The 56,266-nt window shown below is 64.4% G+C and carries 50 protein-coding genes and 1 riboswitch (2 of these 51 only partly in view); of the genes, 33 read left to right on the top strand and 17 right to left on the bottom strand.

Features of this window, described 5'->3' with window-relative positions:
* The 5 genes from KKQ75_RS00360 to pgi form a co-directional block, all read left to right on the top strand.
* On the top strand, window positions 1–535 hold the 3' portion of the coding sequence (locus tag KKQ75_RS00360; RefSeq protein WP_213358706.1) for a hydroxypyruvate isomerase family protein. The gene continues 281 nt to the left of window position 1, outside the view; only the last 535 of its 816 coding nucleotides appear in the window; its start codon lies off the left edge, out of view; its stop codon occupies window positions 533–535.
* A gap of 80 nt (window positions 536–615) precedes the next feature.
* On the top strand, window positions 616–1,872 hold the full coding sequence (locus tag KKQ75_RS00365; protein WP_250131098.1) for a glycerate kinase type-2 family protein: 1,257 nt from the start codon (window positions 616–618) through the stop codon (window positions 1,870–1,872).
* A gap of 60 nt (window positions 1,873–1,932) precedes the next feature.
* Entirely contained in the window at window positions 1,933–2,166 is a 234-nt protein-coding gene (locus KKQ75_RS00370) for a hypothetical protein (protein WP_213358710.1), read from the top strand.
* 214 nt (window positions 2,167–2,380) lie between these two features.
* On the top strand, window positions 2,381–3,337 hold the full coding sequence (gene tal / locus KKQ75_RS00375; RefSeq protein ID WP_213358712.1) for a transaldolase: 957 nt from the start codon (window positions 2,381–2,383) through the stop codon (window positions 3,335–3,337).
* Between the two features lie 15 nt (window positions 3,338–3,352).
* Window positions 3,353–4,990, top strand: coding sequence for a glucose-6-phosphate isomerase (pgi, locus tag KKQ75_RS00380; protein ID WP_250130946.1), 1,638 nt, complete (start codon window positions 3,353–3,355; stop codon window positions 4,988–4,990).
* Between the two features lie 105 nt (window positions 4,991–5,095).
* Here pgi and KKQ75_RS00385 read toward each other — a convergent pair whose 3' ends face one another.
* Window positions 5,096–5,524 (bottom strand): Hsp20/alpha crystallin family protein, encoded by a 429-nt coding sequence (locus KKQ75_RS00385; RefSeq protein WP_213358714.1) that lies wholly within the window; start codon window positions 5,522–5,524, stop codon window positions 5,096–5,098.
* A gap of 136 nt (window positions 5,525–5,660) precedes the next feature.
* Between KKQ75_RS00385 and KKQ75_RS00390 the strand changes: the two genes are divergently transcribed.
* Window positions 5,661–6,341: a toprim domain-containing protein gene (locus tag KKQ75_RS00390; RefSeq protein ID WP_213358716.1), complete on the top strand. Its 681-nt coding sequence runs from the start codon at window positions 5,661–5,663 to the stop codon at window positions 6,339–6,341.
* 93 nt (window positions 6,342–6,434) lie between these two features.
* Here the strand turns inward: KKQ75_RS00390 and ybeY are convergent, their stop codons facing one another.
* Together ybeY and KKQ75_RS00400 are read right to left on the bottom strand one after the other, a co-directional pair.
* Entirely contained in the window at window positions 6,435–6,911 is a 477-nt protein-coding gene (gene ybeY / locus KKQ75_RS00395; RefSeq protein ID WP_213358718.1) for an rRNA maturation RNase YbeY, read from the bottom strand.
* A 49-nt stretch (window positions 6,912–6,960) separates the two neighbouring features.
* Window positions 6,961–7,917, bottom strand: a complete 957-nt coding sequence (locus KKQ75_RS00400) for a PhoH family protein (RefSeq protein ID WP_213358720.1) — start codon at window positions 7,915–7,917, stop codon at window positions 6,961–6,963.
* A 48-nt stretch (window positions 7,918–7,965) separates the two neighbouring features.
* On the opposite strand from KKQ75_RS00400, the gene ruvA reads away from it, so the two are divergent.
* A complete protein-coding gene (gene ruvA / locus KKQ75_RS00405) occupies window positions 7,966–8,547 on the top strand; it encodes a Holliday junction branch migration protein RuvA (protein WP_213358722.1) in 582 nt (193 codons plus the stop codon).
* A 132-nt stretch (window positions 8,548–8,679) separates the two neighbouring features.
* On the opposite strand, the gene KKQ75_RS00410 is transcribed toward ruvA, so the two are convergent.
* Window positions 8,680–10,089, bottom strand: a complete 1,410-nt coding sequence (locus tag KKQ75_RS00410; protein ID WP_213358724.1) for a GntP family permease — start codon at window positions 10,087–10,089, stop codon at window positions 8,680–8,682.
* A gap of 265 nt (window positions 10,090–10,354) precedes the next feature.
* On the bottom strand, window positions 10,355–11,998 hold the full coding sequence (locus KKQ75_RS00415) for a glycosyltransferase family 39 protein (RefSeq protein ID WP_213358726.1): 1,644 nt from the start codon (window positions 11,996–11,998) through the stop codon (window positions 10,355–10,357).
* Window positions 11,999–12,145: 147 nt separating this feature from the next.
* On the opposite strand from KKQ75_RS00415, the gene ruvB reads away from it, so the two are divergent.
* The 6 genes from ruvB (at window position 12,146) to metF (ending at window position 17,682) form a co-directional block, all read left to right on the top strand.
* Window positions 12,146–13,228, top strand: a complete 1,083-nt coding sequence (ruvB, locus tag KKQ75_RS00420; protein ID WP_213358728.1) for a Holliday junction branch migration DNA helicase RuvB — start codon at window positions 12,146–12,148, stop codon at window positions 13,226–13,228.
* Window positions 13,229–13,372: 144 nt separating this feature from the next.
* Window positions 13,373–14,062 carry a DUF5661 family protein gene (locus tag KKQ75_RS00425; RefSeq protein ID WP_213358730.1) on the top strand — a complete coding sequence of 230 codons (690 nt, stop codon included), beginning with the start codon at window positions 13,373–13,375 and terminating at the stop codon, window positions 14,060–14,062.
* A 33-nt stretch (window positions 14,063–14,095) separates the two neighbouring features.
* Window positions 14,096–14,174: riboswitch (S-adenosyl-L-homocysteine riboswitch) on the top strand.
* Window positions 14,175–14,247: 73 nt separating this feature from the next.
* Entirely contained in the window at window positions 14,248–15,684 is a 1,437-nt protein-coding gene (gene ahcY, locus KKQ75_RS00430; RefSeq protein ID WP_213358732.1) for an adenosylhomocysteinase, read from the top strand.
* A 36-nt stretch (window positions 15,685–15,720) separates the two neighbouring features.
* A complete protein-coding gene (locus KKQ75_RS00435) occupies window positions 15,721–15,993 on the top strand; it encodes a helix-hairpin-helix domain-containing protein (RefSeq protein WP_213358734.1) in 273 nt (90 codons plus the stop codon).
* Window positions 15,993–16,793 carry a TlyA family RNA methyltransferase gene (locus KKQ75_RS00440; protein ID WP_213358736.1) on the top strand — a complete coding sequence of 267 codons (801 nt, stop codon included), beginning with the start codon at window positions 15,993–15,995 and terminating at the stop codon, window positions 16,791–16,793. Before KKQ75_RS00435 ends, KKQ75_RS00440 begins: the two co-directional genes overlap by 1 nt.
* Window positions 16,794–16,827: 34 nt before the next feature.
* Window positions 16,828–17,682, top strand: a complete 855-nt coding sequence (gene metF / locus KKQ75_RS00445) for a methylenetetrahydrofolate reductase [NAD(P)H] (RefSeq protein ID WP_213358738.1) — start codon at window positions 16,828–16,830, stop codon at window positions 17,680–17,682.
* A 133-nt stretch (window positions 17,683–17,815) separates the two neighbouring features.
* On the opposite strand, the gene creD is transcribed toward metF, so the two are convergent.
* The 6 genes from creD to tyrS all read right to left on the bottom strand — a co-directional run bounded on the left by creD (window position 17,816) and on the right by tyrS (window position 26,374).
* Window positions 17,816–19,243 carry a cell envelope integrity protein CreD gene (gene creD, locus KKQ75_RS00450; protein WP_213358740.1) on the bottom strand — a complete coding sequence of 476 codons (1,428 nt, stop codon included), beginning with the start codon at window positions 19,241–19,243 and terminating at the stop codon, window positions 17,816–17,818.
* Between the two features lie 92 nt (window positions 19,244–19,335).
* The gene (creC, locus tag KKQ75_RS00455; protein WP_250130947.1) at window positions 19,336–20,841 is read right to left on the bottom strand and encodes a two-component system sensor histidine kinase CreC; all 1,506 of its coding nucleotides are present in this window, start codon (window positions 20,839–20,841) and stop codon (window positions 19,336–19,338) included.
* The gene (gene creB / locus KKQ75_RS00460) at window positions 20,838–21,551 is read right to left on the bottom strand and encodes a two-component system response regulator CreB (protein ID WP_213358742.1); all 714 of its coding nucleotides are present in this window, start codon (window positions 21,549–21,551) and stop codon (window positions 20,838–20,840) included. Before creB ends, creC begins: the two co-directional genes overlap by 4 nt.
* Before the next feature lie 60 nt (window positions 21,552–21,611).
* The gene (locus tag KKQ75_RS00465) at window positions 21,612–22,532 is read right to left on the bottom strand and encodes a DUF808 domain-containing protein (RefSeq protein WP_213358744.1); all 921 of its coding nucleotides are present in this window, start codon (window positions 22,530–22,532) and stop codon (window positions 21,612–21,614) included.
* A 193-nt stretch (window positions 22,533–22,725) separates the two neighbouring features.
* Window positions 22,726–25,005, bottom strand: a complete 2,280-nt coding sequence (locus KKQ75_RS00470) for a PhoX family protein (RefSeq protein ID WP_213358746.1) — start codon at window positions 25,003–25,005, stop codon at window positions 22,726–22,728.
* 121 nt (window positions 25,006–25,126) lie between these two features.
* A complete protein-coding gene (gene tyrS, locus KKQ75_RS00475) occupies window positions 25,127–26,374 on the bottom strand; it encodes a tyrosine--tRNA ligase (protein WP_250130948.1) in 1,248 nt (415 codons plus the stop codon).
* A gap of 416 nt (window positions 26,375–26,790) precedes the next feature.
* Here tyrS and KKQ75_RS00480 point away from each other — a divergent pair, with 416 nt between their 5' ends.
* Together KKQ75_RS00480 and KKQ75_RS00485 are read left to right on the top strand one after the other, a co-directional pair.
* Entirely contained in the window at window positions 26,791–28,194 is a 1,404-nt protein-coding gene (locus tag KKQ75_RS00480) for a M23 family metallopeptidase (RefSeq protein WP_213358752.1), read from the top strand.
* A gap of 74 nt (window positions 28,195–28,268) precedes the next feature.
* Window positions 28,269–29,393: an anhydro-N-acetylmuramic acid kinase gene (locus KKQ75_RS00485; RefSeq protein ID WP_250130949.1), complete on the top strand. Its 1,125-nt coding sequence runs from the start codon at window positions 28,269–28,271 to the stop codon at window positions 29,391–29,393.
* Window positions 29,394–29,553: 160 nt separating this feature from the next.
* On the opposite strand, the gene KKQ75_RS00490 is transcribed toward KKQ75_RS00485, so the two are convergent.
* Both KKQ75_RS00490 and KKQ75_RS00495 read right to left on the bottom strand, forming a co-directional pair.
* Entirely contained in the window at window positions 29,554–31,002 is a 1,449-nt protein-coding gene (locus KKQ75_RS00490) for a tryptophanase (protein WP_213358756.1), read from the bottom strand.
* 351 nt (window positions 31,003–31,353) lie between these two features.
* The gene (locus tag KKQ75_RS00495; protein WP_213362597.1) at window positions 31,354–32,247 is read right to left on the bottom strand and encodes a 23S rRNA (adenine(2030)-N(6))-methyltransferase RlmJ; all 894 of its coding nucleotides are present in this window, start codon (window positions 32,245–32,247) and stop codon (window positions 31,354–31,356) included.
* 269 nt (window positions 32,248–32,516) lie between these two features.
* Here KKQ75_RS00495 and rplM point away from each other — a divergent pair, with 269 nt between their 5' ends.
* From rplM to KKQ75_RS00540, 9 genes are all read left to right on the top strand, one after another.
* Window positions 32,517–32,945 (top strand): 50S ribosomal protein L13, encoded by a 429-nt coding sequence (gene rplM, locus KKQ75_RS00500; protein WP_091815712.1) that lies wholly within the window; start codon window positions 32,517–32,519, stop codon window positions 32,943–32,945.
* A gap of 12 nt (window positions 32,946–32,957) precedes the next feature.
* On the top strand, window positions 32,958–33,350 hold the full coding sequence (rpsI, locus tag KKQ75_RS00505) for a 30S ribosomal protein S9 (protein WP_091815713.1): 393 nt from the start codon (window positions 32,958–32,960) through the stop codon (window positions 33,348–33,350).
* Between the two features lie 180 nt (window positions 33,351–33,530).
* The gene (gene erpA, locus KKQ75_RS00510; RefSeq protein ID WP_091815716.1) at window positions 33,531–33,911 is read left to right on the top strand and encodes an iron-sulfur cluster insertion protein ErpA; all 381 of its coding nucleotides are present in this window, start codon (window positions 33,531–33,533) and stop codon (window positions 33,909–33,911) included.
* 109 nt (window positions 33,912–34,020) lie between these two features.
* On the top strand, window positions 34,021–35,457 hold the full coding sequence (gene mdtD / locus KKQ75_RS00515; RefSeq protein WP_213358757.1) for a multidrug transporter subunit MdtD: 1,437 nt from the start codon (window positions 34,021–34,023) through the stop codon (window positions 35,455–35,457).
* Window positions 35,458–35,499: 42 nt separating this feature from the next.
* Complete coding sequence (locus KKQ75_RS00520) at window positions 35,500–36,540, top strand: cation diffusion facilitator family transporter (protein WP_250130950.1); 1,041 nt, start codon at window positions 35,500–35,502, stop codon at window positions 36,538–36,540.
* 192 nt (window positions 36,541–36,732) lie between these two features.
* Window positions 36,733–38,394, top strand: a complete 1,662-nt coding sequence (locus tag KKQ75_RS00525) for an L-lactate permease (RefSeq protein WP_213358762.1) — start codon at window positions 36,733–36,735, stop codon at window positions 38,392–38,394.
* Between the two features lie 179 nt (window positions 38,395–38,573).
* The gene (locus tag KKQ75_RS00530; RefSeq protein ID WP_213358764.1) at window positions 38,574–39,530 is read left to right on the top strand and encodes a GNAT family N-acetyltransferase; all 957 of its coding nucleotides are present in this window, start codon (window positions 38,574–38,576) and stop codon (window positions 39,528–39,530) included.
* A gap of 133 nt (window positions 39,531–39,663) precedes the next feature.
* Window positions 39,664–41,751 carry a polyphosphate kinase 1 gene (ppk1, locus tag KKQ75_RS00535; protein ID WP_213358766.1) on the top strand — a complete coding sequence of 696 codons (2,088 nt, stop codon included), beginning with the start codon at window positions 39,664–39,666 and terminating at the stop codon, window positions 41,749–41,751.
* Between the two features lie 40 nt (window positions 41,752–41,791).
* Window positions 41,792–42,253 (top strand): SixA phosphatase family protein, encoded by a 462-nt coding sequence (locus tag KKQ75_RS00540; RefSeq protein WP_213358768.1) that lies wholly within the window; start codon window positions 41,792–41,794, stop codon window positions 42,251–42,253.
* A gap of 45 nt (window positions 42,254–42,298) precedes the next feature.
* Here the strand turns inward: KKQ75_RS00540 and ppx are convergent, their stop codons facing one another.
* Window positions 42,299–43,801, bottom strand: coding sequence for an exopolyphosphatase (gene ppx / locus KKQ75_RS00545; RefSeq protein ID WP_213358770.1), 1,503 nt, complete (start codon window positions 43,799–43,801; stop codon window positions 42,299–42,301).
* A gap of 214 nt (window positions 43,802–44,015) precedes the next feature.
* Here ppx and pstS (KKQ75_RS00550) point away from each other — a divergent pair, with 214 nt between their 5' ends.
* The 8 genes from pstS (KKQ75_RS00550) to phoR all read left to right on the top strand — a co-directional run bounded on the left by pstS (KKQ75_RS00550) (window position 44,016) and on the right by phoR (window position 52,198).
* Window positions 44,016–45,050 (top strand): phosphate ABC transporter substrate-binding protein PstS, encoded by a 1,035-nt coding sequence (gene pstS, locus KKQ75_RS00550; protein ID WP_213358772.1) that lies wholly within the window; start codon window positions 44,016–44,018, stop codon window positions 45,048–45,050.
* 230 nt (window positions 45,051–45,280) lie between these two features.
* Window positions 45,281–46,381, top strand: coding sequence for a phosphate ABC transporter substrate-binding protein PstS (gene pstS / locus KKQ75_RS00555; protein WP_213358774.1), 1,101 nt, complete (start codon window positions 45,281–45,283; stop codon window positions 46,379–46,381).
* Window positions 46,382–46,491: 110 nt separating this feature from the next.
* Window positions 46,492–47,520 (top strand): phosphate ABC transporter permease subunit PstC, encoded by a 1,029-nt coding sequence (gene pstC, locus KKQ75_RS00560; protein WP_213358776.1) that lies wholly within the window; start codon window positions 46,492–46,494, stop codon window positions 47,518–47,520.
* Window positions 47,517–48,383, top strand: coding sequence for a phosphate ABC transporter permease PstA (gene pstA / locus KKQ75_RS00565; protein WP_213358778.1), 867 nt, complete (start codon window positions 47,517–47,519; stop codon window positions 48,381–48,383). Before pstC ends, pstA begins: the two co-directional genes overlap by 4 nt.
* A gap of 16 nt (window positions 48,384–48,399) precedes the next feature.
* Window positions 48,400–49,173 carry a phosphate ABC transporter ATP-binding protein PstB gene (pstB, locus tag KKQ75_RS00570; RefSeq protein WP_213358780.1) on the top strand — a complete coding sequence of 258 codons (774 nt, stop codon included), beginning with the start codon at window positions 48,400–48,402 and terminating at the stop codon, window positions 49,171–49,173.
* Between the two features lie 26 nt (window positions 49,174–49,199).
* A complete protein-coding gene (phoU, locus tag KKQ75_RS00575; protein WP_213358782.1) occupies window positions 49,200–49,901 on the top strand; it encodes a phosphate signaling complex protein PhoU in 702 nt (233 codons plus the stop codon).
* A gap of 20 nt (window positions 49,902–49,921) precedes the next feature.
* Window positions 49,922–50,626, top strand: coding sequence for a phosphate regulon transcriptional regulator PhoB (gene phoB / locus KKQ75_RS00580; protein WP_213358784.1), 705 nt, complete (start codon window positions 49,922–49,924; stop codon window positions 50,624–50,626).
* Window positions 50,627–50,779: 153 nt separating this feature from the next.
* Window positions 50,780–52,198, top strand: coding sequence for a phosphate regulon sensor histidine kinase PhoR (gene phoR, locus KKQ75_RS00585; RefSeq protein ID WP_213358786.1), 1,419 nt, complete (start codon window positions 50,780–50,782; stop codon window positions 52,196–52,198).
* Between the two features lie 57 nt (window positions 52,199–52,255).
* Here phoR and KKQ75_RS00590 read toward each other — a convergent pair whose 3' ends face one another.
* From KKQ75_RS00590 to KKQ75_RS00600, 3 genes are all read right to left on the bottom strand, one after another.
* Complete coding sequence (locus KKQ75_RS00590) at window positions 52,256–53,611, bottom strand: MATE family efflux transporter (protein WP_213358788.1); 1,356 nt, start codon at window positions 53,609–53,611, stop codon at window positions 52,256–52,258.
* A 19-nt stretch (window positions 53,612–53,630) separates the two neighbouring features.
* The gene (locus KKQ75_RS00595) at window positions 53,631–55,388 is read right to left on the bottom strand and encodes a hypothetical protein (RefSeq protein WP_213358790.1); all 1,758 of its coding nucleotides are present in this window, start codon (window positions 55,386–55,388) and stop codon (window positions 53,631–53,633) included.
* 163 nt (window positions 55,389–55,551) lie between these two features.
* Complete coding sequence (locus KKQ75_RS00600; RefSeq protein ID WP_213358792.1) at window positions 55,552–55,800, bottom strand: type B 50S ribosomal protein L31; 249 nt, start codon at window positions 55,798–55,800, stop codon at window positions 55,552–55,554.
* Between the two features lie 211 nt (window positions 55,801–56,011).
* Between KKQ75_RS00600 and KKQ75_RS00605 the strand changes: the two genes are divergently transcribed.
* On the top strand, window positions 56,012–56,266 hold the beginning of the coding sequence (locus KKQ75_RS00605) for a diaminopimelate dehydrogenase (protein ID WP_213358794.1). It continues 732 nt past the right edge of the window; the window shows 255 of its 987 coding nt (coding positions 1–255); the start codon lies at window positions 56,012–56,014; its stop codon lies beyond the right edge, outside the window.

Consider the following 56,266-nt stretch of genomic DNA (forward strand, 5'->3'; position numbering starts at 1 on the left):
CGCTCAGGCGCTCGGGGTGCCGCGCATCAACTGCCTGGCGGGGATCGTGCCGGAGGGCCTGCCGATGTCGCAGGCGACGGTGGTGCTGGTCGACAACCTGCGTCATGCAGCGGCACGTCTGGCGCCGCAGGGGCGTACGTTGCTGCTTGAGCCGATCAACACCTTCGACATGCCGGGCTTTGGCGTCTCGCGGCTGGAACAGGCGCTGGAAGTGCTGGATATGGTGGGGGCAGAAAATGTGCGCGTGCAATACGACCTGTACCACGCCACCCGCATGGGAGACGATGTGCCCGCCATGCTGCGTCGTCACCTGCCGCGCATCGGGCATATCCAGATTGCCGATGTGCCGGGACGGCACGAGCCGGGTAGCGGAGCGATGGCCTACCGCGAGCTGTTTGCCCTGCTGGAGACGCTGGGCTACGCAAGTTGCGTGGGCTGCGAGTATCTGCCGCTGCGCCCGGAGGCCGGCGGTACCCAGGCGGGGCTGGCCTGGATTGCCGGGCATGGGCTGGTGCTGCCGCGGAGGCAGTCATGACGGCAGCTGCCGGTCCGCTGGCTGCAACGGCGCTTGGCGGCCCGCTGGCGGCGACGGCGCAGGGGCAGCTGTTGCGGCGCATGTTCGATGCGGCGGTCGCCTCGGCGCAGCCGGCGCTCTGCGTCCCGCCGCATGTGCCGGATCCGTCGGAGCTGGGTGCGCGCGGAAGGCTGGTCGTGATCGGCGCCGGCAAGGCGTCGGCAGCCATGGCGCAGGCGGTGGAGCAACACTGGTGCGGGCGGCCGGAGCAATTGTCGGGGCTGGTGGTGACGCGCTATGGCCACGCAGTGCCCTGCGAACGGATCGAGATCGTGGAGGCGGCGCACCCGGTGCCGGATGAAGCCGGCTGGCGTGTGGCGCAGCGCATGCTGGAGCTGGCACAGGGGCTGGGTGCCGAGGACCGGGTGCTGTGCCTGATCTCCGGGGGTGGGTCCGCCTTGTTGCCGTTGCCGGCGCCGGGCCTCACGCTGGCGGACAAGCAGGCCTTGAACCGTGCCCTGCTGGCCTCGGGGGCAAGCATCCACGAGATGAACTGCGTGCGGCGCCACCTGTCGCTGATCAAGGGAGGACGGCTGGCGGTGGCCTGCCACCCGGCGCGTGTGCGGACGCTGCTGATTTCGGATGTGCCTGGCGATGATCCGGCAGAGATCGCCTCGGGCCCGACCGTAGGCGATGGCACCACCTGCGCGGATGCATTGGCGATCGTGCGGCGTTATGGCATCACCCTGCCGGCGCATGCGCGGGCGTGGCTGGAAGGCGGGCAGGGCGAAAGCGTGAAGCCGGACGATGTCCGCCTGCAGGGCAACACGGTGCAGCTGGTCGCGACGCCGCAGCAGGCACTGGAGGCGGCTGCTGCCGTGGCGCAGGCGGCCGGTTATCAGCCGCTGATTCTCGGCAGTGCGCTGGAAGGCGAGGCGCGCGAGGTGGGGCGCATGCTGGCTGGCATGGCGCTGCAGGTGGTGCGGCACGGGCAGCCGGTTGCTGCCCCGTGTGTGCTGCTTTCGGGGGGTGAAACCACAGTTACCGTGCGTGGCAGCGGGCGCGGTGGCCGCAATGTGGAGGCCTTGCTGGCCTGTGCGCTTGCGCTGCACGGGCAGCCGGGCGTGCATGCGCTGATGGCCGACACCGATGGCGTGGATGGTGCCGGGGAACTGGCCGGTGCGCTGTGCGGGCCGGATACCCTGCAGCGGGCCTGGAAGCTGGGCGTGGCGCCGCGCGCAGCGCTGGATGACAACGACGGGCATGGCTTTTTCGGGGTCCTGGGCGATGCCGTATGGACCGGGCCGACGCTGACCAATGTGAACGACTTCCGTGCGATCCTGATCGATGTGAAATAGCGGCCTGCCCAAGCCCGCAAGCGCACATCAACAACCCGTCAACTCGTACAATTCCTGCCCATGGCACATTCGTCTTCCCCCATCACCTGGCGCAAGCCGGACGGCAGCGTGGTTTCGTGTTTCGAGAAGGTCAAGGTCCTGAACGAGAACTATGCGGAGCTGCGCGAGCTGCTGCAGGACGCGCTGGATGATGCGCTGCTGATGGGCTGCAGCGAGGCGCAGGTGCGCGAGGCCTTCCAGTACCTGCTCGATTCGATCCAGGCCAGCGTGAGCGAGGATCCGGACGCCATCTGAGCGGCGTTTCGGCAAGCAGTGCGCCCGTGAGAGGAGAGTGCGATCGGATAGCAGCAGCCTTCTTTGCGCGCAAGGCATCAGCATGGCGTGGCGCCCATGCTCAGGCGCTTAGCAGACTCCAATGACCTAGGGGTGACATACCTCGTCACATCTGCGCGGTTTTTGCCGTGTGGCTGTGCTTGGCGCAGAGAGGAAATCCAGCATAATGGCCTACATGAACCAGCTCGAAGCCCTCAAACAATTCACTACGGTGGTCGCGGACACCGGTGACTTCAACCAGATGGTGCAGTTCCAGCCGCAGGACGCCACCACCAACCCGTCGCTCATCCTGAAGGCGGTGCAGAAAACCGACTACGCACCCCTGCTCACCGAGACGGTGCAGCGTGTGGGCACGCAGGATCTGGCGCGCACCATGGACGAGCTGCTGGTGCAGTTCGGCTGCGCCATCCTCAAGCTCGTGCCAGGCCGCGTTTCGACCGAGGTGGATGCCCGCCTGTCCTTCGACACCGCAGCCACCGTGGCGCGCGCCGAGCGCATCATGGCGCTGTACAACCAGCAGGGCATCGGCAACGAGCGCGTGCTGATCAAGATTGCCTCCACCTGGGAGGGCATCCAGGCGGCGCAGCAGCTTGAGGCCAAGGGCATCCGCACCAACCTGACGCTGCTGTTCGCGTTCTGCCAGGCCGTGGCCTGCGGCAATGCCGGCGTGCAGCTGATTTCGCCCTTCGTGGGTCGTATCTACGACTGGTACAAGAAGCAGGCCGGTGCCCAGTGGGACGAGGCGGCCATGGCGGGTGCCAACGATCCGGGCGTGCAGTCGGTGCGCCGCATCTACCAGTATTTCAAGCAGCATGGCATCGGTACCGAGATCATGGGGGCGAGCTTCCGCAATACCGGCCAGATCATGGCCTTGTCCGGCTGCGATCTGCTGACCATCAGCCCGGAACTGCTGGCGCAACTGTCGGATGCCGAGGCGCCATCCGGTTTCGAGCCGGCGCTCAATCCGGCCATGGCCGGTGCCGAGCCGATGCCGGTGATCCGTTACGACGAAGCCAGCTTCCGCTACGCGCTGAACGAGGATGCCATGGCCACCGAAAAGCTGGCCGAGGGGATTCGCGCGTTTGCTGCGGATGCGGGCAAGCTGGAACAGCTGATGATGGCGGCTGCCTGAGTCGGCGTCTTTCCCATGATGCACAAGGATGCATTTGACGCAGGGCTCGCCACCGAAGCGCCGGCATGGGAGTGGCTAGGCAAGCTGGCGCGATGTTTTCCTGTCAATCACCATGAGCCTGGGGGGTATTGCCTGCTCGATACCTCCACGTTTGACTTGCGTCGTGCCTTCGAGGAAGACCCGCAACGCGTCCAGCGCTTCAGCCAGACCCTGACCGACGCCAGCGAGCGTCCGTTGCTGCACGCGGATTTTTCCAAGTCGCACCTGGACGAGCGCGTGATGCAGGCCCTGCTGCAACTGGCCGAAGAGCAGCGCGTGCTGGCGCTGCGCGATGCGATGTTCGAGGGCGGGGCGATCAACACCACCGAGCAGCGCCAGGTCATGCACTGGCTGCTGCGTGCGCCGACGCAGGACGGCCTGCCGGCCCCCCTGCAGGATGTGTGGCGCGAGATGGATGCCGTGCGCTCGGCCTTTCTGGCGTTTGCGGAGACCGTGCGTGCCAATCCCGCCATCACCGATGTGGTGAATATCGGCATCGGCGGCTCCGATCTGGGGCCGCGCATGGCGGTGCAGGCGCTGGATGCGTTTGTGCTCCCGGGCAAGCGCTTCCACTTCGTCAGCAATGTGGACGGGCATGAACTGAAGGCGGTGCTGCGCCAGGTGCAGCCGCGCCGCACGCTGTTCATCATTGCCAGCAAGACCTTCACCACGCTGGAGACCATGACCAATGCGGCGACGGCGCTGCAGTGGTTTAGGGAGGCAGAGGGTGGGGCACTGGCGGATCAGGTGCAGGACCATTTCGTCGGCATCACCACCAATCTGGAGGCTGCAGCCCAACTGGGCATCCGTACCACGTTCGGATTCTGGGACTGGGTGGGCGGGCGCTATTCGGTCTGGTCGGCCATCGGGCTGTCGCTGGCGATTGCCATCGGCGCCGAGCAGTTCCGCGCTTTCCTGGAAGGCGCGCATGCGGTAGACCGGCATTTCCAGACCGCTGCAACGGAGCAGAACCTGCCGCTGCGCATGGGGCTGATCGATGTGTGGCGCAGCAGCTTCCTGGGCCATGCGGCGCGCTGCATGGCGCCATACCATAGCGGACTGCAGGCATTGCCGGCCTATCTGCAGCAACTGGAGATGGAGAGCAACGGCAAGGGCGTGAGCCGTGATGGCGAGCACTTGCGTTACCTGACTGCCCCTACCGTATGGGGTGAACCCGGCACCAATGGCCAGCATGCCTTCTTCCAGCTGCTGCACCAGGGGCCGCATGTGCTGCCGGTCGAATTCATCGCGGTGAAGCAGATCGATCATGCCTGGCCGCTGCACCATCGCCTGCTGCTGGCCAATGCGCTGGCGCAGGCGCAGGCCTTGATGGTGGGGCGCGAGGATGAGGACCCGCAGCGCTGCTGCCCCGGCAACCGACCCAGCACATTCCTGCTGCTGGAGGCGCTCACACCGCGCACGCTCGGGGCGCTGCTGGCACTGTACGAGCATCGCGTGTTCGTGGCCGGAGCGGTGTGGAACATCAACAGTTTCGACCAGTTCGGCGTGGAGCTGGGCAAGCAGCTGGCCGAGGACATCGTGCCGCGGCTGGAGTCGGGCGATGTGCGGGGGCTGGATCCCTCCACGGCGGATTTGTTGCAACGCTTGCGCTGAGCCCGCCGACGCCGAGCCAAGAGCTGGCGCCCTGCCGCACGAAAATGCCCGCACGAGGCGGGCATGGAAAGGGGCGCCGGCAGCCCCTCGCCTTGCGGGCGCTGCTTACTCCACGGTCAGGCGCTGCGGCGCATTGCTGACTTTCTTGGGCAGCGTCAGGCACAGCACGCCATTGTCGTATCTGGCCTTGGCGTTGGCTTCATCGATGTCGGCCGGCAGCTGGAAGCTGCGCGACACCTCGCCGTGATAGCGTTCGGTGCGCAGCACTTTCTCACCTTCGGTCTGGCGGTCTTCCTGGCGGATTTCGGCGCGCAGCGTGACAATGCTGCCTTCGACCGAGACGTGGATATCCTCCTTGCTCACGCCGGGCATTTCGGCCTGCACGGTGAACTCCTTGTCGGTTTCCTTCACGTCGATGCGGATCTGCGAGGCAGAGGGCAGCGGGTCGCCATGCAGCGGCTTGATGAAGAAGCCGGGGGCCACGTCCTTGAAGAAGTCATCAAACAAACTGCCACGGGTCATCAGGGAACTCATGGGATCTCTCCTTGGAAAAATGCATGAATAACAATTGTTGCCGGCAACGTTGGATATTACTAAATTAAGATTTTTGTTGGGAATTTCAAGCGTCCGAAGGGGTATCGAAATGTACCCGTGGCGACAGGAGAAGGGGATGGGGTATTACCGCGGGCAGGCGTCCGCCATGCTGCTGGACAGCCAGCAGCACGGGCCGGAAGCGGAGCTATTGCTGGTGGAGGGCGAATCGGCGGCGCAGTCGGTGGCGGCGGTGCGGCAGTCCTTGCGGCAGGCGGTGCTGCCCTTGCAGGGCAAGCCGCTCAACGCCTGGCGCGCGTCAGAGCGCAAGGTGGCGGAAAGTCCGCTGTTTGGCCAGCTGGCACAGGCGCTGGGCTTGTCCGGGGCGACGGCGCATGCGGGCGGGGACGTCTTGCCGGACTTGCGTTTTGCCAGGCTGGTGCTGCTGTTCGATCCCGATGCGGACGGCATCCACATTGGTGCGCTGGTGCTGCTGTATCTGCAGCGCTGGCTGCCGCAATTGCTGCGCGAGGAGCGGGTCTGGATGGTGCGCCCGCCGCTGGGCGCCGTGCGCTGGACCGATGGCGAGACCGGCGAAATCCTGCTGCAGCAGGCCTATACACAGCCTCAGCTGCCGCTATTGCGCCAGCAGGCGCTGGAGAGCGGGGGGCTTGACGTGCAGCAATTCGTCTATCGCGGGCTGGGCAGCCTGCCGCAGCAGGTGCTGTTCGACACCTGCGTGCAGGCGGGGACACGTCATGCGCATGTGGTGCGCGAGACGGATTTGCGCACGGTGATTGAGGTGTTTGGCGGCGTTTGAGAACTGCCGTCTGGATGGCGGAGGCGGTGCAGGGCGGGAATTCCGGAAGCGCTTGAAGAAACGGGTGCGCTTTTCCGTGCGGTAGAAAGCCCGTCAGCGCTCGGCGTACGGGTCATCGAGGCCCAGACCCGCCAGAATCGCAATCTCTTGCGCCTCCATCGCCTCGGCCTCTTCCTCGCCGGTTTCATGGTCCCAGCCCTGGGCATGCAGCGTGCCGTGCACCAGCAGGTGGGCGTAGTGCTCGGCCAGTGCCTTGCCGAGTTCTTCGGCCTCGCGTGCCACCACCGGCGCGCACAGCACCAGATCGGCCATCACCACCGGCGCGCTGCTGTAGTCGAAGGTAAGCACATTGGTGGCGTAGTCCTTCTGGCGGTAGTCGCGGTTGAGTGCCTGGCCTTCTTCGGTATCGACGATGCGCACGGTGATTTCGGCGTGTTGCACTTCTTCGCCCAGCGCATGGCGGATCCAGCGTGCCACCTTGTGTCGCGGCAGCGCAGCGCGGTGTTCTGCCGCTTCGGCGAAGCGGGCGAACTGCAGCGACAGGGACAGGGGCGGCAAGGGAGCGGGCATGGTGAGGCTCGGACAGTGGGTGGCGGAAGGGCAGGACGGTGCCAGCGTGTCAGGCCGCGTCGCGGGAGCGGCGCGTGGCCGAGCTGGCGGCATCGTAGGCATCGACGATGCGCGCCACCAGCGGATGGCGCACCACGTCGGCGCTGGTAAAGCGCACATGCGAGATGCCTTCCACGCGCTTGAGGATGCGCTCGGCTTCGACCAGGCCGCTGGTCTGGCCCTTGGGCAGATCGATCTGGCTGATGTCGCCGGTAACCACCGCCTTGCTGCCGAAGCCGATGCGGGTGAGGAACATCTTCATCTGCTCGGGCGTGGTGTTCTGCGCCTCGTCCAGGATGATGAAGGCGTTGTTCAGGCTGCGGCCGCGCATGAAGGCGAGCGGGGCGATTTCCAGCGCGTTGCGCTCGAAGGATTTCTGTACCTTGTCGTAGCCCATCAACTCGTAGAGGGCGTCGTACAGCGGGCGCAGGTAGGGATCGACTTTCTGCACCATGTCGCCAGGCAGAAAGCCCAGGCGCTCGCCCGCCTCGACCGCAGGGCGTGTCAGCACGATACGCTGCACGGCACCCCGCTCCAGCGCATCGACGGCACAGGCGACGGCCAGGTAAGTCTTGCCCGTGCCAGCGGGGCCGATGCCGAAGGTGATGTCATTGGCGGCAATCGCCTGCAGATACACGCCTTGCGTGGCGGTGCGCGCGCGCAGGTCGCTGCGGCGGGTGGCGAGCTGGGCGTCTTCGGTGGGCAGGGGCTCGTTGCCGTCGCCGGCCAGCATCAGTTGCACGGTAGAAGGGCTGATGGGGCGCGCAGCCTGTTCGTACAGCGCCTGCAGCACTTCCATGGCGCGGTTCGCCTTGGCCTTGGGGCCGTCCACCTTGAACTGCTCGTGGCGGTGCGCGATTTTCACCCCCAGGGCCTGTTCGATGGTGCGCAGGTGTTCGTCCAGCGCGCCGCACAGGTGCGACAGGCGGCTGTTGTTGAGGGGGGTGAAGGAGTGGCGCAGGATCACGGGGCGATAATCAGGGCTTGTTGAAGTGACTGCAAACAAGGATACCCCATGATCGGCAAGCTGACCGGCACCCTGCTCGAAAAATCTCCCCCGCAAGTGCTGGTGGATTGCCATGGTGTCGGCTACGAGGTGGATGTGCCGATGAGCACCTTCTACAACCTGCCGGCCATCGGTGAGAAGGTCAGCCTGCTCACGCATTTCGTGGTGCGCGAGGATGCGCAGCTGCTGTTCGGTTTTGGCAGCGCGGAGGAGCGCAACGCCTTCCGGCAACTGCTGAAGATCACCGGGGTAGGGGCGCGTACCGCGCTGTCCATCCTGTCGGGGCTGAGCGTGGCCGATCTGGCGCAGGCGGTGACGGCGCAGGAAGCAGGGCGGCTGGTGAAGGTGCCCGGCATCGGCAAGAAGACCGCCGAGCGCCTGCTGCTGGAGCTCAAGGGCAAGCTGGGCGCCGAATTGCCTGCTGTGGCAGGCGCGAGCAGCGTGCAAAACGAGACTCAGCTCGATATTTTGCAGGCGCTGGTGGCGCTGGGCTACAGCGACAAGGAAGCGCAGCTGGCGCTGAAGGCGCTGCCTCCCGATGTGGGGGTGAGCGAGGGCATCAAGCTGGCGCTGAAGGCGCTGGCGCGCTGAGGGCGTTCAATCATTCAGTGTCGCCGTGCGGGTTGCGAGTCGGCCAGCGCCTGACTGCAGAAGGTGTCTTGCGAGGGGTGGAGAGGCCTCCTCCTGGCAGGCAGCACGGGCGCAGAAGTGCCTGCCCTGCCCTCAGAACGCCCCGAACATCGTCCCCAGCGAAATCACCGAAATCAGCGCCAGCATCGGAATGCCCACCGTCACCATCGCCATGTTGAGGTAGGCTTGCTTGTGCGTCAGTCCGCAGATGGCGAGCAGGGTGATCACGGCGCCGGAGTGCGGCAGGGTGTCGAAGCCGCCGGCGGCGATGGTGGCCACGCGGTGCAGCAATTCCGGTGAGATGCCAGCTTCCGTTGCCATGCGCAGGTAGTCGGCGCCCAGCGCCTGCAACGCAATGCTCATGCCGCCCGAGCTCGAACCGGTGATGCCGGCCAGCACGTTCATGGCCACGGCTTCGGAAATCAGCGGATTGCCGGGCGAGACGTTCAGCACCGCATCGCGAATCAGCGCAAAGCCGGCCATGCTGGCGATGACGGCGCCGTAGCCCACTTCGGAAGCGGTGTTGAAGATCGGCAGCATGGAGCCCAGCGTGCCCTTGTTGATGCTGTGCTTGAGGTTGGACCAGTGGGACCAGCGTGTCACGATCAGCACCAGCGAGGACACCAGCAGCGCCACGATGATGGCCCACATGCCGCTTTGCTTGGCCGCGTCCACTTTCGGGAAGCGCTCACCCAGAAAGCCGAAATCCATGCCCTTGAACACGCCGAAGGTGAGCAGGGCGTTGATGCCGATCACCAGCACCAGCGGCAGCACGGCCAGCGGCAGCGGGATGGAACGGCCCAGTTCGTGCAGGTCCACGCCCTCGACGGCAGCCTGCAGTTCCAGGCGCGGGTCGTCTTCTCCGTAGCCTTCGCCAGTGCGGCGGGCTGCGGCAGCGCGCGAGTTGATCCAGAACAGGCCCAGCACCAGCATGATCAGGCCGGCGATGATGCCCAGACCGGGAGCGGCAAAGGTGTGTGTGCCGAAGAAGGGAATCGGGATCGCATTCTGGATGGCGGGCGTGCCCGGCAGCGCCGTCATGGTGAAGGTGAAGGAGCCCAGCGCGATGGAGGCGGGGATTAGGCGCTTGGGAATGTTCGATTCGCGGAACAGCGATTTGGCGATAGGGTAGATCGCGAATGCCACCACGAACAGCGACACGCCGCCATAGGTGAGCACGGCGCAGGCGATGACGACAGTGGCAATCGCATGGCGGGCGCCGAGGCGGCGCATCAGCCATTGCGCAATGGCATTGGCAGCGCCCGAATCGGCCATCAGCTGCCCGAACAGCGCGCCCAGCAGGAACAGCGGGAAGAAGTTGAGGATGTAGCGGCCCAGCGCACCCATGAAGGTGTCGGTGTAGATGGGCAGCATGAAGCCGATATCGCCCGAGAGCAGCACGGCCAGGGCAGCCATCAGCGGGGCCAGGATCAGCACCGAGATGCCGCGGTAGGCGAAAAAGATCAGCAGGACGAGGGAAAGAATGATGGCCAGTGTGCTCACCGCGGGTGTCTCCTTGGGTGTTGTTGGCGGCGTCGGGGCTGACGGCCGCGTACGAACAGGCCGGAGCCTTCGGCCTTCGGATTGCAGAAGGCCGGTGCCGGCCGTAAAGGGGGCGAGCTTAGCGGGGGAATGTGAAGGCAACCTGCGGATGGGCTGCCATTGCAAAAATGATCAATCCTGATGGGGAAATTTCAAAACGAGCGGCAATGCCCTGCCGCCGCGAAATTCCCGCGCAGAAAGCACGAACGAAGTGTCGCGTGCGTGTTTATGGGGCGCGGCTGCAAGCCAGCCGGTCAAGGGCTTCCTTGCCTTGCAGCAGCCAGAGCGCATCGTCGCCCTGACGCGAAGGGTGCTGCCAGGCAGGGGGCTGGGTGCGCAGGAAGGGGTGGCGCTGCAGCGTGTCGCTGCCCGTATCCGCCCAGATCCAGACGCGCCGCGTCTGCAGCGTCCGGCACAGGCGGTCGTGCAGTTCCGGGGGGCGGATGAACAAGGTGGCTTCGCTCGGCGTGTCGAACCGGCCGGCCTCGAGCAGTTCCTTGCGCCAGTTGTCATGGCGCAGCAGTTCCGGATCATCCCAAGCGCTGACAACCCACATCGGCCGGTCCGTATCCAGGTAGAAGGGCAGGTCGTATTCATACTCATCGAGCATGACGATCTCGTCAGAAGCCTGCATCTGTTGCCGCAGCAGCGGCACGGCGCTGCGCGAAGACTCGGACTGGTAGCGTGCGGCTGCGCCGATGCCGACCACGCACAGCAGGGCCGCGAGCAGCAGCAACGTCGACGGCAAGCGCTGACGCGATTGCGGGTGCGCCTGCACCCATGCCTGCGCCCAGCCACTCAGCAGCATGGCCCAGGCCGGCAGCACTGGCAGGATATAGCCGGCGAGCTTGGATTTGGGCAGCGAAAAGAACACCATGATCACCACCAGCCAGACCCAGGCCAGGCGCTGTAGCGATGCCGCACTGCCCAGTGGTCTGGCAGGAGCCAGCCAGCTTCGCCAGTCTCCTGGTGCCGGCTTGCGCAGCCACGCTGCGCGCAGGCCGGCAAACAGCCAGAGCGACCACGGCAGTGTCAGCCCGAACAGCACCACCGGATAGAACCACGCGCCGTGCTGGTTGTTGAAGCCGGTTTCCGCAAAGCGCTGGAAATGCTGGTAGACGAAGAAATAATGCAGAAAGCCGGGATAGCGCTGGTCCATCAGGATGAACCACGGCATGCCGACTGTCAGCAGGGTGAGCATGCCCGGCAGCGACAGCAGGCGCCACAACCCGATCCAGTGACGCTGCCAGGCCAGCCAGATCACCAGCACGGCGCCCGGCAGCACGATGCCGATCAATCCCTTGGCGAGCAGGCCCAGAGCAGCCAGCAGATAGGCGAACAGGACCCAGGGCCGCCAGGGCTGGCCCTGCCGCGCCTGCAGCACGGCATGCGCTGCGGCCAGAATGGTGCTGCTGATCAGGCCGGCTACCAGCATGTCCAGGTTGGCATACTGGGCGCCGCCGAAGAAGAAGGGCATGGTGGCCAGCACGGACAGCGCCCAGCCGGCCTGGCGTACAGTGGCATGGCTCCGCAGGAAAAGATACAGCCCCATGCCCATCAGCCAGGCGCCCAGCATGGACGCCATGCGCGCCACCCAGGGATCGGCGCCGAACAGCTTGAGCGCAGCGGCATTGATCCAGTAAAACAGCGGCGGCTTGTGGAAGAACGGCAGGCCGTTGAGCAGTGGCACCGCCCAGTGGCCGCTGATCGCCATTTCCAGCGAGATGCTGGCGTAGCGCCCTTCGTCCGGCATGGCCAGCGGGCGCCATGCGGCGGTGCAGAGCAGCCATGCGGCGAGCAGGAATGCGGGCCACAGGACGGGATGACGAGCCAGCGACTGGCGCCAGAAGGTGGGTGAAGGGAACTGCATGCAAAGGCACCGGAAAAGCCTCCGCGCCATGCAGAGACCAAGGGCGCATCGTAAGCGCGGGCACGGGCGGCTGGCTGAGGGATTTCTTAAGACTGAATGGTATGCCCTGCCTGGGGCACAATAGCTGCTTGCCGTATTACATCTGCCATGGCCATCCATACCGACAATCTCTCTGCAACCCCCATGCCCGAGCCGGCGCGCCGCGTAGTGTCGCCTGCGCCTGCCTCGCCCAACGAGGAGGCGCTGGAGCGTGCGCTGCGTCCCAAGCTGCTGGATGAATACGTCGGCCAGATGAAGGTGCGCGAACAGCTGGAAATCTTCATCGGCGCAGCGAAGAAGCGCGGCGAGGCGCTCGACCATGTGCTGCTGTTCGGCCCGCCAGGCCTGGGCAAGACCACGCTCAGCCACATCATCGCGCATGAGCTCGGCGTGAACCTGCGCCAGACCAGCGGCCCGGTGCTCGAAAAACCCAAGGATCTGGCCGCGCTGCTCACCAACCTCGAGCCGAACGACGTGCTGTTCATCGACGAGATCCACCGCCTGACGCCCGTGGTCGAGGAAATCCTCTACCCGGCGCTGGAGGATTACCAGATCGACATCATGATCGGCGAAGGTCCGGCCGCGCGCAGCATCAAGCTGGACCTGCAGCCCTTCACGCTGGTCGGTGCCACCACGCGCGCCGGCATGCTGACCAACCCGCTGCGCGACCGTTTCGGCATCGTCTCGCGGCTGGAGTTCTACACGCCGGAGGAGCTGGCCAGCATCGTGCGCCGCAGCGCCGGTCTGCTGGGCGCACCGGCGGATCCCGAGGGTGCCTTCGAGATCGCCCGCCGCAGCCGCGGCACGCCGCGTATTGCCAACCGGCTGCTGCGCCGCGTGCGCGACTATGCCGACGTGAAGGGCGATGGCCGCATCACGCTGGACATGGCGCAGCGCGCCCTCTCCATGCTCGATGTGGACCCGCAGGGCTTCGACGTGATGGACCGCAAGCTGCTCGAGGCCGTGGTGCACCGCTTCGACGGCGGCCCGGTGGGGCTGGACAACATCGCCGCCAGCATCGGCGAGGAGCGCGACACCATCGAGGACGTGATCGAGCCCTACCTGATCCAGCAGGGCTTTCTGCAGCGCACGCCGCGCGGGCGCATTGCCACCATGGCGGCATACCGCCATCTGGGCGTGGCCGCGCCGCAGGCGGCAGAAGGGCTGTTTCCTGCGGGCGAGGCCGGCTGAAAGCGCCTCAGGATTGGTGTCTGACTGGCAAGTCTGCGCATGCCGGGTAGCCCGGCGAGCGCGCGCCCTCGCGTTTCCGCTCCTCTCCTACAACCAGCGGCATCCGGGGCTTTCCATAATGGATCGCCAACAGGGAGCCACACCATGAAATATCGGAGCTACAAGGAAGCCATCGACAAGCGCGCCAGGACGGATGGCCTGATGCAGTACGTTTTTCAGCAGATGGCCGCATTCAATGACGGCCAGGAGATTGATCTGGACTTCCTGAGCCGTGCAGATGTCGGCGCGTTCTGCCAGGCGCTGGGCTTCGATGCGGACCGCAACTGGGGCAAGCTGACGCTGGACCGGATCGCGCCCCCCGACAAGCTCGGCCCGAACGTCGTCCCCGAGAAGGAAAGTGCCCTGGTGCTGCACGCGCTGAAGGTGGCGATCCAGAAGGAGTGGCTGCAGCCCAGCATGGACAAGCAGCCCCAGACCGACATCCTGAACGACTTTCTGCCGGCGCCAGGACGCTTCCAGAAAAAAAAGACGCTGGGCCATGGTTGGGAGTTCCAATATGCATTGGCCGTCGAGCTGGAGCATGGCCGTACACGCGGCGCCAACGTCAGCAACAATCACCCGCTGCTCACCGGCATGGTGGTGATGGCGCATCTGGCCGAGGATCGGCTTTACTATGCCCGTCTCTGGGTGATGGAGAGCGAAGGCGAGTTGTTCAATCTGCAACTGGAAAAAGCGAAACCCAAGCAGATTTTCGACAAGCTGGAAGAGCTGGGGCATGCCCGCGAGCATCTGCAGAAGCGCATCGCCGAGAAGCTGACGGCGGCGATGGCTTGAGTCGCCGGCCAGCTCTCGCCTATAATCACGTCCATTCCCAAGGAGCGTTGCAACGTCCTGCGCAAGGCAGGGCGTGAGGCTTGGGCACCATCTGCAACGACGCTCACCCCACGATATCCGGTGCGGTGAGCTTTTTTACGCCCCGTCACTGGTTTTTTCCGAACTTGCCTTTGGAGCAAAACCACATGAACGCACAACACTCCCCCGTGGCGCCGCTAGATAGCGCCATCGCCGACATCTCCCTGGCCGCCTGGGGCCGCAAGGAGATCGCCATCGCCGAAACCGAAATGCCCGGCCTGATGGCGATCCGCGAGGAATATGCCGCAGCGCAGCCGCTCAAGGGCGCGCGCATCACCGGCAGCCTGCACATGACGATCCAGACCGCCGTGCTGATCGAAACCCTGCAGGCGCTGGGCGCCGACGTGCGTTGGGCTTCCTGCAACATCTTCTCCACGCAGGACCATGCCGCCGCTGCCATCGCCGCCGGCGGCACGCCGGTGTTCGCCATCAAGGGCGAATCGCTGGAAGACTACTGGGACTACACCCACCGCATCTTCGACTTCGGCCCCAAGGGCAGCGCCGGCGAAGGCCCGAACATGATTCTGGATGACGGCGGCGATGCCACGCTGCTGATGCATCTGGGCAAGCAGGCCGAAACCGACCCCTCCGTGCTGGCCAACCCCGGCAGCGAGGAAGAGCGCATCCTGTTCGCCGCCATCAAGGCCAAGCTGGCCGAAGACGGCACCTGGTACAGCCGCAAGAGCGCCGAGATCCAGGGTGTGACCGAGGAAACCACCACCGGCGTGCACCGCCTGAAGGAAATGTCTGCCAAGGGCACGCTGATGTTCCGCGCCATCAACGTGAACGACAGCGTCACCAAGAGCAAGTTCGACAACCTGTACGGCTGCCGCGAATCGCTGGTGGACGGCATCAAGCGCGCCACCGATGTGATGGTGGCCGGCAAGATCGCCGTGGTGGCCGGCTATGGCGACGTGGGCAAGGGCTCGGCCCAGGCACTGCGCGCCCTGAGCGCCCAGGTGTGGGTCACCGAGATCGACCCGATCTGCGCCCTGCAGGCTGCGATGGAAGGCTACCGCGTCGTCACCATGGAAGAAGCCGCACCGCTGGCCGACATCTTCGTCACCACCACCGGCAACCGTGACGTGATCCGCTACGAGCACATGGCCGCCATGAAGGACCAGGCCATCGTCTGCAACATCGGCCACTTCGACAACGAAATCCAGGTGGCTGCGCTGGAAGAGAAATGCCAGTGGGAAGAAATCAAGCCGCAGGTCGACCACGTGATCTTCCCGGACGGTAAGCGCATCATTCTGCTGGCCAAGGGCCGTCTGGTGAACCTGGGCTGCGCCACCGGCCACCCCAGCTACGTGATGTCCTCCTCCTTCGCCAACCAGACCATCGCGCAGATGGAGCTGTACTGCCACCCCGACGGCTACGACGTGGGCAAGGTCTACGTGCTGCCCAAGCACCTGGACGAGAAGGTCGCCCGCCTGCAGCTGCGCAAGCTGGGCGTGAAGCTGACCGAGCTGACCGACGCTCAGGCTGCCTATATCGGCGTGCCGAAGGAAGGCCCCTACAAGCCGGACAGCTACCGCTACTGATGCTGCCCCTTGCTGCTCTGACTGCCTGACCTCGCCATGTCCCACGTTCCGTGCCCTGCCGTGTTCTCCGACGCCGAGCGCGAACGCCTGCTCGCCCTGAAAGGGGTGGGCCCGGCGGTGCTGCTGCGCCTGGAGCAGACCGGCCATGCGCCGCTGGCGGCGCTGGTGGGTGCCAATCCGGTCGAGATCGTTGCCGAGATCGCGTACATGATGCGTACTTCGTGCTGGAAGAACAATCCGCACGCGATCCGCGCCATTGGCTCCGTGATCGACTTGGCCAATCTGCAGCACGAAGAAAGGCAGGCCTGATGCGTGCCGACCAGTTGCTGGTGGACCGCCAGCTTGCCTCCAGCCGCAGCCAGGCGCAGCGCCTGATTGCAGCCGGCGTGCAGTGGCGCCTGCCGGGCGCAACGGCCTGGCAACCGGTGCGCAAGAATGGCGACGAATTGCCGTTTGAAGCCGAATTGCAGCTGCAGGATGAGGCCGAGGCGCGCTACGTGTCGCGTGGCGGGCTCAAGCTGGAAGGGGCGCTGAGGGCAGTAGGGCTGGACGTGTCCGGCCTGCGCTGCCTTGATGTGGGCCAGTCCACCGGCGGTTTTACCGACTGTCTGCTGCAGCACGGTGCTGCCCAGGTGACGGGGCTGGACGTCGGGCAGGGCCAGTTGCATGCGCGCCTGCGCGCGGATGCTCGAGTGGCAGCGTACGAGAAGGTGAATGCCCGGGATCCGGTCGCTTTGGCTGCTGTGTTGGGCGAGCCTTTGGTTGCTGACACCGGCCCGACGCCGCAGTTGCAATCGGGCGGCCCCTTCGATCTGCTCGTGGGTGACATCTCTTTTATCTCGCAGACCCTGGTGCTCCCCGCCGTGCTGCCTTGGCTCAAGTCCGGCGGGCAGCTGCTGATGCTGGTCAAGCCGCAGTTCGAGCTGCAGCCGGCACAGATTGGCAAGGGTGGCATCGTGCGCGATCCCGCCCATTACGCCGAGGTGGAGCAGCGCCTGCGCCAGTGCTGTGCGGAGCTGCACATCGACATCCTGCACTGGCTCGATAGCCCCATCGCCGGCGGTGACGGCAACCGCGAATTCTTTCTCCACGGCCGCAAGGCCGGATGAACCAACAACAATTACTTGAAAAAGGACTGACGCCATGACCGCGCCATCCATCAGCTTCGAATTCTTTCCCCCCAAAACGCCTGAGGGCGCCGAGAAATTGCGCGCCGTGCGCCACAAACTGTATGCCTGCCAGCCCGAGTTCTGCTCGGTCACCTACGGTGCCGGCGGCTCCACCCAGAAAGGCACCTTCGATACCGTGCAGGAAATCCTGCAGGAAGGCATGGAGGCCGCCAGCCACTTCTCCTGCGTGGGCGCTACCCAGGCCAGCGTACGCGAACAGCTGGAAACCCTGCGCCAGATGGGCGTGAAACGTCTGGTGGCCCTGCGTGGCGACCTGCCCAGTGGCCATGGCGTCGGCGGCGAGTTCATGCACGCCAGCGATCTGGTCAGCTTCATTCGCGTGGAAACCGGCGACTACTTCCACATCGAAGTCGCCGCCTACCCCGAAGTGCACCCGCAGGCCCGCAGCCCCGAGGCCGACCTGCGCGCCCTCAAGGCCAAGGTCGATGCCGGTGCCAATGGTGTCATCACCCAATACTTTTTCAATGCCGATGCCTACTTCCGTCTGGTGGACGAAGCAGCGACGCTCGGCGTGAGCGCCCCCATCGTGCCGGGCATCATGCCCATTACCAGCAGCAGCCAGCTGATCCGTTTCTCGGATGCCTGCGGCGCCGAAATTCCGCGCTGGATCCGCCTGCGCTTGCAGTCCTACGGCGACGATGTGGAGAGCATCAAGGCTTTTGGCCATGAAGTCGTGGCAGACCTGTGCGAGCGCCTGCTGGAAGGCGGCGCACCTTCACTGCATTTCTACACCATGAACCAGGCGGCTCCCACGCTGGCGCTGTGTGAACGACTGGGACTGGGTGCCGCAGAGAGTGCGGTTGCCTGATCGGAATTCTTCCAGCACAAAGCCCCCGACTCGCAAGAATCGGGGCTTTTTGATTCGTGGTTCCGGCAGTGACATGCAACTCGTCACTCCATTGCCAACAGTCATGATCCACGCATGGCGCCCGCGTCTCTCGTCACACCACCTTGCCGGATCCCTCGTAGGCAGGCTTGGTGTTATCCAGCAAGGTATACCAGTTCACCCGGCGGGTCGCAAACATCACCACCGCCAGCACCAGGAACAGGGCGATCGAGCCGACCAGCAGCGCGTTCTCTTCCAGCTGCAGCAGCAGGAACAGCAGTCCGTAAAGCAGCGCTATGCCTGCACCAAACGGCACCCCGCGTTTCCAGCCATGCAGGATGTGGCTGGCGTAGAAGCCCAGCAGCAGCACGCAGGCACTGGCAGCCGCCAGATAGGCCAGGGCGAACGGATAGTGCTCGCTCAGGCTGAGCAGCAGCAGGAAGAAGATGGCCAGGGCAGAACCCACCAGCAGATATTGCACCGGGTGCACGCGTAGCTGACGCAGCACTTCGAACATGCCCACGGCCACAAAGGTCAGCGCCACGAACAGCAAGCCATATTTTCCGGCACGGTCGGCCAGCTTGTAGGGATCCACCGGATTCACGAAGCGCACCTGGAAGGCATCCAGGCAGGCCTTGTGTGCCACCTCGCTGGCCTCATCGACACGTGCTGCTGCAGCCATCGTGGCTGAATGGGCACTGTCGTCAGACGGAGCACATACTTGCGCTCCTGCATTGAAGTCGCTGAACGCACTGGTAGCCAGGCTGGACACGTTCCACTGCGCCTGAAATCCCTGGTCATTGATTTCGCGCTGAGCCGGCAGAAAGCTGCCGCCAAAGCCTGGATGCGGCCAGTTGCCGGACAGCTTGACGCTGGTGTCGTCCGCTGCCGGCACGATGGACAGGCTGCTGGTCCCCAGCAGTTCCAGATCTACCTCCACATCCATGGCGGCAAACTTGCCGCCGGGCTGCACCAGGGAATCGAGCTTGGCGTGGATGCCCTGGGGATGGCGCGCCAGCGTGGTTCCGGACTGCACCGGCAGGGCTTGCTGGTTGATTTGCACGTCACTGCGGCGGATGCCGCGGGGATCGCCAATCGCCAGTGCGAGGACCGGCGGCATGCAGCGCAGGGTGGCCCCCGGACGGCTGCTTTGGGGAGACAGGGTATCGGCATTGAAGTGGGCCTTTACGCGCGTCTTCAGCGTGAAGGTGTTGACCGGATACAGGCCCAGTTTCAAGGGCGTGACCGTCACCCGGGCATCGTCCAGTTGCAGGCGGGCGGGCGATATCGTGGTGGCCAGGCTCTGCTGCAGCTTGCGTGGCTTGCCGTCTTCATCCCGCTCCTGCCAGCTTTCGGTGCATTGCTGCAGCAGAATCGGGCCGACCAGGCTTTGCGGCCCCGCAGTGCCACGTACCACGCTCTCCTCGGCCTCGGCGCGATAGGACTTGCGGTCTTCCACCAGGTCGCGCACGTGCAGCAGCATGGCCATCAACAGGGCAAGGACGAGCCCGAGGGACAGCAGTTTGGTCAAGGCACTTCGCATCATGGGTCTCCACAGTTGAACTGGGCTTCATCATGCGGCGCAGTTGTGCGGTGCAGATGAAGTGTGTGAAGCCGGTGTGAAGCGCCAGTACCTCAGGGGGTGGGGCGGGCAGATGGCGAGCGGAAATCGAGCGTCACGCGCAGGCCGGGGCTGAGCGGCTGGAAACGGACCGCGCCATGATGCAGAAGCATCACCTGATGCACGATTGCCAGACCCAGACCGCTGCCACTGCGGCTGCCGTCCGGCCGTTGCGTGGTGAAAAAGCGCTCGCCCAGCCGTGGGAGTGCGTAATCCGGGACGCCGGGGCCGTGGTCTTCCACGCTCAGTGTCAGGCCTTCGACATGCACGCCAACGGTGGACTCGACAGGCGAGAAATCGATGGCGTTGGCCAGCAGGTTGGAGCAGGCCAGCACGACCAGATCCCGATCCAGCGGCAATGGCTGCGGACTGGTGCCGGAAAACACCAGCCGGATGCCACGCAGCTCCGCACGTGCCTGCTGCAATCGCATGGCCTCCTGCGCGCAGTCTGACAGGAGGGCTGCTTGCGGCTTGGGCAAGGCTTGCAGTTGCTCCAGCTTGTTCAACTGCAGCAGGCGGTCCACCAACTGCTGGATGCGCTCGGCCTGGCTGCCGATCTGGCGCGCAAAGCGTTCGCGATCGGCAGCGGGCAGTTCATCCTCCAGCAGCTCGGCCGCGCCGCGGATGGCCGCCACCGGGCTCTTGAGCTCGTGCGTGAGCGTGCGTACATAGTGTTCGATGTATTCCCGCCCCTCCAGGCGCCGCCGCATGGCATCCATGGACTGCGCCAGCTCGCCCAGTTCTCCTGGCACCCGGGGAATGGGCAGGGCCGCCTGCCCGCCGGCCTGAACGCTGTTGGCATAGCGCTGCAGCTTGCGCACGTTCCACACCAGCCACAGGGTGACCAGCACGCCGACCAGCGCCGAGAGCCCGAGCAGCCACAGCCCGTTGGCCATGATCTTGCGTTCGGCCCGGTCGATGAAGCCCTGGACCGTGCGGTTGGGCTTGGACACGGTCAGTACGCCGATGATGCGCCCCTGCTGGTAGATGGGGGCCGCCACGTGCATGACCGAGCTGGCGGGATCATCGGGATCTTCCGGCGAGGTGCGCGCTCCATATTGCCGGCGCAGGGTGAGATAGACATCCCTCCACTGGGAAAAATCCTGCCCCTCCGCCAGGTGAGCGGAGTCGTACAGCACCTGCCCGCGAGCATCCGTCACATAGATGCGATAGTCCACCTGGGTCTTGTGCAGGCCCCAGATGCGGGCCTGCACCGGGCGCTTGATGTAGGCATCCACGCTGTTCGCGAAACGCGTCCCGGTGAAGACGGGTGCTGGCGTACCTGCTGACGGAGATGCCTGTGCGCCGGCGAGATCCGGGGAACCAGGCGGAAAATCCTGTGCGGCGAGTTCGGCCAGCACGTTGGCGGTATCGACCAGCGTGTCTTCCATCACCTCGCGTGCGCTTGGCTTGATTTCGGCGGTAAAGATGCGCAGCACGAACAGGGCCGCAATTCCGTTGATCAGGAAGAATGCAAACAGCAGGCGCAGCCCCAGACCGATGCGCAGCGTGCGGTTCATGGCTGCTGCGGCAGTTCGAGGCTGTAGCCCATGCCGCGGTGGGTGGCAATGTACTCATGGCGGCCATCCACCTGGCGCAGCTTGGCACGCAGCGTCTTGACGTGGGTATCGACGGTGCGGTCTGCGCTGTCCGCCTGTACGCCCCATACGCGATCCAGCAGATAGTCCCGCGCGAGGATGCGGCCGGCATGTTCCAGCAGGCAGGCCAGCAAACCGTATTCCATGCGCGTCAGCGCCAGCGCAGTGCCGTGCAGCAGGATGCGCTGGCCTGCCAGGTCATGCACAAAGGCTTCCGGCGCCGGAGCGCCCGGGCCCGCAGTCATCTGCCGGCTGCGCCGTAGCAAGGCGCGCAGACGTGCCACCAGTTCGCGCGGGCTGAACGGCTTGCCGAGATAGTCATCCGCACCGAGCTCCAACCCCAGCACGCGGTCGAGCTCATCGCTGCGGGCACTGAGCATCAGGATCGGCAGTGTGGCGGTAGCGGCCTGCTGGCGCAACTCGCGGCAGAAGTCCAGCCCGCTGCCATCCGGCAGGCCGATATCGAGGATCAGTGCGGCATACGCCTGCTGCTCGAGCTGCCGGCGCGCATCCTGCAGCAGCAGGCAGTGCGTGGTGATCATGCCTTCGCGGGCCAGGGCGTAGGTCACGGTTTCCGCGATGGCGGGATCATCCTCGACCAGCAACAGAGGGCAGGGGGCGGGCACCGTCATGTCCTGCCCGACCTGGCGTGCAAGTGCGTGAAGAATGCTGCCGCCATCTCCATGCGCGGATCAGATGGTGGTGCCTGCCGGCTTGCGCAGGCGCTGGATCAGCGTCACCACCGCCAGCACCACCGCCCCCACCAGCAGGCCGATGCCCAGGTTGACCAGCATGGCGGTCACGGAGCTGAACAGCCCGCTCCAGCTCAGCTCGATCTCGTGCAGCCAGTGCGCCAGCGGTGCAATACCGTGCGCAATGATGCCGCCACCTACCAGGAACATCGCCAGCGTGCCCAGCACCGACAGCGCGCGCATCAGCCAGGGGGTGACCCACAGCAGGAAACGGCCGAAGGATTGTGCGAGGCTGCCCGCCTTGCGGCTGAGCCACAGGCCCATGTCGTCCAGCTTCACGATGCCGGCCACCAGTCCGTACACGCCAATCGTCATCACGATGGCAATCGCCGACAGCACCGCGATGCGCTGCGGCAGCGCAGCCGCAGCCACCGTGCCCAGGCTGATCACGATGATCTCTGCGGACAGGATGAAGTCGGTGCGGATAGCACCCTTGATCTTGTCCTTCTCGTACGCAACCAGATCCACGTCCGGATTGGCCACGGCTTCCACCATCTCCGCGTGATGTGCCGCGTCTTCCGTTTTGCTGTGCAGGAACGTGTGCGCCAGCTTTTCCACGCCTTCGAAACAGAGGAAGGCTCCGCCTACCATCAGCAGCGGCTTGATCAGCCAGGGCAGGAAGGCGCTGATCAGCAGCGCCAGCGGCACCAGAATCAGCTTGTTCACGAACGAGCCCTTGGCCACTGCCCAAACCACCGGCAACTCGCGGTCTGCCTTCACGCCGGAGACCTGCTGCGCATTCAGCGCCAGATCATCGCCCAGCACGCCGGCCGTTTTCTTGGCGGCGACCTTGGTCATTACGGAAACGTCGTCGAGCAGGGTCGCGATGTCGTCAAGCAGCAGAAACAGACTGGAGGCCATGGAGAAAGTGTTCTGAAGAAAAAGCTGGTGAAATTGTAGAGAGATTGCGCGCCACCTCCATGTCAGCCGGAGCCGGATTGTGGTGCATGGCGCGAAAAAGACGGCAGTCCAGCGGCATTGTGCGCAGCAATGAAAAACGCCTGTGTCTTTTGGACACAGGCGTTGCGGTACCTGATGCTTCAGGTGCGCAGGCTTACAGGGCGATCACGCCGCCGTCCTTGCGCGTTACCACCACGGTCGCAGAACGCGGACGCTTGTGGTCCTTGTGCTGGCTGGTGATGCCCGGCTGGTTGCCCGGCCAGTGGCTGGTGAACTCATTGGTGGCAAAGTTGGCATCGGCCTCGCCCGGGTGCTGCACGTTGAAGAACAGCGTCTTGCCGTCCGGAGTCACCACCACGCCGGTGATTTCGCAGTCGTACGGGCCGACCAGGAAGCGGCGGATGTTCTCGCCCGTGGCATGGGCACCCATGATGGTTTGCTGGCCTTCCTTGGTGGTCACGGTCTTGCCGTCGCCCACCTCACCCGGAATCGCGGCCAGCATCATGCAGTTGGTCACGTCGGTATAGGCGCCGTCGTCCGTCTGGATCCACAGCAGGCCTGCGCCGCCTTGCGTGCGCTGGTCAAAGTACAGGCCATCCGGGCTGGAGAAGTCGTTGGTGGCGCTCAGCTTGGACAGGTTCTCGCTTTGCTTGCCATCGACGCGGGCGCCGAACAGATAGATGTCCCACTTGAACGTGGTGCCTGCCTGGCTGCCCTGTTCGCGCCAGCGCACGATATGGCCGTTGGTGTTGCCCACGCGCGGGTTGGCGGCGTTGAGCTTGTCGGCGGTGCGCTGGGAGTTGTTGGTCATGGTCATGTAAACCTCGTTGTTCAACGGGTTCACACCACCCCACTCGGGGCGGTCCATCTTGGTAGCGCCGCGGGCATCTGCAGCCAGACGGCAGTGAATCAATACATCCGCCTGGTCGGCGAAGGGGTACAGGGAGTTGCCGGCATCCAGGCCGTTCTTGCCATGGGTCAGCTCCAGCCATTCGCCGGTGCCGTCGTCGTTGAACTTGGCGGCGTACAGCGTACCCTTGTCCAGATACTTGGCGCTGGCTTCGAAGCCCTTGTTCACGTCAGCTGGATCCCACTTGGCATCCGAAACGTACTTGAACACGTACTCGTTGCGGGCGTCGTCACCGGAATAGATCACGATCGGTTCGCCTGCCTTGGCTGGAGCCGGCCAGGCGCCTTCGTGGTTGAAGCGGCCCAGCGCAGTGCGCTTGACCGGCTTGCTGTCGGGTTTGAAGGGGTCGATTTCCACCACCCAGCCGAAGGTGTTGAAGATGTTGCGGAAGTCGTCCTTGGCAGTGGAGCCCTCGCCGCCCTGGCTGCTGTTCCAGCGGGCAAACTTGTCGTCCGTCGCCTGATCGCCTTCCACCTGGTCCCAGCTGTAGGGGCTGACGCGACCCTGGGGCAGGCCGTAGCGCTTCAGGGCATCGACTTCGGCCTTGGTGCGACCGGTGTCATCGCCACGCTTGCGGGCCAGCACGTTCAGGTAGTTTTCTTCGCAGGTCAGGTAGGTGCCCCAGGGCGTGTAGCCGCAGGCGCAGTTGTTGTTCATGCCGAAGGCCGCCATGCCGTCCTTGGACAGCTTGGTGACCAGCTTGGCATTGCCCGCAGCCGGGCCGCCGAAGGCCATCGGGGTTGCGGAGTGCACGCGGATGTTGAACTCTGAGTCGACCATCTTCATGTCGTTGCTGCCGGCATCGCGCCTGACTTCCACCACGCTGGCGCCGTGTGCATAGACTTCCTTGGTGATCTCGTCGGCCTTGCGGCGGCGATAGTACAGGTAGTCATCATTCGCCTTTTTGTAGGCGGCTTTCTGCTCGTCGCTTGCATCCTTGGCAAGGCTTGCGGGCTTCGGAAACTTGGGGTCGGCAATCCAGGTAATGCCGTTCTCATGCAGACCATAAGGCTGCACCACGTATTCGTGGTTCACGCACAGCAGGCCCTTGTCGGAGCGGTTGGCATCAAACTTGCCGTCGTTGCTCAGGCCGAAGTAGTACATGCCGTCGTGGCCGTCACCGATGCGGAACTGGTAGGACTCGGCCGTCTCGGAGCCGTCATCCTTCCAGCTGCTGTGGCCATACCTGATCGGGTCGCCCAGGGCGTGCAGGATGCTGACCTGATAGTCCTTGGGCACCGTCACCAGGTCGGCGTTGGTGTGTTGCACGGGTTCGAAGCTGAGCTTGAGCTTGTCGGCACCCTTGTCGGCGTTGGGGCTCGGGGTCGCGGTGCCACCGTCACCACCACACGCCGTCAGGCCCACGCTGCCCAGCAGCACGCCGGCAGAAGTGGCCACGCTGCCGCGCAGCACGCTGCGGCGGTTCAGGTTGGACGCCAGGATGTCGTTGAAATGGGTGTTGTTGCTGTGGTTGACGATTTCGTTATCGTCGTAGATAACGGAAGGGGTCTTGTCGGAATGCATGAAGGCTCCAGAAATGGGTGGACGAAAACGACTGCCCATCATGCAGTTGCAAAATGACGAATTGGTTACCCCTTGTTGAAGCTTGGATGACACCCTCCGCAGGGTGCCATCGCCAACAGAATCAGCCCAGCGTCACCCGCGCAAACTTGCGCTTGCCCACCTGCAGCACATAGGTGCCCGCGCCCAGTTTCAGGCCCTTGTCGCTGATCACGCTGCCATCCACGCGCACGCCGCCGCCATCGATCAGGCGGTTGGCCTCGCCCGACGAGGCCGTCAGGCCCGCCTGCTTGAGCAGGGCGCCGATGCCCACCGGCGCGCCGCCGTCGCCCAGCGGCAGGCTGCGCTCGTCGATCTCGTCCGGAATGCCGCCGCGCGAGCGGTTGATGAAATCCTGCTCGGCCGCATCGGCCGCCGCTGCGCTGTGGAAGCGCGCCGTGATCTCCTTGGCCAGCGCCACTTTCACTTCCTTCGGATTGCGCCCGCCTTCCACCTGCGAGCGCAGCATGCGGATTTCTTCCTCCGAGCGGAAGGACAGCAGGGTGAACCAGCGCCACATCAGCGTATCGCTGATCGACAGCACCTTGGCGAACATGGTGTTGGCGTCCTCGGTGATGCCGATGTAGTTGTTCTTGGACTTGGACATCTTGTCCACGCCGTCCAGGCCCTCCAGCAGCGGCATGGTCAGAATGCACTGCGGCTCCTGGCCGTACTCTTCCTGCAGGTGGCGCCCCATCAGCAGGTTGAACTTCTGGTCGGTGCCGCCCAGCTCGATATCGGACTTGAGCGCCACCGAGTCGTAGCCCTGCATCAGCGGATACAGGAACTCGTGGATGCTGATCGAGTTGCCGGCATGGAAGCGCTCATGGAAGTCGTTGCGCTCCATCATGCGCGCCACGGTGTACTTCGCGGCCAGCTGGATCATGCCGCGCGCGCCGAGCTGGTCGTTCCACTCGCTGTTGTAGCGGATCTCGGTCTTGCTCGGGTCCAGTACCTTGCTGGCCTGCTGGTAGTAGGTTTCGGCGTTGTACTTGATCTGCTCGGCCGTCAGCGGCGGGCGCGTGCTGTTGCGGCCGGAGGGATCGCCAATCAGACTGGTGAAGTCACCGATCAGGAAGATGACCGTGTGGCCCAGGTCCTGCAGCTGGCGCATCTTGTTCAGCACCACCGTGTGGCCGATGTGGATGTCGGGCGCCGTCGGATCCAGCCCCAGCTTGATGCGCAGCGGCTGGCCGCTCTGCTCGGACTTGATCAGCTTGCGCAGCCAGTCGTTCTCGGGCAACAGTTCCTCGCAGCCACGTTTTGTAACATTCAGTGCATGTAGCACATCGGAACTGGGATTCAACTGGTTGATTTCAGTACTGTTTAACATTTTCGTCATGTTTGTGTGCCGCTGCCGCCGTGTAACATGCGCTTGCAAATGGCAGAAAGGGTTGCGGGTAATTCAGGATGCTGACAGAGAAAGACTGTCATACTCCACACCCAGATGTCATCCTGCTCCTACATCCGTGTAGCACGGGGGATGACAGTAGTAGGAAGTGGCGCTCATTTTATCCAACAGCGCCGCAGTGGGGCGGCAGAACTGTGATCTCCCTGTATCGACACGGAATGTGTCGCGGGGCGCCCTCGACGAGGATGCAGTTTTCGGGCGATCGTGCTCGCTGCATGTGCAGAAAATTCAATGCGTGGCCTGATCCGGCCCTTGATGCAGGGTGACTGCGAGTCGCCTGGCCGGAGCGGTGCGTGCCCTGTGATGGAGGCCCTGCCGGTCTCCATGGTAAGAAATTGATGACTGAAACCGAACAGACAAGCGAAGTGGAACAAGGCAGCGAGACAGGCGTCCAGGGGACGCTGCGCGCTGCAGCGTGCGAGGCGCGTGCCTGGATGCGCCGCAACCCGCGCGCAGGCCTCGGCGCCCTGGCTGCCGTGATGCTGCTGGGTGCGGGTGGTGCCTTTGCCGTGGTCGCTCCCAATCAGCAGGATGACGTGGTCATCCGCCAGGTGCTGGAAGTGGTGCAACCCGCCACGGCCCTGAGCAAGCAGGAGGCCGACCTGCGCGCCCACGAATTCGTGCTCTACCGCAATACCGACACCCGCGAGAACGATACTGCAGCCAGCCTGCTGACCCGTATCGGCGTGAGCGACGCTGCTGCCGAGAGCTATCTGCGCACGACCGATGCGGTGCGCGGCGAACTGTTGGGCCAGAACCAGCGCGCCGTGCAGGCCGAGGTGCTGCCCGACCAGCGCCTCAAGTCCCTGCGTGTGCGCTGGATCGAAGCCGGCCAGACGCGCCGCTACCAGGAGCTGACCATTACCCGCGAAGGCGACGGCTTCCGCTACCAGACCAAGTCCGGTGCGCCTGAAGTGCGTACCGAACTGGCCAGCGTGACGCTGGGCGGCAAGTATTTCCAGGCAACCGGTGCCGCCGGCGTGCCCGCTGCAGTCGCCACCCAGGTGCTGAATATCTTCGATCCGGTAACCCGCATCGAACAGGATGCGCGCAAGGGCGACGCCCTGACCGTGGCCTACGAGAGCATGGCCGTGGACGGCGAAGTGCTGGGCTTCGGCCGTGTGCTCAACGCGAAGGTGCAGGTGCAGGGCAGCACGCACAGCGCCGTGTGGTTTGACGGCGGCCGCGGCCAGTCCGGCAAGTACTACACACCCGAGGGCAAGAGCCTGGAGCTGGCCTACCTGGCTTCGCCGATTCCCGGCGGCGCCTTCATCACCAGCGGTTTTTCTCCGTATCGCCTGCACCCCGTGTTTGGCGATGCGCGCCCGCACACGGGTGTGGACTATCGCGTTGCCATCGGTACTCCGGTGGTGACCGTGGCTGACGGGACCGTGAGCTTTGCCGGTACGCAGACCGGCTATGGCAATGTGGTCATCGTCGAGCATGCCAACAAGCAGTCCACGCTGTATGCCCACCTGAACAGCATCCATGTGCGTGTGGGCGAGAAGGTGGTACAGGGCAGCATGATTGCCAAATCCGGCAATACCGGCTGGTCCACCGGGCCGCACCTGCATTTCGAAACGCGCAACAACGACGTGCCGGAGAACCCCGAGGTGGTGCTGGCCGAGAAGCGCGCCGAAACCCTGGCCGCTTCGCAGCGTCCGGCCTTCAACCAAGTCGTGGCACTGGCCCAGCGCAACTGGGAGCAGGCGCAAGGCATTCAGCTCGCCAGCGCCCGTTGATCCCGCAGGGGCTGGCGTATGATGCGCGCATGACTGCGCCAGCTACCGCTTTTCCCCTGACCTGCATCGGCCTCATGTCCGGCACCTCCATGGATGGTGTCGACGGCGTTCTGGTCGACATCAGCCCCGCTTCTGGCGGGGCTTCGTCTTTGCGCCTGGTGCAGCGTGCCTTTGCCAGCGTGGACCTGCCGCAGGCTTTGCGCGATGAACTGCTGGCGCTCAACAGCCCTGGCGACAACGAATTGCACCGTGCGGCGCTGGCCGCCAATGCGCTGATGCAGGTGTATGCCCAGTGCGTGCAGCAGCTATGCGCACAGGCGGGTCTGGCGCCTGCCGACGTGGCCGTCATCGGTGCGCATGGGCAGACGGTGCGGCATCGCCCGGGTCTGTTTGATGGGATGGGGTACACGACACAACTGGTCAATGGCGCCTTGCTGGCCGAGCTGAGCGGCATTGCCGTGGCCTGCGATTTCCGCAGCCGCGACGTGGCTGCAGGCGGGCAGGGCGCGCCGCTGGTGCCGGTGTTTCACCAGGCGCTGTGGCAAAGCGGCGCCGGCTTCCAATGCGGCAGTGGTACCATGGCCGTGCTTAATCTTGGCGGCATCGCGAATCTGAGCCTGCTGCAGCCTGGCAGGACGCCTGTCGGCTTCGATTGCGGCCCTGCCAACGCTTTGCTCGATGGCTGGTGCCAACTGCATACCGGCCAGCCCTATGATGCCGATGGCCGCTGGGCGGCGCAGGGGCAGCTGCAGGCCGCGCTGTTGCAGCAGTTGATGGCCGAGCCCTATATCCAGCAGCCCCCACCCAAGAGCACGGGGCGCGATCTTTTCAATATGGAGTGGTTGCAGCAGCAACTCGCAGCGCATCCCGGCATGGCTCCGGTGGATGTGCAGGCGACACTCACGGCCTATACGGTGCAAGCGGCAGCGCATCATCTGCGCACGTCTGCGCCCGACGCCAGGCGCCTGCTGGTATGCGGCGGTGGCGTACGCAACGGGGAAATCATGCGCCAGCTGGCGCAGGCGCTGCCTGGTGTGATCGTGGAATCCACCCTGGCCCACGGCATGGATCCGCAAGCGGTGGAGGCCACTGCTTTTGCCTGGCTGGCCAGCAAGACCTGGCTGCGTGAGCCGATCGACATGACGGCCGTCACAGGGGCACGCGGCCCGCGCGTGCTCGGTTGCCTGTATCCTGCCTGACCCGGCAGCCCGGCAGCCCGGCAGCCCGGCAGCCCGGCAGCCCGGCAGCCCGGCAGCCCGGCAGCCCGGCAGCCCGGCAGGCGCAGCGCGATATCTGTGCTGCGCCACCCGAGGCCAAGCCGGTGCTTACCGTCAGGAGAGTACCAGCTGCATCCGCGAATTACAGGCTGTCGCCAAAGTCCGTGCGGAACTTCTCGACCAGCTTCTGCTGCCAGCCCGACACCGGTGCCAGACGGCCATAGAAGAAGCGCAGGATGGCAGGCTCGTCCGTGAACTGCAGGCCTTCCACCAGCTGGCGGTTCCGGTACAGCCACACCAGGCGATCCACCACATACTTCACCTGCGACAGCGTGAACACGCGGCGCGGCATGGCCAGGCGCAGCAACTCCATGTTGGCCATCGGCTCGGTGCCGTCCGGGTCACGCTGCTCGGACAGAGTGCCGCGCTCCATGCCGCGCACGCCGCTGACGATGTACAGCGCCGAAGCCAGCGCACCGGCCGGGTACTGCGCCTGCGGGATGTGGTCCAGGAACTGCATCACGTTGATGTGGCAGCCCAGGCCGCCAGCAGGGGTGATCACCGGCACGCCGTGCTTCTGCAGCTCGTCCACCATGTAGGCGATGAACTGCGGACCCTGGCTGATCATGTCCTCGTCCATGGTCTCGTCCAGGCCGACGGTCAGCGCTTCCATCTCGCGCACCGACATGCCGCCGTAGGTCAGAAAGCCCTCGTACAGCGGCACCAGACCGCGCATCTTCTCGTACACGGCCTTGCTGCGGATGCAGATGCCGCCGCCACGCGCGCAGCCCAGCTTGCGCGCGGAGAAGTAGATGATGTCGCACAGGTCGGCCATCTTGCGCGTGATCTCGCGGATGGACAGGGCCTTGCAGCTCTCCTCGCGCTGCTTGAGGAAGTACAGGTTGTCGGCCAGCAGGCTGGCGTCCAGTACCAGCAGCAGCTTGTGCTCGTCGCACACGCGGCGGATGTCGGCCAGGTTCTGCAGCGAGATGGGCTGGCCGCCGATCAGGTTGGTGCCGGCTTCCATGCGCACGAAAGCGATCTTGTCGGCGCCATGTTTGGCAATGATGCCTTCGAGCTTCGCCACATCCATGTCGCCCTTGAACGGGTGCGCGCTGACCACTTCCAGACCCTTGTCGGAAATGATCTCTTCCACCATGCCGCCGTTGAGCGTGATGTGCGCCTTGGTGGTGGTGAAGTGGTAGTTCATCGGCACCACGCTGCCCTGCGTCACCAGCGTCTGCGCCAGGATATTCTCGCAGGCACGGCCCTGGTGCGTGGGCAGGAAGTAGTCCATGCCGAAGATCTCGTTGAGCTTGCGCTCCAGGCGCGTGTAGGTGGCGCTGCCGGCGTAGCTGTCATCGGCGATCATCATGGCGGCCTGCTGCTGGTCGCTCATGGCGTTCACGCCGCTGTCGGTCAGCATGTCCATGAAGACATCCTTGTTCTGCAGCAGGAAGGTGTTGTTGCCTGCCTCGGTGATGGCGGCCAGGCGCTGCTCCACCGGAACGAGATTGAGTTTCTGCACAATGCGAACCTTGTGCATTTCGAGCGGAACCTGTTCGCCGCTGAAGAATTTGACGTGTGCCATGGATGGGAAACCTCCGATTTTTTGAAAGTAGAAGCCCGAAGCCGCGGAAAAACACACCGCAGCAGGGATCGGGTTCTTTAGGTTCGGCAGGGCTGTAGGAATGAAGTCCGACTGGTGCCACCTGACATTATGCAATTCGGTGAATTGCGGATGCGGACGCGTCAGCAGCTTGGATGATCCAGATTAAGAGTCGCGCAGAAATTACCGGTGCCCCGAAGGATGCTTGGCGGACCAAGACGCTGGGATATTGCGAAGAAGCGCCCCACACATGGAGAGGAGCGCCCAAGCAGGCTTGGGAGGCAATGCGTTTGCCAGGGTCGGGGGGTGCTAGAAAAAAGCGCGAGAATGCCGTCAGGCCTTGCTGGCCTCAACTGCCCAGCTGGCGCCGGTACCGCGCTTGAGCAACTTGTGCACCACCGGCAGCGCCTGCTCCAGCTGCTCTTTCAGCACGAAAGGAGGGTTGATGACGAACATGCCGCTGGCGCGCAGTCCATCGCGTGCGCTGTTTTCATCCCCGCGACCAATCGCCAGCGTGGCATGCAGCCAGCTCTTGCCGGCCTGCTGGGCCAGGGCCTTGAGCTTGCGCGGCAGTTCATGTGCCTCGGGGCGCGGAATCACCGGATACCAGACTGCGTAGCAGCCGGTGGCAAACCGCTGCAGGGCGTCCTGCACCGTGGCAGTCACCTGGCCGTAGTCGGTCTTGAGCTCGTAGCTCGGGTCGATCAGCACCAGTCCGCGGCGGCTCGGTGGCGGCAGCAGGCCTTTCAAACCGGCAAAGCCGTTGTTGCGCACCACGTGGATCGCATCGGGTCGGCCGAGCTCTGCCACGTTGTTGTCGAGCAGGCGGCTGTCGGTCGGGTGCAGTTCGAACAGGCGCAACTGGTCTTGCGGGCGCATCAGCGTGGCCGTGATGAAGGGCGAGCCGGGATACTTGCGCAGCGCCTCGCCGCCGTTGAAGCCGGCCAGCAACGCAAGGTAGGCGGCCAGGGCTTCCGGCGCCCTGGCCTCGTCCGGGGCGCCCGGGCCATACTGCTGCCACAGCGGCAGCACGCCTTCGTTGGCTTCACCGCTGGTCTGCGCATCACCGCCATCGAGCCGGTACAGGCCGGTGCCGGCGTGCGTATCGGCCAGCAGCAGGGGCGTTTCCTTGGACGAAGTGAGATAGCGCAGGATGGCAACCAGCGTCATGTGCTTGAGCACATCGGCGTGGTTGCCTGCGTGGAAGGCGTGGCGGTAGCTGAACATGATGCCCGCCATCGTACAGGGCTTTGTGGGCCGGCGGGCACAGTCGAAGGGTGGCAGTCATCAAATACTTGTGGCAATCACCGGATTCTTCGTATAATCATCGGCTTGCCTGCGTCTTTGGCCCGCGGCAAAAGCAGTACCCCCACCTAAGAGGTTCTCACCAGAAGAACACCGACCGTGGAATAGGCCGGACGCCCCCGCCGTGCAATGGTTGCGCGGCACGGCTAGCGAAATAGCCAGCCAAACCACATTTCCAAAGGAAAAAACCCATGAAAACATTCAGCGCAAAACCCGCTGAGGTGCAACATGAGTGGTTTGTGATTGACGCCACCGACAAGGTGCTCGGCCGGGTAGCCAGCGAAGTTGCCCTCCGTCTGCGCGGCAAACACAAAGCCATTTACACCCCCCACGTCGATACCGGCGACTACATCGTCGTGATCAACGCCTCCAAGCTGAAAGTGACCGGTACCAAGTCTCTGGACAAGATGTACTATCGCCACTCCGGCTTCCCCGGCGGCATCTATGCCACCAACTTCCGCGATCTGCAGGCCAAGCATCCCGGCCGCGCGCTCGAGAAGGCCGTCAAGGGCATGCTGCCCAAGGGTCCTCTGGGCTACGCCATGATCAAGAAGCTGAAGGTGTACGGCGGTGCTGAGCATCCGCACACTGCCCAACAACCCAAAGTGCTGGAAGTCTAAAGGAGCATCACAATGATTGGTGATTGGAACAATGGCACCGGCCGTCGCAAATCCAGCGTCGCCCGCGTGTTTCTGAAAAAAGGCTCCGGCAAGATCACGGTCAACGGCAAGGACATCCAAGAGTTCTTCGGCCGCCAGACCTCCATCATGATCGCCAAGCAGCCGCTGGCCCTGACTGAAAACCTGGAATCCTTCGACGTGCAGGTCAACGTGCACGGCGGCGGCGAATCCGGCCAGGCTGGCGCCATCCGCCACGGCATCACCCGTGCCCTGATCGACTACGACGCAGCCCTCAAGCCCGAACTGAGCAAGGCCGGCTTCGTCACGCGTGACGCCCGCGAAGTGGAACGCAAGAAGATCGGTCTGCGTGGCGCCCGTCGCGCCAAGCAGTTCAGCAAGCGTTAATCGCTTTCTGCTGCCGCAAGAAACCGCACCGGCTTGCCGCGTGCGGTTTTTTTATGCAGCATCCCGGCACGCCGGTGCCAAAACCCTACATCCCGCAACGGCAATAGGGATGTGCGGCAAATGGTTGAGTAATTTGCTGTACTATTGCTGCCAGACTGACTGATTCAAGAAGTGCAAGACATGACTACTGTTGCCGAATCCACCGCTGCCGAGAATGCAGCCCCCGTCTCCGACGACCCCATCCTGTTCACCGACAGCGCTGCCGCCAAGGTGGCCGACCTGATCGCCGAAGAGGGCAACCCCGACCTGAAGCTGCGCGTGTTCGTGCAGGGCGGCGGCTGCTCGGGTTTCCAGTACGGCTTCACCTTTGACGAAATCACCAACGACGACGACACCGTGATGACCAAGAACGGCGTCTCCCTGCTGATCGATGCCATGAGCTACCAGTACCTGGTCGGTGCCGAGATCGACTACAAGGAAGACCTGCAGGGTGCCCAGTTCGTGATCCGCAACCCGAACGCCGAAACCACCTGCGGCTGCGGCTCCAGCTTCTCAATGTAAGAGCCGTCATGCGGTGTTGGTGCGCCGGCGCAGTAGGCCGGCGTGATGCGTTTCGCCCCCTATCTGCAACCGCCCTCGTGGCGGTTGTCGGCGTTTTGCCGGTTGCAACATGACGCCACCGGTTCTGCCCCAGGCTGATGAACGCCAGCTCCGGCGCCTGCTGTGGCTGGTGGCGGTCGGCTTCTTCATGCAGACGCTGGACGCCACCATCGTCAACACGGCGCTGCCGGCCATGGCGCGGAGCCTGAGCGAGAGTCCGCTGCGCATGCAGGCGGTGCTGGTGGCGTATTCGCTCACCATGGCCATCCTGATTCCGTTGTCGGGCTGGCTGGCAGACCGTTTCGGCACGCGCCGCATGTTTCTGGGTGCGATCCTGGTGTTTGTCATCGGCTCGCTGGCCTGCGGACTGGCCGTGACCCTCAACCAGCTGGTGGCAGCGCGCGTGTTGCAGGGCGCAGGCGGTGCGCTGCTGATGCCGGTGGGCCGCCTGACCGTGCTGCGGGCCTTTCCGCGCGAACGTTTCCTGGGTGCCATGAGTTTTGTCGCGATTCCGGGGTTGGTGGGGCCCTTGCTCGGCCCCACGCTGGGTGGCTGGCTGGTGGAAATCGCCTCCTGGCACTGGGTTTTCCTCGTCAACGTGCCGGTCGGGCTGATCGGCTGGATCGCTGCCAGACGCTATCTGCCGGATTTCCGCGGCGTGGAGCGCAGCAGGCTGGACGTGCCGGGATACGGCCTGCTGGCCCTGGGCATGGCGCTGGTGCTGCTGTCCGTCGACGGGCTGGCTGCGATCGGCCTGCATGGCGCGGCCTCGCTCGTCGTGCTGGTGACGGGCCTGGCCTGCCTGGCCGCCTACTGGCTGCGCGCGGGACGGCAAGCCCATCCGCTGTTTGCGCCCAGCCTGTTCCGCGTGCCGGCGCTCAGCATCGGCCTCACGGGCAACCTGATTTCGCGTCTGGGCAGCAGTGCCGTGCCTTTCCTGATTCCCCTGATGCTGCAACTCAGCCTCGGCTATTCGCCAGCCGAGGCGGGCATGATGATGCTGCCCATGGCGCTCGCCGGCATGCTGATCAAGCGCTTTGCCACCTGGTCAATCACACGCTACGGCTACCGGCGCGTGCTGGTCATCAACACCGCGCTGGTGGGCGGCATGATCGCCAGTTTTGCCCTGATCAGCGGGGCGGAGCCGGTCTGGCTGCTGGTGCTGCAGTTCTACCTGTTCGGCTCCTGCAATTCGCTGCAGTTCACCGCCATGAACACACTCACTCTGCGTGATCTGGATACGGCGCAGGCCAGCAGTGGCAACAGCCTGCTGTCCATGGTGCAGATGCTGGCGATGAGCCTGGGTGTTGCGCTGGCCGCCGCCGTGCTTGGCGGTTTTGCCGAAACCCTGCAGGCAGAAGCCGACCCGGAGCGCATGCAGCAGGCCTTCCGCTACACTTTCATCTGCATGGGCGGCATGACGCTCGCGTCCGCCTGGGTGTTCTGGCAGCTGTCTCCCCACTCGGTCTGGATGCGACGGCTGGAGCAGGACCCCGGATTCGACTGACACCCCATCCCCCAGTCTGCCCGACTGTCCTACGGAATGTCCATGAAACTCCCTCGTCCCAAGACCCTGCTCTGGATGTCGGCTGCGGCCGCCGTCCTGACCATCATCCTCAAGACCCTGGCCTGGTATGTGACCGGCTCGGTCGGCCTGCTGTCCGACGCCATGGAGTCCTTCGTCAACCTGGCCGGTGCCGTCTTCGCGCTGATGATGGTGACCATCGCCGAGCGCCCGGCGGACGAGGACCATCCCCACGGCCACCACAAGGCCGAATACTTTTCGTCCGGCTTCGAGGGCATGCTGATCTTCGGCGCCGCGCTGGGCATTCTCTGGACCTCGATCGACCGCCTCATGAACCCGCAGCCGCTGGAGCAGCTGGGGTGGGGCATGGCGTTCTCGATGGCCAGTACTGTGCTCAATGGCATTGGCGCTTGGGTGCTTTTGAAGGCGGCCAAGGTGCACAACTCGATTGCGCTAGAGGCGGATGGGCGCCATCTGCGTACCGACGTCTGGACCTCTCTCGGCGTGGTTGCCGGCGTGGCGCTGGTGCAGTTGACCGGCTGGCTCTGGCTGGACCCGGTAGTGGCCATTGCCGTGGCGCTGAACATCCTGAAGGAGGGCTGGCACCTGATCCGCAACTCCAGCCATGGCCTGATGGACAGCGTGGTCGACAGCGAAACTGCAGACAGCATCCAGCAGACGCTGGACCGTTTCGTGCAGCAGGAAAAGGATGCGCAGGGCCGCGAACTGGTGCGTTTCGATCATGTGGTCACGCGCGCGGCCGGCCAGCGCAGCTTTGTTTCCATGCACATGCACGTGCCGGCGAGCTGGACGCTGGGCCGCTCGGCCAAGCTGCGCAACGATGTGGAGCGCGCGCTGGTGGAAAGCCAGCCCCAGCTGCACGCCACCATCGAAATGCTCCCGTTCGACATGGAGCCCGTGCAGACCCTGGGCGATCTGGAGCCGGTGGCGGAAGCGGCGTCAGCCAGCACGGCTGCAACCATCAGCTCAGTGGCACCGCCCGTGAGTTGCCAGCCGCAGCATGGCTTCCCCGGCAGTGCTGTCCGTATGGGCGCGCGCGAATAGTCCAGGTTGCTATCCTTGCGCATCAGGGTTTACGCCCTATTGCCGCGATGCGTGAAAATATTTCAGAATCAGCCTGCCGAAGTCTATTACTTTCAATGAAATCATGCACTTAGAAGCGAATGTCTGTATGTAAACTGCGCCACTTGGTCATCCTGCATCGGGGTGGCAGAAGAGCACAGGAGATATTCGCGCATGGTATGGCAACAAATCTATAACCCGACGGACAGCATGCTGCTGTCCACGCTGCTGGCTGTCATCCCGGTGGCGGTGATGCTGATCGGCCTCGGCTTTCTGCACATGAAGGCCCATATTGCGGCCGGCCTCGGCCTCGTCAGCGCCTTGCTGATTGCCATCTTCGTGTTCGGCATGCCCGGCACCATGGCCGGCAAGGCGGCCATGATGGGCGCCTTTACCGGCCTGCTGCCGATCGGCTGGATTGTGCTCAATATCATCTTTCTGCACCAGCTCACCGAGAACAACGGCAGCTTCAAGGTGCTGCAGGACTCGATTGCCGGCATCACCGAAGACCGCCGCCTGCAACTGCTGCTGATCGCCTTTGCCTTCGGTGCATTCTTCGAGGGCGCGGCCGGTTTCGGCACGCCGGTGGCGGTGACGGCAGCCATCCTGATCGGCCTGGGCTTCTCGCCGCTGGCCGCGTCCGGCCTGAGCCTGATTGCCAACACCGCACCGGTGGCCTTCGGCGCGCTGGGCACGCCCATCATCACCATGGCCAAGGTGCACGGCTACGATGCGATGGAGCTGTCCGCCATGGTGGGCCGGCAGCTGCCGCTGTTCTCGCTGATGGTGCCGTTCTGGCTGATCTGGGCTTTCGCAGGCCGCAAGGCCATGATGGAGATCTGGCCGGCCATTCTGGTGACGGGCCTGAGCTTCGCCATTGCCCAGTTCCTGACATCCAACTACATCGGTCCCGAGTTGGTCGACGTGATCTCCGCCATCGCCTCCATGGTCAGCCTGGTGCTGTTCCTGCGGGTGTGGAAGCCGCGCCGCATCTGGACCAGCACCTCGCTGCGCGGCCACGAGGCCGAAGGCGGCGAGGGCAGGGAAGCCACGCCGCCTGCGCGCCATGACCGCGCCACCGTGATTCGCGCCTGGATGCCCTGGGTGATCCTGACCGTGTTCGTGTTCCTGTGGGGCATGCCCAGCGTGAAGGCCTTCTTCAATGGTATCTTCGCGCCGCAGTTCCCGATCGAGGGCCTGCACAACATGATCGAGAAAATGCCGCCGGCGGTTCCGGTGCCGCACAAGGAAACCGCCATCTACGTGTTCAACCTGCTGTCCGCCACCGGTACCGGCATCCTGCTGGCCGCCGTACTGGGTGGGCTGGCCATGGGCTACAGCGTGGGTGGTCTGCTGCGCCAGTTCGTCAGGACCTTCTGGCTGGTGCGCTACTCGCTGCTCACCATTGTGCTGATGCTGGCCCTGGGCACGCTCACGCGCTACTCCGGCATCGACACCACCATGGGCCTGGCATTCGCCATGACGGGCGTGTTCTATCCCTTCTTCGGCACCATGCTGGGCTGGCTGGGAGTGGCGCTGACCGGTTCAGACACCGCATCGAACGTGCTGTTCGGCGGCATGCAGAAGGTGGCGGCCGACCAGCTGGGACTGTCGCCCAACCTCATGGGCGCAGCCAACAGCTCCGGCGGCGTGATGGGCAAGATGATCGATGCCCAGTCCATCGTGGTGGCCTCCACGGCAACGCGCTGGTTCAACAAGGAGGGCGTGATCCTGCGCTATGTGTTCAAGCACTCGCTGGTGCTGGCCATGCTGGTCGGCCTGTTCGTGACGCTGCAGGCCTATGTCTGGCCATTCACCGCGATGGTGGTGAAGTAAGTACATGTAAATGCTGCAAGAGGCCGCCTGCGGGCGGCTTTTTCGCGTTGTTTCGCTGCTGTGGCAGGGCAGGGCGCTGTGATAGATTCACGGAATGTTCACAAATCAGCAGCATGATTGTCATGCACCATCGTCACACTGGGGCACAGACATACCGAGTTACACAGGAACTGACAAGCATGAAAGAGCTGCCTACGCCCACTTTCGACCTCTCCCCGCGCATGCGCGGGCTGCCAGCCCTGCTGCGCAAGCCCTTGCGCAAGGCCGGGGCGGCGCTGGCGCATGCACGCCCCATTTCCGTGGCTCCCGCCAGCACTCCGGAGGTTTCGGTGTCCCCTGTCGTCCTGCCAGCAGCCCCCGCGCTGGTGCAGCCTGCCACCATGCGTGAGGCTGCCAGCTCCAAGCACGGGCTGGATGCCCGCTGGGCGCGCAATCTTGACGAAGTGCGCGAAGCACAGCGCCTGCGCTACCAGGTGTTTGCCGAAGAAATGGGCGCCACCCTCAAGGCCGGCATCCCCGGCCATGATATCGACCTGTTCGACGATTACTGCGAGCACCTGCTGGTGCGTGATCTGGAAACCGGCATGGTGGTCGGCACCTACCGCGTGCTTACCCCGGCCCAGGCACGCCGCGTCGGCAGCATCTACAGCGATGCCGAATTCGATCTGGTACGCCTGCGCCACCTGCGCGCCAGCATGGTCGAGCTGGGCCGCAGCTGCGTGCATGCCGACTACCGTTCCGGCGGCGTGATCCTCACGCTGTGGGGCGCGCTGGCCGAGTTCATGGGCCGCAACCAGCTCGACACCATGGTCGGCTGCGCCAGCATCCCCATGACGCACCACGGCCTGCCCTCCGGCTATGCCGCTGCCAGCATCTGGCAGCAGGTGCGACAGACGCACCTCGCCCCCATCGAATACCACGTCACCCCGCGCCTGCCGCTGCCGGTGGACGAGCTGCAGAGCGACGTGGTGGTCGAGCCCCCGGCGCTGATCAAGGGCTACCTGCGTCTCGGCGCCAAGGTACTGGGCGCTCCCGCCTGGGATCCGGACTTCAACACGGCCGACCTGCCGATGATGATGCGCGTGGCAGATCTGCCCTCGCGCTACCGCCGCCAGTTCGACGCAGCACGCAGTTAATGGTATAGTTCGCCATTCCCTGTTTTTTGCAGATGCCTGTCGCAACCCGTGTTGCGGGCAGGCATTTTGTCTTTGCGGCGCCGGTTTTTGGCATGCTCCCCATGTACGGTCCGCAGACTGCCGAGTCCATTCCATGCAATTTCCCGCCATGCTTGACCGCGACGAGAGCATACTGGCCTTCAACACGCGCGTGCTCGACTGGGCCGCGCGCGAGGAAGTGCCACTGCTCGAGCGCATGCGTTACCTGTCCATCGTTTCCTCCAACCTGGACGAATTCTTCGAAGTTCGCATGGCGGACCTGCTCGATGCGGCGCAAAACCACATCCATGAAGGCGACTTCACCGAGCGCCAGTTCCTGAGCGTCTCGGCCAGGGCACACGAACTGGTGGCCCAGCAGTACGACATCCTGCGCTACAGCCTGTATCCGGCGCTGGCCGCCAACGGCATCACCATCGTCTCGCACGGCGAGCGCACGCCCGAGCAGCGCCGCTGGGTGAAGCACTACTTCGAGACCCAGGTGCGGCCGCTGCTGCTACCGGTCAGTCTCGATCCGGCACACCCGTTCCCGCAGGTGGCGAACAAGTCGCTCAACTTCATCGTCAAGCTGGCCGGCCAGGACGCGCTGGGCCGTTCCAACAGCATCGCCATCCTGAAGGTTCCGCGTGCGCTGCCCCGCCTGCTGCGCCTGCCGCCGCACCTGTCGGACGGCAAGGATCAGTTGGTGTCCCTGCCCAGCGTGATCCGCGCCCATCTGGAAGAGCTGTTCCCCAACCGCGAGGTGGAGCAGCTCTCGCAATTCCGCGTCACGCGCCACTCTGACCTGGCAGTGGACGAGGAAGACGTCAGCAACCTGCGCATGGCGCTGCGCGAAGGGCTGCAGCAGCGCCACTATGGCAAGGCAGTGCGGGTGGAGGTGTCTTCCAACTGCCCGGACGAACTGGCCGAGCTGCTGTGCCGCCAGTTCGACCTGCCGCCGCAGTCGCTCTATCGCGTGCATGGCCCGGTCAACCTGGTGCGCATGAGCCTGCTGGTGGATCTGGTCAACAAGTCCGAATTCCTGTTTCCCCCGTTTGCGCCAGCCTACCCGCAGGCCCTGCGTGGTGTCGATTCGATTTTCGAGCGCCTGAAACAGGGCGATGTGCTGGCGCACCAGCCCTTCGAGAGCTTCGATCCCGTGCTCGACATGCTGCGCGAGGCGGTCAACGATCCGAACGTGCTGGCGATCAAGCAGACCATCTACCGCACCGGCTCGGATTCCGAGCTGATGCTGTTGCTGCGCGATGCGATCCGCCGTGGCAAGGAAGTGACCGCCGTGGTGGAACTGAAGGCGCGCTTCGACGAAGAGGCCAATATCAACTGGGCCGAGAAGCTCGAATCCGTGGGGGCCCAGGTCGTGTATGGCGTGGTCGGCATGAAAACCCACGCCAAGATGCTGCTGATCACGCGGCGCGAAGGCAAAAAGCTCAAACGCTACGGCCACCTGGCTACAGGCAACTACAACCCGCGCACCGCACGGCTGTATACCGACTTGAGCTATTTCACGGCCGATGACGTGCTCACCGGCGACATGCAGCGCGTGTTCGTGCACCTGGCCAGCCAGAGCGAGATTCCGCGCCTGTCGCGCATGCTGATGGCGCCCTATACGCTGCAGGACACCATGCTGCAGCGCATTGCGCAGGCCGGCCGCGCCGCGGCAGCCGGCAAGGGCGGCCGCATCGTGGCCAAGATGAACGCACTGACCGACGAGGCGCTGATCCTGGCATTGCTCGAAGCCGGCCAGAAGGGCGCCCGCATCGACCTGATCGTGCGCGGCGCCTGCATGCTGCATGCCCAGGTGCCGGGCCTGAGCGAGAACATCCGTGTGCGGTCGATCATTGGCCGCTTCCTCGAGCACTCGCGCGTGTTCTATTTCGGCATCGGCGAGGAAGAGCACCTGTATCTCTCCAGCGCCGACTGGATGAACCGCAACATGCTGCGCCGCATCGAGCTGGCCTGGCCTGTCACCGATCCTGAACTCAAAACCCGCATCATTGACGAATGCCTGCTGGCCTACGAATATGATGAGGCCTTGTCCTGGCAGATGCAGGCTGACGGCAGCTATGCCCGCCCGCCATCGCCACTCGACCACCCGCGCAACGTGCAGCGCGCCCTGATGACGCGCTACCTCGGCGCCGGCAAGGGCGCGGGCAAGAAGGGGCGGAAGAAAGCCGGCAATCCCTAAAATCCGCGGGCCCGGCCCGCACCCTCAGCAAGGAGCAACCATGGATCTGATTTTGTGGCGCCATGCCATCGCGGTGGACGCGGATGAAGGACTGGACGACCTGAAGCGTCCGCTCACGGAAGAGGGAGAGGAGCAGGCCAAGGAAATGGCAGCCTGGCTCAAGCGCCACTTGCCCAAGGATACCCGCATCCTGACCAGCCCGGCATTGCGTACCCGCCAGACCGTGCTGCGCCTGACCAAGACCGACTACCAGGTGGTGAACGAACTGGCGCCCAACGCCACGCCCGACACCCTGCTCAGGGTCGTGAACTGGCCGCTGAGCGAGGAGCCGGTGCTGGTGGTGGGCCACCAGCCCACGCTGGGCGAAGTGGCGCAGAAGCTGCTTGGCATGCAGATGAGCTGCTCCATCAAGAAGGGCGCCGTCTGGTGGCTGCACCACCGCGTGCGCGACGGCAAGGGGCAGGTCATCCTCAAGGCGGTGCAGAACCCGCGCATGCTGTGAGCGAGTGCCCGCACGGGTGCTGATGGCCCGGCCCGCTGCCGGCGCTCAGCGAATCTGCAGCTTGAGCGGCACGTCGGTGCGCGCCCAGGCATCGACTTCCTGTTGCAGCAGGAAGTACGACTGCGGATAGTCCAGCGCCCATTGCTTGGGCACCAGCAATGTAAAGCCGAGCGAGGGCGTTACCTTGCGCTGCAGTTGCAATCCTTCCATGGTGGGCAGACGGCGTGCATGGCACAGGATCACGGCCAGCCGCAGGGCCAGCAACTGGGAGGTGAATCCCACGTCCTTGAAATCCACATCGAGCTTGCGCAGCTTGCCGCGGTGGCCGAGCACCATGTTGCCCAGGTAGTGCAGCTCGGGCAGGGCAAAGCCGGGCGCTTCGGCGTTGTCGATGATGTAGGCGCCATGGCGGTGGTAGCTGCTGTGCGAGATGTGCTGGCCGATCTCGTGCAGGCGCGCCGCCCAGCGCAGCTTGCGCTCGATACGTTCGCGCTGTACCGTCATGCCCTCGATCGGGGTCAGCTGGCGGTAGAGCGTCAGCGCGGTGCGCTCCACGCGCAGTGCCTGCTTCTGGTCCACGGCAAAGCGGTCCATCATGCGGCCCACGGTCACCTGGCGCAGGTCGGTGGTGGGTTGCTCGCGGTTCAGCAGGTCGTACAGCACGCCCTGGCGCAGGGCTCCCAGTGCCACCTGCATCTGCTTGAGCTGCAGCACCTCGAAGATCGCCAGCAGTACGGCCAGGCCGCCGGCCAGAACCGGCTTGCGCTCTTCCTTCAGCGTTTCCAGTTCGAGCGAGTTGACGTTGCGCACCTTGAGCAGCTTCTGCTTGAGCCATTCCAGCCCTTCGAGCGTGACCACGCCGGGCTCGCCGCCATTGGCAGCGAGGATCTCGCCAATGGCGCCGATCGTGCCGGACGATCCGTAGGCCACGTCCCAGCGCCCAGGGCGGTAGATTTCCACGCCTTCGTCCAGTACGGCCTTGGCCGCAATGTTGGCCTGCTTGAAGGCAGAAGGCGTGAACTTGCCATCGGGAAAGAAGCGCATCGACCAGGTCACGCTGCCGAACTGGAAGGACTCCAGCTGCATCGGCTCCAGGTTCTTGCCGAGAATCAGCTCCGTGGAGCGGCCGCCGATGTCCACCACCAGGCGGCGGTCAGCCGAGCGCGGCAGCAGGTTGGCCACGCCCTGGTAGATCAGGCGCGCTTCCTCGCGGCCGGCGATCACGTCGATGGGAAAACCGAGGATCTGGTGCGCCTTGCTCAGGAACACGTCACGATTGTTGGCCTCGCGCAACGTCTGTGTGGCGACGGCGCGGATCTGGTCGCGGCGGAAGCCCGCCAGGCGCTCGCTGAAACGTGCCAAGCAGTCCCAGCCGCGCTGCATGGCTTCGAGGGAGAGGTTGTTGTTGTCGTCCAGGCCATTGCCCTGGCGGACGGTTTCTTTCAGGTATTCGACGCGCTGGATCTGGCCATGCTCATACTTGCCGATTTCCAGGCGAAAGCTGTTCGAGCCGAGGTCAAGCGCTGCAAGTCGGGTGCCGTTGCGCATGATGAAGAGAGGGAAAGGAGACAGTTTCTTTTTTTCATCATAGGGCTTTTGCAGCCGCTGCCGGGGAAAAAACGGGCATATTGCACACAGTGTCTGACAAACGCCAAACTGTCATGGATTTGTCACGGTGGCTTCCTACAGTTCGTCTGCCCGGGGTCAGTTTGCTGCAAGGTACTGGCTCCTTGGAATCCATTCATTCAATCAAGGACATTTCATGAAATCCGTCATCAAGGTTTCCGCTATCGGTCTGGCCGCAGCCCTGTCTTTCGGTTTTGCCCAGGCGCAAGACATCACCGGCGCCGGCGCTTCCTTCCCGGCTCCCCTGTACTCCAAGTGGGCGGCCGACTACGCCAAGGCGTCCGGCTCCAAGGTGAACTACCAGTCCGTGGGCTCCGGTGCCGGCATGAAGCAGATCGAAGCCAAGACCGTGGACTTCGGCGCTTCCGACGAACCCCTGACCGACGCCGACCTGAAGGCCAAGGGCCTGGTGCAGTTCCCCACCGTGGTGGGCGGCGTGGTGCCGGTCCTGAACGTCAAGGGCGTGGCTCCTGGCGCACTGGTGCTGGATGGCAAGACCCTGGGCGACATCTACCTGGGCAAGATCACCAAGTGGAACGACCCGGCCCTGAAGGCCCTGAACCCCACTCTGGCCCTGCCTGACGCCGCCATCGCCGTGGTGCGCCGCGCCGACGGCTCCGGCACCAGCTTCAACTTCACCAACTACCTGAGCAAGGTCAACCCCGAGTGGAAGGCCAAGGTTGGCGAAGGCAAGGCCGTGAACTGGCCCGTGGGTACCGGTGGCAAGGGCAACGAAGGCGTTGCCGCTTTCGTGAGCCGCCTGCCCAACTCCATCGGCTACGTCGAGTACGCCTACGTGAAGCAGAACAAGATGACCTACGCCCGCATGAAGAACGCGGCCGGCAGCATCGTGTCTCCTGACGACACCACCTTCAAGGCTGCCACGGCTGCTGCCAACTGGAAGGGCTCCTTCTACCAGATCCTGACCAACCAGGCTGGCAAGAACGCATGGCCGATCACGGCTGCCACCTACATCATGATGCACACCAAGCAGGACAAGCCCGAGAAGGCCGCTGCTTCCCTGAAGTTCTTCGACTGGGCCTACAGCAACGGTGACGCTGCTGCCGGCTCCCTGGACTACGTGCCGATGCCCGCCGAAGTGAAGACGGTGATCCGCAAGTCCTGGGCCAACATCAAGGACGGTTCCGGCAAGGCCATCGCCATCAAGTAAGCGTCTGACGACGACTGCCTGAACCCGAACCCTGTCGCCTGGCGGCAGGGTTTTTTTCTGCCGGCAGCCGGCCGTTGTGGTGCGGCGGTGACGTTTGCGTCAACGTGACAACCATGTGACATGGCCAACACGAAATTGTCATATTGATGTCACAAACCATTTTTACAGTTTGTCATGAACCGGTCGGGCAGGTGGTTGCCCCGGCTGAAATGAAGCAAAAAGGATAGAAAATGCAGAACACTCGCAGGATTGCAATCGTTGGCGTGGCCGCCGTCATGGCCATGGGTCTGGCCGCTTGCGGCAAGAAGGACGAGGCCAAGCCGGCCGCTTCCGGCGCCGAGCCGCAGCCCCAGGCGCAAGCCAGCGGCGGCATCACCGGTGCCGGCGCTTCCTTCCCGGCTCCGCTGTACTCCAAGTGGGCGGCCGAGTATGCCAAGGCTTCCGGTGTCAAGGTGAACTACCAGTCCGTGGGCTCCGGCGCCGGCATGAAGCAGATCGAAGCCAAGACGGTCGATTTCGGCGCTTCCGACGAGCCGCTGAAGGACGAGGACCTGAAAGCCAAGGGCCTGGTGCAGTTCCCGACCGTGGTGGGTGGCGTGGTGCCGGTGATCAACGTGCAGGGCATCGAGAATGGCGCCATGGTGCTGGACGGCACCACCCTGGCCAAGATCTACCTGGGCACCATCACCAAGTGGAACGATCCCGCCATCAAGGCGCTGAACCCCGAACTCAAGCTGCCCGATGCCGTGATCGCTCCGGTGCGCCGCGCCGACGGCTCCGGCACCAGCTTCAACTTCACCAACTACCTGAGCAAGGTCTCTCCCGAGTGGAAAGAGAAAGTGGGTGAGGGCAAGGCCGTGAACTGGCCGGTCGGTACCGGCGGCAAGGGCAACGAAGGTGTGGCCCAGTTCGTGGCCCGTCTGCCCAACTCCATTGGCTACGTCGAGTACGCCTATGTGAAGCAGAACAAGATGAACTACGTCAAGCTGAAGAACGCCGCCGGCAACGTGGTGAGCCCCGAAGAGAAGACCTTCAAGGCCGCTACCGCTTCCGCCGACTGGAAGAAGTCCTTCTACCAGATCCTGACGAACCAGGAAGCTGCCGACGCATGGCCGATCACTGCCGCCACCTTCATCATGATGCAGGCCAAGCAGGACAAGCCCGAAGCCGCTGCTGCTTCCCTGAAGTTCTTCGACTGGATGTACGCCAACGGCGACCAGATGGCTTCCGAGCTGGACTACGTGGCAATGCCTGCTGACGTCAAGGCCGTGATTATCGAGTCCTGGGTCAACATCCAGGACAGCTCCGGCAAGGCCATTGCCTACAAGTAAGCACTGGGCTGATCGCAAGCGTTCCGGTCGCCGGCCGGGCCTGCCTCGAGGGCGGGTCCGGCGTCCGGTCGGGATGGCTGCGATCCGTCGGTTTTTAGGGAAAGATAACTATGTCTTCCGTTGTTACCTCCGCAGAGGGCATCATGCAAGAGAGCGACAAGGCGCAGCGCACGGCGCCGCCGCCGAGCCCCAAGGTCCAGCGTCACAAAGGTGCGCTGGCGGATCTGTTTTTTGCCGGTGGTGCCAAGCTGGCCGTCATCGTGACGCTGAGCCTGCTGCTGGGCATCCTGGTTTCGCTGGTGGTGGGCGCATGGCCGGCCATCGAGAAATTTGGCCCGGGCTTCCTGACGCGCAGCGCGTGGGATCCGGTGCTGGAAGATTTCGGCGGCTGGGTGATGATCTACGGCACCCTGGCCACCTCCCTCATCGCGCTGCTGATTGCCGTGCCGGTGAGCTTCGGCATTGCGCTGTTTCTGACCGAGATGTCGCCCACTTGGCTCAAGCGCCCGCTGGGTACCGCCATCGAACTGCTGGCCGCCATTCCGTCCATCGTGTACGGCATGTGGGGCCTGATGGTGTTCGGCCCGATCCTGGCGCAGTATGTGCAAGCACCGCTGCAGGCCTCTCTGGGCGCCGTGCCCGGCCTGGATTTCCTGTTCAGCGGCCCGCCCGTGGGCATCGGTATCCTGCCGGCCGGCATCATCCTGGCCATCATGATCATCCCGTTCATCGCCTCGGTGATGCGTGACGTGTTCGAAGTGACGCCTGTCATGCTGAAGGAATCCGCCTATGGCCTGGGTTCCACCACCTGGGAAGTGGTCTACAAGGTCGTGCTGCCCTATACCAAGGCCGGTGTGATCGGCGGCATCATGCTGGGGCTGGGCCGCGCCCTGGGCGAGACCATGGCCGTGACCTTCGTGATTGGCAACATGAACCAGCTGGCCTCGCTCAGCCTGTTCGAGCCTGCCAGCAGCATTACCGCCACGCTGGCCAACGAGTTTGCCGAAGCCGGTGACGGCCTGCACCGTGCCTCCCTGATCTACCTGGGTCTGGTGCTGTTCTTTATCACCTTCGTGGTGCTGAGTTTCTCCAAGCTGCTGCTCAACCGCCTGCAGAAAAACGAAGGGAGCAAGACATGAGCGCCGTCCTGCCTCGTGCGGATTACCGCCAAGCCAAATTCAACAAGCGCAAGATCGTCAACATCGTCGCGCTGAGCCTGTCCTTTGCTGCCATGCTGTTCGGCATCTTCTGGCTGTTCTGGATCCTGTTCGAAACCGTGCGCCTCGGCGTGGGTGGCCTGAGCTTGGCCGTGTTCACCGAAATGACGCCGGCGCCCAATGATCCGGGCGGCATTGCGAACGCGATCTGGGGCTCGGTGCTGATGGTGGCCGTGGCTACCCTGATCGGCACGCCCATCGGGGTGATGGCCGGCATCTACCTGGCCGAATACGACCGTCACAGCTGGCTGGCCAACGTCACGCGCTTCGTCAATGACGTACTGCTGTCCGCGCCTTCCATCGTGATCGGCATGTTCGTGTCGGTGGTGCTGGTGGTGCCGTTCGGCGGGTTCTCCGGCTGGGCCGGCTCGGTGGCGCTGGCGCTGATCGTGATTCCGGTCGTGATCCGTACCACCGAGAACATGCTGAACCTGATTCCCGGTGGCCTGCGTGAAGCAGCGTACGCCCTGGGTACGCCCAAATGGAAGGTGATTTACAGCATCACGCTGAAGGCCGCCATGGCCGGCGTGGTGACCGGCGTGCTGCTGGCTGTGGCGCGTATCGCCGGCGAAACCGCACCGCTGCTGTTCACGGCGCTGAACAACCAGTTCTGGACGAGCAACATGGGCGAGCCGATGGCCAGCCTGCCGACCATGATCTTCAAGTTCGCCATGAGCCCCTATGAAAACTGGCAGCAACTGGCCTGGGTGGGCGTGTTCGTCATCACCATGGCTGTGCTGGGCCTGAACATCCTGGCCCGTCTGCTGACCCGCAAGAAACATTGATTTGGAGAGATGCATCATGAGTGCAGTCATCACCCCCGCCCCGAAAATCTCCGTCCGCAACCTGAACTTCTACTACGGCAAGTTCCATGCGCTGAAGAACATCAACCTGGACATTCCGGAGAAGCAGGTCACGGCCTTCATCGGCCCGTCCGGCTGCGGCAAGTCCACGCTGCTGCGCATCTTCAACCGCATGTACGAGCTGTATCCCGAGCAGCGTGCCGAAGGCAGCATCACGCTCGACGGTGAAGACCTTCTGGACAAGAAAAAGGACGTGGCGCTGATCCGCGCCAAGATCGGCATGGTGTTCCAGAAGCCGACGCCGTTCCCGATGTCCATTTACGACAACATCGCCTTCGGCGTGAAGCTGTTCGAGAACCTGAACAAGTCCGAGATGGACGACCGCGTCGAATGGGCGCTGAAGAAGTCGGCCCTGTGGACGGAAGTGAAGGACAAGCTGAACCAGAGCGGCGCCAGCCTGTCCGGCGGCCAGCAGCAGCGTCTGTGCATTGCCCGCGGCATCGCCATCAAGCCCGAAGTGCTGCTGCTCGACGAGCCGTGTTCCGCGCTGGATCCGATTTCCACCTCCAAGATCGAGGAACTGATCGCCGAGCTCAAGAGCGAGTACACGGTGGTCATCGTGACGCACAACATGCAGCAGGCCGCCCGCTGCAGTGACAATACGGCGTACATGTATCTGGGCGACCTGATCGAATTCGGCAACACGAAGGAAATGTTCTTCAAGCCCAAGCGTCAGGAGACCGAGGACTACATTACCGGCCGTTTCGGCTGAGCCCATAACGACAAGGAGACGCAGGAATGTCCGAAAAACATCTGTCCAGCCAGTTCGACGCTGAACTCAACAATGTGTCCGGCATGGTCATGGAAATGGGTGGCCTGGTCGAACAGCAGATGCGCCAGGCCGTGGAGGCCATGGTCGACTACAACGCCGAGGTGGCCATGAGCGTGCTCAAGGCCGAGCCGCAGGTCAATACCATGGAAATGGAGATCGATCACGAACTCACTTCCATCATCGGCCGCCGCCAGCCGACGGCGCGCGACCTGCGCCTGCTGATCGCCATCTCGCGTGCCACCGGCAACCTGGAGCGTGCCGGTGACGAAGCGGCCAAGATCGCCCGCATGGTGCAGGGCATCATCCAGAACGGTACGGCACGCTCGCTGCCGTCGTCCGAACTGCGCGTGGCCGCCAACCTGGCATCCGACCTGCTGCGCCGCTCGCTGGATTCGTTTGCCCGTCTGGATTCCCGCATCGCGCTGGAGATCCTGCGCGCCGACAATCTCATCGACATCGAGTACGACGGCTTCATGCGCAAGCTGGTCACCTATATGATGGAAGATCCGCGCACGATCTCGCAAAGCCTGGACCTGATGTTCCTGGCCAAGTCGATCGAGCGCATCGGTGACCATGCCAAGAACATCGCCGAGTGCGTCATCTACATCGTCAAGGGACTGGACGTGCGCCATACGCCGCTGCAGGCGATCGAGTCCCAGCTGAGCTGAACGGAAGCGTTGGGGAAGCCATGAGACTGCAGCCACGAATCCTGGTCGTTGAAGATGAGGCCTCCATTGCCGAGCTGATTGCTGTCAACCTGCGCCATAACGGCTACCAGATCACCTGGGCGACCGATGGCAAGGGCGCACAGCGCGAGCTCGACGAGCATCTGCCCGACCTGATCCTGCTCGACTGGATGCTGCCCGGCGAAAGCGGGCTGCTGCTGGCCAAGCGCTGGCGTGCCGATCCGCGCACCAAGTCGGTGCCCATCATCATCCTGACGGCACGCGGTGACGAGAACGACCGCGTGGCCGGCCTGGACGTGGGGGCAGACGACTACATCACCAAGCCGTTCTCCACCAAGGAGTTGCTGGCGCGCATCCGCGCCGTGCTGCGTCGCCGTGCTCCCGAGCCGGAGAGCACGGTGCTGGAGCTGGGCAAGCTGTCGCTGGACACTGGTACCTATCGGGTACATTATGATGATCAGCCCATCAAGCTGGGGCCGACCGAGTTCAAGCTGCTGCACTACCTGATGAAGAACGCAGAGCGTGTGCACAGTCGTGCGCAGTTGCTGGACCGTGTTTGGGGCGACCATGTCTTCATCGAGGAGCGTACCGTCGACGTGCATGTCAAGCGCCTGCGCGAGTCGATGGGAGCTGCCTCGTCGATGGTCGAGACGGTGCGGGGTGCGGGTTACCGCATCACCGCCCTGACGGATTCTCCGGTGCGCTGAGCATCGCCGCCCGCCAGATGCCATTGCCATGCAAGGGTATGGTGCGGGATTTACGACGCAGAGGTCGAGCGTGCTCGGGGTGCCATACCCCGACCGTGCGGCCTTTTCTCTTTTTTGCAGCCGGACTTCCCGGCGTCCTGAACGGTTGTTGACATGATCTGGCGCATCACCTGGTTGGTCATTTCCCACGTCATCGGGGTGGGGCTGGGCTGGTGGCTGGCCTTCCGCCGCGACGACCTGATGGGCGGCCTGATCGCGCTGCTGATCATGGCCGCGGTGGCGATTGGCTGGCTGATCTGGGACAACATCCTGGGCTACCGCGTGATGCGCTGGATGCGCCGCGGCATGCCGGATCCGCAGCCCTGGGCCCCCAACCTGTGGGGCGAGGTGGTCGAAGCGTCGCGCCGCAACCAGCGGCGCATGAAGCGCAAGACGCAGGAGGCCGAGGAAAAGCTGCAGGTGTTCCTGGAGGCGCTGCAGGCTTCGCCCATCGGCGTGGTGCTGCTCGACGAAGTGGGCCGCATGGAATGGTTCAACCTGGTGGCGTCCGAGCATTTCGGCTTCAATGGCCCCTCCGACTTTGGCCAGCACATCATCAATCTGGTGCGCGATCCGCAATTCGTCAAGTACTGGGTGCAGCAGCAGACCGGCAACGGCGTGGTGATTCCGGGGCGCACGCACACGGCGCAGCGTCCGGTGCGGCTGACGGTGCAGTTCTTCCCCTATGGCCAGGGCAAGCGCCTGTTGCTGTCACGCGATGTGACGGCGGTGGAGCAGTCCGAGCGCATGCGGCGCGACTTCGTGGCCAACGTGTCGCACGAGATCCGCACGCCGCTGACGGTGCTGTCCGGTTTTGTCGAAACCATGCAGAGCCTGCCGCTGAGTCCCGAAGAAAACGCCCGCTACCTCGAATTGATGGCACACCAGGCGCATCGCATGCAGGGGCTGGTGCAGGATCTGCTGATGCTCTCGACGCTGGAGGGCAGCCCGCATCCCGACCTGTCTGAGCGTGTGGACATGGCGGCGCTGGTGGAACAGTGCGTGGACGATGCCCGTGCCCTGGCACAGGTGCTGGCGCAGGAAGCCGGCGAGTCGCCGCATCAGATCCGTGCGGAAATTCAGGCGCCCGATGTGCAGCTGGGCGGCAGCCGTGCCGAGGTGCAAAGCGCCATCAGCAACCTGCTGAGCAATGCGGTGCGCTATACCCCCTTTGGCGGCGAGGTGGTGGCCAGCCTGCGCATGCTGCCCGACGGCGGCATGCAGGTGGCGGTGCGTGATACCGGGCCCGGCATTGCGCGTGAGCACCTGCCGCGTGTGACAGAGCGCTTCTACCGGGTCGATCGCAGCCGCTCGCGCGAAACCGGTGGTACCGGGCTGGGGCTGGCCATTGTCAAGCACATTGCCCAGCGCCACGGTGCCCAGCTGATGATCGACAGCGAGCCAGGCTGCGGGTCGACCTTCGCGCTGGATTTTCCGGAGCAGCGCACCTGGGATCCGGCATCGCCGAATGCGACGCAGCAGATCCGTGAGTTCGAGCCAGCGCCGACGCCCGAGCCCGGGCAGATGCTCTGAGTTGCTTCCAGTCCGGCTCGGCACCGGGTTTCAGTCAGCCATTTCAGACTCCCGGATTCAGTCCGCCAGTTCGGCACGGACCACCCGCCGCAGCAGCACCAGGAATACGGTGGCGACCAGGCCCATGGCCAGCGCACTCATGCCCCAGAAGGCCTGCGGTCCGGCCAGGATTCCCCCCATCGGAAGGCGGCCATAGGCGAGCAGGTAGCCCACGCCAATTCCCAGCCCCCAGAGCAGCAAGGTATAGATGACGGTGGGCGCAGTCACCACGTGGTAGCAGCGCAGCAGGAACAGGGCCATCACCTGCATCGCATCGGCCAGATGGTAGAGCGCCACCAGCAGCAACAGGCTGGCCGCCAGACCGGCCACGGCGGCTTGCTGCACATAGATCTGTGCCAGCGGCGCGCGCAGCAGCATCAGCAGGCTGGCAGCCAGTGCGGCGCTGCAGGCGGCAACCAGCAGTCCGCTGCGCAGCGCCAGAATCGCATGCCGCGGCTCGCGTGCCCCGCGCCAGTAGCTGACGCGGGCACTGGTGGCAATGGCCAGCGAGAGCGGCCACATGAACAGCACCGCCGCCATGTTGCTGGCCACCTGCTGGGCCGCTGCCGCGGTCGTTCCCATCGGGGCTACCAGCAGCGACATCATGGTGAAGGCCGTGACCTCGACCCAGATGGCCAGGCTGCTCGGCACGCCCAGGCGCAAAAAGCTGCCCAGCTCGGCCAGATCCGGCCGCTCGGGGCGCTGCCAGACGTGGTACGGCCGGTAGGAGCCGTCCCGGTGCAGCAGCAGCGCCATCAGCACCAGCAGCACCACATGGGCGAGCAAGGTCGCCAGTGCGCAGCCGGCCAGACCCATGGCGGGTACGCCCAGGCCGCCAAAGGTGAACCAGATCGATAGCGGAATCTTGAGCAGCAGGCCGCCGGCCTGCAGACCGGTCACCCACTGGGGCCTGCCGATGCTCTGGCTGAAGGTGTTGAACACGCGCGCCAGCAGGGCCAGCGGCAGGGTGAGCGCCTGGATGGCGAGATAATCGCTGACGACCGGCTGCAGGGCCGGGGGCACGCCTACCAGCCGCATCAGCATGCCGCCCTGCAACAGCACAGCCATCCCCAGCACCGCGCAGACGGCCGTGACATAGAGCGACTGGCGCACGCTGTAGCCCAGGCGCAGCGCTTTGCCGGCGCCATGCAGCTGCGCCCAGATCGGAAGCAAGGCCTGCACGAAGCCCTGCAGGCCGACGTAGATGCTGATGTAGATGGCGGTACCGACCGAGAGCGCTGCCAGGGCCTCGGGGGCATAGCGGCCGGCAACCAGGGTGTCGGTGATGGCAAAGGCCATCACGGCGAGCTGGCCGACCCAGATGGTGGCCGCATGGCTGCCGATGGCACGCAGGTCGAACAAGCGGACGGACATGCGGAGCAGGGTGTTCCGGTCAGGGCTTGACGCGGGCGAACACGTGGATCGCCTCGCGCGGATCGGTGGGACGGCCGACCACGTCCTGCAGCGCCCACTGCGTGGTGTCGTACAGGTGCGGCAGGATGGGCACCGAGGCCACGTCCACCAGCAGCCAGTCGCACGGGGCGTTGCGGTCACGGGTGAGCGTGGCGGAGCTGTAGTAGCGCAGGGCGCTGATCTGGGCATCGTCCAGTCCGTAGATGGCGGTGCAGCCGGTGTGGGTCGGCTTGGAGCTGAGCAGGGTGGCGATTTCGGTGCCGACAAAGGCGTAGCTGCGTGCGTGGTTGACCGCAGGCATCCACAGCGAGGTGAGCAGCACCCAGCACAGCGTGACGCCGCCGGCGGGCAGGATCATGCTTTTCCAGATGGCCGGGCGCAGGCGCTTGGTGCGCCAGCGCACCAAGTAGATCCAGCCGAGCGTGGCAAACAGGCCGAGCAGGAACTGCGGCCAGTCGAACGGCGGCAGGTAGCCGTGCAGTTGCTTGTCGATCTGGCGCAGGGCCACCGCCGGTGCGCCGGCGTGCATGGCGATCCACATGAACCACAGGTAGCCGGCGGCCAGCGTGAAGAAGATCAGCGTGAACCAGTCGATGAAGGCACTGGCGCTGCGGCGGAAGGTGGGCAAGGCAAAGGCGGCCAGTGCGGCAAAGGCGGGTAAGCCCAGCAGCAGCGTGGTTTCCGGGCGTTCGCCGATCCAGCCCCCCACGGAGCAGATCAGGCCCAGGCCCAGGGGCAGGGCGATATGACGGTCGGGGCGACCCTGGCGCCAGTGCGTGCGCCAGCGCCACAGCGTCCACAGGATCATGGGCCAGACCGGCCAGGTGAACCACAGGTGCATGCGCATCAGGTTGCGCCATTCGATCCAGCGCGCGGGCATGCGTTCGATGCGCCAGCGCCACAGCTCGAGACCGGTGGCGAGCAGGGCGCAGCCAATGGTGAGCAGCAGCAGGCCGAGCAGCCAGCGCCGGCGGCGGCGCTGCAGTGCGGCGCGGGCATCGGGATCGGGCTCGTAGCCGTCGCTTTCGAGCAGGGCGTTCCAGTCGCGCTGCCCGCTGGCGAGCACCAGTGCGCCGAACAGGCCGAACAGCAGGGCCAGCGCGGGCGCACCGGACAGGGTCAGGCCGAGCATGCCCAGAGTGCCGAGCAATGCCGGCATCCAGAGGCGATAGGCCAGGGCTGCGAGCGCGTACAGCGTGAGGGCCGAGAAGCAGAGCTGGGCCAGCGCCGGGCTGACTTCGTGGCTGGGCTGGGCCAGCCCCAGGCAGGCCATAAAGGCCAGCAGTCCGCCATCGGCGATGGCGCGGGCATAGTCGGTGGGCCTGGCTTCGCCGCCAAAGGCGAAGCTGACCGGCTGGGCCTGCGGGCTGCGCGCCAGATAGTAGATGCCGTACCAGACGGCCAGCAGGGTGAGCACCAGCAGGCCGGCAAACACCAGGCGCACCGAAAAGAAGGGGGCTGCGCCTGTGGGGGTCAGCTGGATTGCCCAGGCGCCCAGCCAGTAGGGCAGCAGGGCATCGAAATGGGCGGATTCACCAAGCAGGCCGGGCGCCAGCCAGCTGGTCTGACCGCGGGCCAGCTCCAGCATGTAGCCGAAGCTGGTCAGGTCCACCCGTTTCCAGGGGTCGCGCCAGGCGAATCCGGCCAGCACGTAGATGGCGCAGAACAGCAGCAGGCCCCAGCGTGGCAGTCTGCGCACGCCGTCCTGGGAGACGATGGCGGGAGTGGGGAGATTCACGTCGGACGAAAACAGTCGGCAGGCCGCAATATGGCCCGTGCCTGTGAGTGTAACGGGGGCGGGCGGCTGGCTGGGCGCCGGGCAGGCAAATGATTGCAAAAGCCGTGCCGCGGCAAACAAAAAAGCAGCCCGCAGGCTGCTTTTCGGTAGGCTGGAAGTGGAATTACTTCTTGCCGTAACGGTTGCGGAAACGCTCCACGCGGCCGCCCATGTTGTCCACGGTCTTTTGCGTGCCGGTGTAGAAGGGGTGCGATTCGCTGGAGGTGTCCAGCTTGAACAGCGGCAGCTCGCGGCCGTCGTCCAGCTTGATGGTTTCGCGCGTGTTCACGCAGGAACGGGTGATGATCTGGTAGCCGTTGGACAGGTCAACGAAGCAGACTTCACGGTAGTTGGGGTGGATGCCTTCTTTCATGGGAATTCCTTGTGTCGTTGCGGTAGCCGTGCCAGCCCGTCTGACATACTTTCCGCGAACTAATCCGGCATTATCCCATGAGGCTGTGCATTCTGTAAAGCCTTGTGCTGAGAAGCGTGGGTTTCTGGGAGAATATGCAGCATGGGCGCACGCGCTGCAGCACGGCTGCGCCTTCGGATTTTCCGTTTTACTCTCGAAGAAGGATCTCAGCATGGGTCAACCCATCCGCATCGGCATTGCCGGCCATGGCAACCTCGGCCGTGGCGTGGAAGCCGCGATTGCCCGCAACCCCGACATGGAGCTGGTCGGCATCTACACTCGCCGCGCGCCCGGGCAGGTGCAGCCGGTCACGCCCGGCGCGCCGGTGTTCGGCATGGATGCGCTGGCGCAACACACGGACCGCATCGACGTGCTGATCCTGTGCGGCGGCTCCAAGGAAGACCTGCCGCAGCAGGGGCCGGAAATG

It is taken from the genome of Brachymonas denitrificans (assembly GCF_907163135.1).
GTDB lineage: Bacteria > Pseudomonadota > Gammaproteobacteria > Burkholderiales > Burkholderiaceae_C > Brachymonas > Brachymonas denitrificans_A.

What these genes read in the sequence shown, in the direction of transcription:
- rplM (WP_091815712.1), top strand. Translation starts at nt 32,517, where the DNA reads ATGAAAACATTCAGCGCAAAACCCGCTGAGGTGCAACATGAGTGGTTT.
- rpsI (WP_091815713.1), top strand. Translation starts at nt 32,958, where the DNA reads ATGATTGGTGATTGGAACAATGGCACCGGCCGTCGCAAATCCAGCGTC.
- ppk1 (WP_213358766.1), top strand. Translation starts at nt 39,664, where the DNA reads ATGCAATTTCCCGCCATGCTTGACCGCGACGAGAGCATACTGGCCTTC.
- KKQ75_RS00370 (WP_213358710.1), top strand. Translation starts at nt 1,933, where the DNA reads ATGGCACATTCGTCTTCCCCCATCACCTGGCGCAAGCCGGACGGCAGC.
- KKQ75_RS00365 (WP_250131098.1), top strand. Translation starts at nt 616, where the DNA reads ATGTTCGATGCGGCGGTCGCCTCGGCGCAGCCGGCGCTCTGCGTCCCG.
- KKQ75_RS00465 (WP_213358744.1), bottom strand. Translation starts at nt 22,532, where the DNA reads ATGGCCTCCAGTCTGTTTCTGCTGCTTGACGACATCGCGACCCTGCTC.
- tyrS (WP_250130948.1), bottom strand. Translation starts at nt 26,374, where the DNA reads ATGTTAAACAGTACTGAAATCAACCAGTTGAATCCCAGTTCCGATGTG.
- KKQ75_RS00390 (WP_213358716.1), top strand. Translation starts at nt 5,661, where the DNA reads ATGGGGTATTACCGCGGGCAGGCGTCCGCCATGCTGCTGGACAGCCAG.
- pstS (WP_213358772.1), top strand. Translation starts at nt 44,016, where the DNA reads ATGAAATCCGTCATCAAGGTTTCCGCTATCGGTCTGGCCGCAGCCCTG.
- pstA (WP_213358778.1), top strand. Translation starts at nt 47,517, where the DNA reads ATGAGCGCCGTCCTGCCTCGTGCGGATTACCGCCAAGCCAAATTCAAC.
- KKQ75_RS00415 (WP_213358726.1), bottom strand. Translation starts at nt 11,998, where the DNA reads ATGCAGTTCCCTTCACCCACCTTCTGGCGCCAGTCGCTGGCTCGTCAT.
- ybeY (WP_213358718.1), bottom strand. Translation starts at nt 6,911, where the DNA reads ATGCCCGCTCCCTTGCCGCCCCTGTCCCTGTCGCTGCAGTTCGCCCGC.
- erpA (WP_091815716.1), top strand. Translation starts at nt 33,531, where the DNA reads ATGACTACTGTTGCCGAATCCACCGCTGCCGAGAATGCAGCCCCCGTC.
- KKQ75_RS00385 (WP_213358714.1), bottom strand. Translation starts at nt 5,524, where the DNA reads ATGAGTTCCCTGATGACCCGTGGCAGTTTGTTTGATGACTTCTTCAAG.
- mdtD (WP_213358757.1), top strand. Translation starts at nt 34,021, where the DNA reads ATGACGCCACCGGTTCTGCCCCAGGCTGATGAACGCCAGCTCCGGCGC.
- ruvA (WP_213358722.1), top strand. Translation starts at nt 7,966, where the DNA reads ATGATCGGCAAGCTGACCGGCACCCTGCTCGAAAAATCTCCCCCGCAA.
- KKQ75_RS00530 (WP_213358764.1), top strand. Translation starts at nt 38,574, where the DNA reads ATGAAAGAGCTGCCTACGCCCACTTTCGACCTCTCCCCGCGCATGCGC.
- KKQ75_RS00485 (WP_250130949.1), top strand. Translation starts at nt 28,269, where the DNA reads ATGTCCGGCACCTCCATGGATGGTGTCGACGGCGTTCTGGTCGACATC.
- creD (WP_213358740.1), bottom strand. Translation starts at nt 19,243, where the DNA reads ATGCGAAGTGCCTTGACCAAACTGCTGTCCCTCGGGCTCGTCCTTGCC.
- phoU (WP_213358782.1), top strand. Translation starts at nt 49,200, where the DNA reads ATGTCCGAAAAACATCTGTCCAGCCAGTTCGACGCTGAACTCAACAAT.
- ppx (WP_213358770.1), bottom strand. Translation starts at nt 43,801, where the DNA reads ATGCGCAACGGCACCCGACTTGCAGCGCTTGACCTCGGCTCGAACAGC.
- KKQ75_RS00425 (WP_213358730.1), top strand. Translation starts at nt 13,373, where the DNA reads ATGAAATATCGGAGCTACAAGGAAGCCATCGACAAGCGCGCCAGGACG.
- KKQ75_RS00435 (WP_213358734.1), top strand. Translation starts at nt 15,721, where the DNA reads ATGTCCCACGTTCCGTGCCCTGCCGTGTTCTCCGACGCCGAGCGCGAA.
- KKQ75_RS00470 (WP_213358746.1), bottom strand. Translation starts at nt 25,005, where the DNA reads ATGCATTCCGACAAGACCCCTTCCGTTATCTACGACGATAACGAAATC.
- pstS (WP_213358774.1), top strand. Translation starts at nt 45,281, where the DNA reads ATGCAGAACACTCGCAGGATTGCAATCGTTGGCGTGGCCGCCGTCATG.
- tal (WP_213358712.1), top strand. Translation starts at nt 2,381, where the DNA reads ATGAACCAGCTCGAAGCCCTCAAACAATTCACTACGGTGGTCGCGGAC.
- KKQ75_RS00520 (WP_250130950.1), top strand. Translation starts at nt 35,500, where the DNA reads ATGAAACTCCCTCGTCCCAAGACCCTGCTCTGGATGTCGGCTGCGGCC.
- creB (WP_213358742.1), bottom strand. Translation starts at nt 21,551, where the DNA reads ATGACGGTGCCCGCCCCCTGCCCTCTGTTGCTGGTCGAGGATGATCCC.
- KKQ75_RS00600 (WP_213358792.1), bottom strand. Translation starts at nt 55,800, where the DNA reads ATGAAAGAAGGCATCCACCCCAACTACCGTGAAGTCTGCTTCGTTGAC.
- pstC (WP_213358776.1), top strand. Translation starts at nt 46,492, where the DNA reads ATGTCTTCCGTTGTTACCTCCGCAGAGGGCATCATGCAAGAGAGCGAC.
- KKQ75_RS00495 (WP_213362597.1), bottom strand. Translation starts at nt 32,247, where the DNA reads ATGTTCAGCTACCGCCACGCCTTCCACGCAGGCAACCACGCCGATGTG.
- phoR (WP_213358786.1), top strand. Translation starts at nt 50,780, where the DNA reads ATGATCTGGCGCATCACCTGGTTGGTCATTTCCCACGTCATCGGGGTG.
- pstB (WP_213358780.1), top strand. Translation starts at nt 48,400, where the DNA reads ATGAGTGCAGTCATCACCCCCGCCCCGAAAATCTCCGTCCGCAACCTG.
- KKQ75_RS00525 (WP_213358762.1), top strand. Translation starts at nt 36,733, where the DNA reads ATGGTATGGCAACAAATCTATAACCCGACGGACAGCATGCTGCTGTCC.
- pgi (WP_250130946.1), top strand. Translation starts at nt 3,353, where the DNA reads ATGATGCACAAGGATGCATTTGACGCAGGGCTCGCCACCGAAGCGCCG.
- ruvB (WP_213358728.1), top strand. Translation starts at nt 12,146, where the DNA reads ATGGCCATCCATACCGACAATCTCTCTGCAACCCCCATGCCCGAGCCG.
- KKQ75_RS00590 (WP_213358788.1), bottom strand. Translation starts at nt 53,611, where the DNA reads ATGTCCGTCCGCTTGTTCGACCTGCGTGCCATCGGCAGCCATGCGGCC.
- KKQ75_RS00440 (WP_213358736.1), top strand. Translation starts at nt 15,993, where the DNA reads ATGCGTGCCGACCAGTTGCTGGTGGACCGCCAGCTTGCCTCCAGCCGC.
- metF (WP_213358738.1), top strand. Translation starts at nt 16,828, where the DNA reads ATGACCGCGCCATCCATCAGCTTCGAATTCTTTCCCCCCAAAACGCCT.
- KKQ75_RS00480 (WP_213358752.1), top strand. Translation starts at nt 26,791, where the DNA reads ATGACTGAAACCGAACAGACAAGCGAAGTGGAACAAGGCAGCGAGACA.
- creC (WP_250130947.1), bottom strand. Translation starts at nt 20,841, where the DNA reads ATGAACCGCACGCTGCGCATCGGTCTGGGGCTGCGCCTGCTGTTTGCA.
- phoB (WP_213358784.1), top strand. Translation starts at nt 49,922, where the DNA reads ATGAGACTGCAGCCACGAATCCTGGTCGTTGAAGATGAGGCCTCCATT.
- ahcY (WP_213358732.1), top strand. Translation starts at nt 14,248, where the DNA reads ATGAACGCACAACACTCCCCCGTGGCGCCGCTAGATAGCGCCATCGCC.
- KKQ75_RS00490 (WP_213358756.1), bottom strand. Translation starts at nt 31,002, where the DNA reads ATGGCACACGTCAAATTCTTCAGCGGCGAACAGGTTCCGCTCGAAATG.
- KKQ75_RS00540 (WP_213358768.1), top strand. Translation starts at nt 41,792, where the DNA reads ATGGATCTGATTTTGTGGCGCCATGCCATCGCGGTGGACGCGGATGAA.